The following is a 57671-nucleotide window of genomic DNA, read 5'->3' as shown; positions in this document are numbered from 1 at the left end:
ATGTTGCGATGGACAAATTTTCTCACCTAGAGAGTAAACACGCAATTGAGTGTTTTATGAGAATTTGGTCGCGCTTTTAAGGTTGTTTGGCTGATAGTAAAAACTTTATGGACTTGGTGCAACAAAGAAGGGAGGCCAAGCCTCCCTTTCTGTGCGTTTGAGTCAATAATGACAAACCATTGACAGATTCTTGATATGACTGATTAGCCAAAAACAGCTCGGATAGTATAGAAGAAGATCACCGCAAGTAGTGCGCCAGCGGGTAACGTTACTATCCATGAGGCGACAATATTGCGAACGACACCTAAATTTAGTGCCGCAATACCGCGAGCAAATCCAACGCCTAACACCGCGCCGACTAAGGTTTGGGTGGTTGAAATAGGCAAGCCGGTTCCGGATGCGAGCACCACGGTTGAGGCGGTTGCTAGCTGAGCGGCGAAGCCGCGGCTAGGCGTCAGTTCGGTAATTCCTGTCCCTACCGTCGCCATGACCTTATGCCCTAATGTCGCAAGGCCAACGACAATCCCGATGCCCCCTAGGGGTAAAATCCACCAAGCAATGGCACTTTGCCCAGTTACTTGGCCAAGATGTTCAACGGTTGAGACGACAGCGGCCAAAGGACCGATGGCATTAGCCACATCATTGGAGCCATGAGCAAAGGCCATGGCACAGGCGGTAATTACCATTAATACAGAGAAAATACGTTCTACGCTGGAAAAACCAGGATTCTCTTCGGTATTTGAAAAGCGTTTGTAGATATATATATAACCTAACAACATAATGAAGGCAGAAAAAGCGATCGAGCAGAGCCAAGCTTCAGTGCTGGTTAGGTGCAATCCAATATGCTTTAACCCTTTTTTGATGGTTACCAAAGCGATCACCATGGTGGTAATAAACATATAGATTGGCACAAATCGTTTGGCATTGAGCAGCGGCGTTTCTGTATCAAAAATAAGCCGCTGGGCACTGACAAAAATGGCGTAGGCTAGCAATCCAGAGATAAACGGAGTAATGATCCAACTTCCGACGATGCCTTGTACTGAGCTCCAATCGACCGCATCAGTGCCGACAGAGACAGAGGCAAAACCGATGATAGCACCGATGATTGAGTGCGTTGTGGAAACCGGCCACCCCATGTAAGAGGCCAGCAATAACCATGTTCCCGCAGCCAGTAAAGAAGACATCATGCCATAGACAAGCAGTTCGGGTTGGTCAGCAAAGAGTGCCGGTTCAATGACACCTTTACGAATAGTGTCGGTAACTTCACCTCCCGCCAGGTAAGCACCAGCAAATTCGAAAATCATCGCAATGATGATGGCTTGTTTTACAGTCAGGGCTTTTGAGCCCACAGATGTGCCCATTGCATTGGCAACATCATTTGCCCCAATACCAATGGCCATCAATAAACCGAAGATCGCTGCAACAAGAATCAGGACTGTGCCGTAGTTCGCAAGGATATCCATCGTAATACCTAGTTGTTGATAACAAGCGGAGTAAAATCGTAGTACTTTTTCGGCACGAAAAATCCCATCAGCGAGAACAATAATCAACGCCTAAACTGTGATGGTACGATTAATACTCTTAGTTATTTGGTTAACTTTATGATTTAAGAGCGCGACAGCATGACTTCAAGCCGAGCACCAACGCGCTGAGCTTGATCGGCAATACCGCCTACCCATTCAAAAATTTTGTATAAGAATACGACATCAATCGGATTCATTTTCGACTCTATCGCCATTAATTGTTGGCGGAGTCGAATTTGCATCGTATCGGTGTCATCCTCGATCACATCCAGTTGATTGATCATTTCAGCCACCAGCGTGACTTCACGACCTTTAAATCCAGTTTCTAATAACTCATCGAGTTCATTGATCACTTTCTGCGCTTGCTTGGCTGCGTCAAGACAGCGGCTAACGTAAGCGATGAAGTTTTCTTGGAGAGGTTCAGGGATAATAAGCTGACGACCATAAACACGACCCGCAATATCTTTGGCAAGATTGGCCAGTTTATCTTGTTGAGTGAGAAGCTCAAGCATGTCAGTACGATCAACCGGCATAAACAGCCCTCGAGGGAGTTTGAGACGGATTTCACGTTTCAACACGTCAGCTTCTTTCTCTAGATGAGAAATTTGTGCGCGTATCTCTTCTGCTTTTTCCCAATCACCTTGAGCACAAACTTCAAAGAAGTTGATCAAGTGAGAGCAGCATTCATTGACACACACAACGTGTCGTTGCAAAGGTTTAATTGGGGACTTTGCAAATAACCCCATAATGGTATTTACTGGCATGGTCATTCAACCTAATAGCTATAACCTAAAAAGAACAGATGCCATATTATGGCGAAATGTTGAGCGTTGGCTATAAAGGCGCGCATGTTAACCCATTAATTGACGTATTAAAACTGTTTTAGATCATCAATTGGTCGATATTTCTCTCTTGCCCCGTCGCCTTTTAGGCAATATCCTGTGGCTATCTGCTGCGAAAGGTATAAGTATGGAAACCGAAATAGAACTGAAGTTTTTTGTTTCTCCAGATTTTTCAGAGGTTTTACGTAGTAAAATTTCTGAAACCAAAGTACTTCAGCACAGTTGTCGAGAGTTAGGAAATACCTATTTTGATTCTGCCGATAACTGGTTACGTCAACATGATATTGGGCTACGCATTCGTCGTTTTGATGAAGTATATGTGCAAACAGTCAAAACGGCGGGGCGAGTCGTCGCAGGGCTACATCAACGGCCTGAATATAATGCAGAGCATAGCAGTAACGAGCCTGACCTCTCTCTTCATCCTGCGGATATTTGGCCAGAAGGACGCGAACTGGCTGAGTTACAAACCCAGTTATTACCTTTATTTGCGACTAACTTCACTCGTGAGCAGTGGCTCGTGGGTATGGCCGATGGTAGCCAGATTGAAGTCGCATTTGATCAAGGTGTGGTGCAAGCTGGAGTAAATCAAGCGCCAATTTGTGAAGTAGAACTTGAGCTAAAATCCGGTCAAACGGATGCATTGTTTGTCTTAGCGCGTCACTTAAGTGATCAAGGTGGCATGCGTTTGGGTAACTTGAGTAAAGCGGCGCGTGGTTATCGTTTAGCTGCCGATTATTCTGGTGATGAGGTTCAGCCGTTGAGCTTAGTCAATACCCAAAGTGATGATAGTGTTGAGTCTTGCTTTATCCGTTCTTTGGAGCATGCGTTGTCACATTGGCACTATCATGAACAAATTTATATTGAGCAAGATTCTATAGCAGCGCTGCATGAAATTAGTCATGCGATTAGCTTTATTCGTCAGCTGTTGACGGTTTATGGTGGAATCGTTCCTCGTCGTGCCAGTGCGATTTTGCGTCAAGAACTAAAATGGCTTGAAGGTGAATTAGCCTGGTTAAAGCATTACGATTATTTGGATGACTTACTGAAAGATAAAGGCTACGCGCTGCGTAAGTTAGAAGCGCGAAAATTTTTAGTTACGGAACTCAAGCAGCGCCAAGAAGAACTACCACAACGGGATGAGTCTCTTAAATTACTTCATTCTGCTCGTTATACAGGCTTATTACTGGATCTTAGTCGCTGGATTTTAACCCGGGGATGGCAACCATTTTTGGATGAAAAAGCTCGCGAGCGAATGGCAAGAAATATTCGTGGTTTTTCTATAAAGCAGCTTGAGCGAGCGTGGGCTGAGCTTATGGACGTTTTTCCTCCCGAGCAAACATTATCCAGCCAAGAATATATTGATCAACAATACCGCTTGATGCGTACTCTCTATACGGGGATCGGTTTTGCTCGTTTATATGATGCGGAAAAACGGCTCGCATTTCGCATGCCATGGGCTGATTTGTTGCATGGTATTGATGATCTTTTAACATTAAAAACCTTAGCCACCTTACTTGATACACTGGAAGCGGAAGATCAAGAACAAGTGAATCGTTGGTTGATTCGTCAAGAACATTCGATCCTTCATGCGATGGAGCAAACGCGAATGATTGGAGTTGAAATTCCGCCTTATTGGCGCGATTAAGCTAGCGTGATTAAGTCACTTAACACATAAAAGGGATGCGCAATTGCATCCCTTTTATGTTTTGGCCTTCAGCATTGGCGCGATTTATCGGTATCAAATATCGACTTAGATCACAATCGGTGGTGTTGAATCGACAAGTTGCTTGAGTATTTCCATACTCAGTCGATAGGGAAGAAAGTGATCAACGATAATTTTGTGTCTATTTTTAGCTTATATTTGTCATTGGCTGATAATCCGTTTGAGATCACAAATTAGGTTATCGACCCTTGAATTAGCGATATTCCACTCATTGATACGAGTGGGTTTTTGGTACTATGGGTTTCATACGGTGCTCGAAATAATTCGTGTTTTCGAGAGAATATTTGGTAAAAAATATTAAAAATAGATAATTGAACTGAGTGGAGAACAGACAATGGCGAGGATAGCGTTTAAACCGTGGGAACGGGTTATCACAGATGTACGTCTGATACCCAAGATGGTCATGCTGATGATCTTCAGCACCTTACTGGTTATTGCTAAACAGTTATGGGATGCCAGCTTGTTCTATGATTCCCTGTTGGCTGCAACCCAAAATATTGAGGTGGCTCAACAACATTATGATGCATACCTCGTTCAGGTCGTGTGGCAAACGGGGCTAATGATTGTTGTGTTTGTGGCGCTACTTTTGTTTGCCGCTCGGGTGATGCTGCGCCAGACTCAATTTTTGAATGAATCTATCAAACAAATGGCTCAGCGAGATTTATCTGAGCCCATTGTGATGGAATGTAAAGATGAATACGGTGATGTCGCTCGAGAGCTTGAGATTACTCGACATCAATTACAAGAATTGATCAAAATGCAGATCAGCACATCTCAAGAACTCACGGCTTTGACGGAAGTGATGACCATCAGCATGTCTGAAACCAAAGAGTCAGCGCAAGAAGAGTTTAACGAGATTGATCAGCTCGCAACCGCAATGAGTGAGATGTCTTCTACAGTCCAAACCGTTGCGGAACATGCGCAAAATGCTTCGTCATTAACAGAAAATACCTCTCAACAAGCTAAAACTGGCCAGCAGTTTGTACAAAGAACCATCAGTAAGATTGATCAACTCTCTAAAGATATCGCAGCATCTGCAGCTGCTGTGAATCAAGTCGAAGAACGTGTGATCGCGATTGGTAGCGTAGTAGGAACCATTCAAAGTATTTCAGAGCAAACCAACTTATTAGCATTAAACGCAGCGATTGAAGCCGCTCGCGCTGGTGAAGCCGGGCGTGGTTTTGCTGTCGTTGCTGATGAAGTCCGTAATCTGGCACAGCGTACTCAATCTGCGACAGTTGAAATTCAAGAAATGATTTCTCAGCTGCAAAGTAGTGCAAACTCGGCGGTTGATTTAATGGAAAAAAGTGTCGTAGAAGCGGCAGATGGGGTCGAGCTGGTTACCAATGCTGGCAGTGAGTTAGATGGTATCGTGGTGCAAGTCCAACAAATCAATGATATGAATTTCCAAATTGCTACTGCGGCTGAACAACAAAGTAGTGTTGCTGATGAAATGAATCAAAACTTAACCAATGTGCGAGAGTTGGTCGAAGCTTCGGTTACCGTGGTCAGTGAACTATTGGAAACGTCTGAAATTATGCAAAATAATGCAGAAGAGTTGGATAATAAAATTACTGTGTTTAAGGTATAACGCGAATTTTTCCGGCTCAGTAACACGCCCACATAATGAAAGTGGGCGTTTTTATTTTTATTTGTCTGAGCTAAAGTGTTCACCTTGGGTTTTCTCAGTAAGCAGACAAGGATGAAGCATGTCACTCCCTCAATCATTAGAGACGCAGGCTGAACGATATTATCAGCAACTTGTTACCCAGCATGTCGTTATTGCTAGCTGGCCTCAGGCATTACTTAGCCAGTTACACACGTTACTCGGTTTAAGCCCTTTTATTGCTGAAACGTTATTGCGTGACGAGGTTTTATGTCAGGAGCTTCCCTTGTTGCTGCGAGAAAAACAGCGTACATCACTCTATCGTCCACAATTAAATCGATTACTTGCATCCTGTGAGAATGAAACTGAGGGGCAACGCATTTTGCGTCAGTTTCGTAACCGAGAAATGGTTTATATTGCTTGGCGTGACTTCCTCTCAGATTGGCCGTTGGAAGAGAGCTTGAATCATTTGTCTGAGTTGGCCGAAGCAATTGTGTTTGAAACCTATCAATGGCAATACGCACAGTGCTGTCAAGAATGGGGAACGCCTTGTAACGCAGAGGGGCAAGCGCAGCCGATGCTAATCATTGGGATGGGAAAATTAGGAGGCGGCGAGTTAAATTTCTCCTCTGATATTGATTTGATTTTTACTTATCCGGAAAACGGTCACACTCAAGGTGTACGTCGTTCGATTGATAATGCCCAATTTTTTACTCGCTTAGGCCAGCGGATCATTAAAATGCTGGATCAGCAAACGCCAGATGGTTTTTGTTATCGAGTCGATATGCGTTTGCGTCCCTTCGGTGAAAGTGGTCCTTTGGTGATGAGTTATGCCGCTCTTGAGGATTATTACCAGGAGCAAGGCCGTGATTGGGAGCGCTATGCCATGATCAAAGCTCGAGTGATGGGCAGTGAAATGTATCAATGCTATCAAGAGCTACGTCAAATGCTACGTCCTTTTGTGTTTCGTCGTTATATCGACTTTAGCGCTATTCAGTCCTTACGCCGGATGAAAGCGATGATTCGTAGTGAAGTCCGTCGGCGAGGGTTGAGTAATAATATCAAGTTAGGGGCAGGCGGCATTCGAGAAATTGAGTTTATCGCCCAAGTTTTCCAATTGATCCGCGGCGGACGAGAACCCAGCTTGCGTCACCGAGGCTTGCTCGAAACGTTGCAAGCGATTGGAGAATTAGAATTACTGTCTGTCGATCAAATCGAGCAGTTGATGGCGGCTTACCGCTTTTTACGTCGATTAGAAAACTTACTGCAAGCGATAGAGGATAAACAAACGCAAACGCTACCCGATAAAACCGATGATCAATGGCGGCTAATTTACGCCATGGGTTATGATTCGTGGTCATCACTGCTTGAGCGCATACAGTTTGAGATGGCACAGGTTCATCAAATCTTTATTGCACTTATCGGTGAAGAAGATGAAGATGATCTCCTGATTGCTCCCTATTTTCATGAACTTTGGGATATGGCTCATAAGCCAGAAGTCATCCTCCATATCCTTGAGCATGATTTAAAATTACTTGAGCCTGAAACGGTGGCGAACACCTGTATTCACTTTAAGCAGGATTTGGCTAAAAAAACCATTGGCCCACGAGGTCGAGATGTTTTAAACCGTTTGATGCCCAAAATTTATCAGGTGATTTTTTCTCATCCAGAAGCTCAGTTTGGTCTAGCCAGAGTGCTCTCTTTACTTAATCGTATTGCCACACGAACCACTTATTTGGAACTGTTGGATGAATATCCCGCTGCGCTAAACCAGTTGGTGCGTTTATGTACCGCGAGCCCGATGATTTCAGAGCAACTAGCGCGTTATCCTATTTTGTTAGATGAGTTGATTGATCCGCAGCAGCTTTATCATCCCATCGCCTTAGACCGTTATAAAATAGAGTTGCGTGATTTCTTAGCTCGAATCCCTGAAGAGGATATGGAGCAACAAATGGAAGCGCTACGTCAGTTTAAGCAAATTTGTATTTTAAAAATTGCTGCAGCAGATATTGCCGGTGTGTTGCCAGTGATGAAGGTCAGTGATCATCTAACTTATTTAGCCGAAGCGATTGTGGAAGCGGTCATTCATCAAGCATGGTTACAAGTCAGCGTTAAGTATGGCGAGCCGAATCACCTTGCCGAGCGCGACGGCAAAGGTTTTGCCGTGATTGGTTACGGTAAGGTTGGAGGCTGGGAGTTAGGCTACAACTCCGATTTAGATATTGTCTTTGTGCATGATTGTCCGATCTCTTCAGTCACTGATGGAGAAAAACCGATTGATGGTCGGCAGTTTTATCTCCGTCTTGCCCAGCGGGTGATCCACTTGTTCTCAACACGTACTGCTTCTGGCATTTTATATGAAGTGGACACTCGATTACGTCCCTCGGGGGCATCCGGCTTATTAGTTTCTCCTTTAGATGCTTTTGCGCTTTACCAACAAGAAGAAGCATGGACTTGGGAGCATCAAGCTTTAGTTCGGGCGAGGATGATTTATGGTGACGCTCCTTTACAGCACCACTTTAGCGACATTAGGCATACCATTTTATCGCTACCGCGAGATCAAGCTACGTTGCAAAAGCAAGTGATTGAAATGCGTCAAAAAATGCGTCAACACTTAGGCAGTAAAAAAGTCGGGCGTTTTATGCTAAAGCACGATGAAGGTGGCATTGCTGATATTGAGTTTTTAGCGCAATACTGGGTGTTGCTGTACAGCCATCAATATCCTAAGTTAACTCGTTGGTCTGACAATGTGCGCATCTTTGAGTCACTGATTCAGCTTGGTGTACTCGATGAATCATCCGCAAATGCATTAACTCATGCATATACTTGTATGCGCGATCAAATCCATCATCGCAACTTACTTAATTTAGATGCCGATGTCGATGAAGCAAAATTAATTGCTGAGCGGGAAGTCGTGAAGCTAATTTGGCATAACTGGCTAGGGGCTGTTGACCTTTCGAATAAAATGTAACTGCAAAAGGTTAACAGACGCTAAGGTGAAATCTTTAGCGGCTCAAAGGCTTGTGCTACACTGCGCGGCGAGATTAATAGTGGAGATTCCATAATGAAACCGATCCTACCTGACTACAACAAAGCAGGCGTTTTGATCATCGGTGATGTCATGCTTGATCGTTACTGGCATGGTCCAACTGGACGTATTTCGCCAGAAGCTCCTGTTCCCGTTGTGAAAGTCGAGCATCATGAAGAGCGTCCAGGTGGGGCGGCGAACGTGGCCATGAATATCGCCTCTTTGGGGGGGCAGGCAACCATTATCGGCTTAACCGGTATGGATGAACCGGCACAAGTCTTAACCGAAAAACTCACTTCATTGAATGTACAGTGTGATTTTATCGCATTAACCAATTATCCCACGATCACCAAGTTGCGAGTATTAAGCCGTGGCCAACAGTTAATTCGTTTAGATTTTGAAGAAAAATTTGCGCAATACGATGCTGAGCTGGTTTTATCTCGGATGACCGATGCCTTGCCCCATGTGAATGCTGTGATTTTATCTGACTATGCGAAAGGGGCCTTAGAGCATGTTCAAGCATTGATTCAACAAGCTCGTGCGGCGAACCTACCCGTTTTTATTGATCCCAAAGGCGCTGATTTTGAACGCTATCGTGGAGCCAGCTTATTGACTCCTAACATGGCTGAGTTTGAACAGGTCGTCGGCAAAGTAAAATCGGAACAAGATCTGGTTGAGAAAGGCTTAGCCCTGATCGAACAATTTGATTTTGAGGCCTTGCTGATCACTCGAAGTGAACATGGCATGACATTATTGCGTCGTGGTATGGAACCGTTTCATTTGCCGACACAAGCCAAAGAAGTGTTTGATGTGACAGGCGCTGGTGATACGGTGATTTCGGTATTAGCCGCCTCGGTAGCTGCTGGAAAGTCGTTAGATGATGCGTGTGCGTTAGCGAATGCTGCTGCCGGAGTGGTCGTCGGTAAACTCGGCACATCAACGGTTTCGACGATAGAGTTGGCAGAAGCCATTCATGGCAGCAAAGAATCTGATTTTGGGATCATCAGTGAACACGCCTTGATTGAAGCGGTCAAAAAAGCCAAGGCTCGTGGTGAGAAAGTGGTGATGACCAATGGTTGCTTTGATATTTTACATGCTGGACATGTTTCTTATCTCAATCACGCCGCCGAGCTAGGTGATCGACTGATTGTTGCTGTGAATAGCGATGAATCCGTGAAGCGCTTAAAAGGCCCAGGACGCCCAGTTAACCCGACCGATCGACGTATGGCGGTACTTGCTGGATTAGGTGCGGTTGATTGGGTGGTACCGTTTTCAGAAGATACGCCACAACGTCTAATTGCTGAAGTGTTACCGAGCTTATTAGTCAAAGGTGGTGATTATAAACCTGAAGATATCGCTGGTGGTGCGGAAGTGATCGCGGCTGGTGGCGAGGTGAAAGTACTCAACTTTGAAGAGGGTTGCTCAACCACAGAAATTATTCAGGCCATCCGCGGTGGAAAAGGTTAATGTTTTTATTTCTGCTTCGCTAATAAGTGTCATACTCGATCCCCTGAGTTTGCCGATAACCTTGGTTGTCGAGTTGAATATTTGTCACGATAAAAAAGGGCTCAGATGAGCCCTTTACCATTTTTGATTCCGTTATGGTGCTATTTTTTTGCCGTTTTTAATCCTGAATTAATATCCAAAATATCTTGCTCGTTCAATGCGCCAATCGCTTGGCGAAGCTGCAGTACATTAAGAATATAATCATAACGAGCCGAAGATAAATTACGGTTCGCATCATAGAGACGACGAGTGGCATCCAACACATCGACAATCGTACGCGTGCCGACTTCAAAGCCAGCTTCAGTCGCTTCTAAAGCAGAGCGAGCGGAAATAACCGTCTGTTCATAAGCGCGTAGAGCACCAATCGAGGCATTAATATTATTGTTGTAAGCGCGAACACTCTTCACCACCGTCCGAAACGAAGCTTCTAAGTCTTGGCTCGCGGCGACATAGGTGTATTGTGCTTGTTTGGTTTGCGATGTGACATTACCACCCGTATAGAGTGGCACGCTCAAATTGACCCCAATGGCAACATCGTTGTAGTCGTGACCGCTATAGTTATATGAACCACTATTACTATTGGATTCGCGAGCATAATTGTACCCGCCATCTAAGGTGAGAGAAGGTAAGTGGCCAGAGTTGGCTAACGCGATATTATCTTTGGCGATGTCTTGTGCAATGCGGGAAGAAAGCAAAGATAAGTTTTGTTGTTGTGCCCGTTCAATGAGCGCTTCAACAGACTCAGTACTACGGCTTGCTGAGAAACGATCCGTATCTAGGATATTTAAATTTGCGTACTCTTGTCCTGTAATTTCACGTAACGACTCATAGCTATTAATTAATGTATTTTCAGCTAATACTTCTTGCGCTAAAACACCGTCATATTGTGCTTGGGCATCGTGTACGTCGGTAATGGCAGATAACCCAACTTCAAAACGTTGTTTGGTCTGTTCTAGTTGACGCGCGACCGCCGCTTTTTCTGCTCGGACAAACTCTAGGTTGTCTTGTGCGCTGAGCACTTCAAAGTAGGCTTGAGCCACTCTCAAAATTAAATTCTGCTGAATGACAGCATATTCTGCATCGGCTTGGCGGGCTTGTTTTTCTGCGGTATCTAACGTGATCCAGCTTGAGCGATTATATAGTGATTGTGAAAATTTGATTCCAGCACTGAGACGATCGCTTTCGCGAGCGTCTTCATCACTACGAGTTAGGTTGTAACCAGCCGTTAAATTAATTTGTGGTAAAAGAGAACTACGACTGGAAGTGACAGCTTCAAAGGCAGCATCACGACGAGCGGCTGCGCTCAGTAGCTGAGGATCATTTTCTTTTGCTTGGTCATAAATTTGTGCAAGATCGTCTGCCCAGACGCTGGTGCTGGCGAGGGTTGCACTTACGAGTAAAGGAAGCAGTTTTTTCATCGGTCCTATTCCTGCCTGTATATGAAATGAGTTACTTTGACAGAGTGTAACTCAAATTGTTGGTATTTCGTGCGAAAGTTTGCACTTTTTTACACTTAATTGTCCACTTGTGCAATATAATTATTTGCTCAACCGAGGGATAAAAAGAAGAAATTAGCCCGAAAAGCGAGGGAGCTTGCTGTTTTTTTATTAGTTCACCATCATAACTTAACTATAAATACAAATTTTGTATAAAAAGTTGAGCCATGTCGTTGGCAGAGGCAAAAGTTCCTGAGTAAACTATAAGATTGCGCACAAGGAGTTCGAATGCAACCGACAGATCGATTGAAAAGCCCGTTTAGCACCGGTGATATTGATATCGTCTCAAAACAGACACTATTTCAAGGCTTCTTCCGCATGGTGAAGTACCGCTTCAGACATCGTCTATTTCAAGGCGGATGGAGTGAGTTGATTGAGCGTGAAATGTTTGAGCGAGGGCATGCTGCCGCGTTATTACCTTATGATCCTTTACGCGATGAAGTGGTGATCATCGAACAAATACGGGTTGGTGCACTAGAAGATGCACAGCCTTGGCAGCTAGAGATCGTCGCGGGCATTATTGAACCGGGTGAGCTGCCTGCGGACGTCGTTCGTCGAGAGGCACAAGAAGAAGCTGGTTTGAAGGTTGACCGGCTAGAAAAAATCACCGCGTATTACCCTTCTTCAGGAGGATGTTCTGAAAAACTTGATGTCTATGTGGGTGAGGTCGATAGCACACAAGCATCTGGTGTACATGGTTTGGCTGAGGAAGGTGAAGATATTAATCTTCATGTTATGAAACGATCGGATGCTTATCAATTGGTTAAAGAAGGGCGCATTGAGAACGGTGCCTCTATTATTGCTTTACAGTGGTTAGAATTAAACCACCAGCAGTTGCAACTGCAATGGCGGAGTCGCGTTTAGTATGTCGCTACTCATGGCCATCAAGCCGTATCATGTCAATCTCGCTGAATTGATGCGAACTTATGAAACGAATTATGCCAAGCTGAACGCTTTGATCCCTCATCAGCCGAAGGTAGGAGATGTGCGTTGTTATCAAGCTGCTCACTTAATCTACCAACTTCAGGTGCTAGAGGTCACAAAGTACACAACTTTGGTGGAGATTTGTCAAAGCGATGATACTTCGATATTTCCATTGCCTACAATGTCTGTCAGGCTATATCACGATGCTCGGGTTGCTGAAGTTTGTGCGTGTCAATCGCTTGCTCGAATCGATGCTCGCTATGATTATCCAAACGACAAAATGGTACAAAAAGATGAGAAAGCCCAAGTGAATCGTTTTTTAGGTGATTGGCTAACATTTTGTTTAAAAAGAGGGATGAGTCGAACTCCCATGAATATCAACCATTAACAGCATTAGGTTTATCGCTTTGAACGTGTCGCCCAGTTTATCCCCATCAGATCATATTAAACTTGTCCAAATTACGGATACGCATCTGTTTGCGCCTGATGATGGCTGTTTACTTAGTGTTAATACCGCAGACAGCTTCCGTGCCATTGTTCAAGCCATTATTGAGCAACAAATTCCTTTTGATGCCATTCTTGCTACGGGTGATATTTCACAAGATCACAGCGCTGAATCTTACCAGCGTTTTGCCGCAGGAATTCGTGATTTGCAAAAGTTATGCTTCTGGTTGCCAGGTAATCATGATTATAAACCGAACATGGGGAGTGTTATGCCATCGGCGCAGATTCAGGCATTAGAACATGTTTTGTTGGGCAAACATTGGCAAATGGTGCTGTTAGACTCTCAAGTGGTTGGGGTTCCACATGGTCGTCTTAGTGACTATCAACTCGGCTTATTGGATGAAAAGCTTACCCAATATCCCGATCGGTTTACACTGGTATTACTTCACCATCATCCTTTATTGGTTGGTAGTGCTTGGCTGGATCAGCACACACTCAAAGACAGCGATGCATTTTGGCATGTGGTTGGTCAGCATCGGAATGTTCGAGCGGTATTGTGCGGTCATGTCCATCAAGCCATGGATTGCGAATATCAAGGCGTGAAAGTCATGGCAACCCCTTCCACTTGTGTGCAATTTAAACCTAACTCTGATGATTTTGCACTTGATCTTTGTTCGCCGGGTTGGCGAGAGTTAGAACTTCATCATGATGGAGAAGTCTCGACTCAAGTGAAACGATTAAGAAAAGGAGCGTTTGTGCCTGATTTTACCTCGAGTGGGTACTAATTGTATGCCTGTACATGTAGTTCCTCCTTTATTACTTTATATTCATGGCTTTAACAGTTCCCCTCAATCACATAAGGCACAGGTGATGCTGCGCTATTGCGCTGAGCATCGACCAGATATAAAAGTCGTCGTGCCCAAATTACCCCATTTCCCGCAACAGGCAGCCGATTTACTGTTACAGATGGTTGCGGCATACCAAAAGCAATATCGTATTGGTTTGGTGGGGAGTTCGTTAGGTGGCTATCTGGCAACCTGGTTGAATGCTCAATTTTCTTGCCCGGCGGTGCTGGTAAACCCTGCGGTTAGGCCTTACGAATTACTGGCCGATTTTCTTGGCGAACAACAAAATCCATACACTGGTGAGCGCTATGTGCTGGATCATTCGCACATTAAAGAGCTAAAAGCGCTAGATGTTCCAGTGATTCACAATCTTGATCAATTTTGGTTACTACAACAAATGGGTGATGAAGTGTTAGACTATCGCCAAGCGGTAGCCAAATATCAGCACGCTCGACAAACGGTGGAGCCAAACGGTAATCATAGTTTTGTCGATTTTGAACGTTATCCTCAGCAAATTATTCAATTCTTAAATCTTTGAGGATGTCATTGAGGGAAGAGTCATAAATTTATCCCTTGCTAACGGATGTCACTTGACATCTCAAGGGCTCTTCCTGAGTATGTTTCTCTTGTTCTTTCTTCGCTTATGGCTCTATATCATTGGGTGTTGTGCATTTTTAGTGACAATTTTCTTGTAGATAGAGCATAAACGAATAGTAAAGTAACCCTAATTATTTTTCGATAAAAGCATTCCGTATTATGACTGAACAATATAATGCTGGAGCCATTGAAGTTTTAAATGGCTTAGAGCCAGTACGTCGCCGACCTGGGATGTATACGGATACCACGCGCCCTAACCACTTAGGGCAAGAAGTTATCGACAACAGTGTCGATGAAGCGTTAGCCGGATACGCTACTAAGGTTCAGGTGATTCTTCATGCCGATCAATCACTAGAAGTTATTGATGACGGGCGTGGTATGCCAGTAGACATTCACCCAGAGGAGAACGTCTCTGGGGTGGAACTGATCTTATGTAAATTACATGCCGGTGGTAAGTTTTCTAATAAAAACTATCAATTTTCTGGTGGGTTACATGGGGTAGGGATTTCGGTGGTGAACGCCTTATCCAAACGCATTGAAGTCACCGTTCGCCGCGATGGGCAGATCTATGAGATTGCCTTTGAACATGGCGACAAAGTTTCTGATCTTACGGTCACCGGTACTTGTGGGCGGCGCAATCGAGGAACATCGGTACATTTTTGGCCTGAAGCGCGTTACTTTGATTCTGCTAACTTCTCCGTTTCACGTTTAATCAATAATTTACGAGCTAAAGCGGTTTTATGCCCAGGGTTAGAAGTCACTTTTACCGATAAGGTGAATGATAACGAGTACCGCTGGCTTTATGAAGATGGTTTAAAAGACTATTTAGCGGAAGGGGTTAAAGGTTATACCTTACTGCCAGAAGAACCGTTTACTGGCGAGTTAAAAACAGACATTGAAGCGGCAAACTGGGCGGTTATTTGGCTTCCTGAAGGGGGCGATTTAATTACCGAAAGTTATGTTAACTTGATCCCAACCCCGCAGGGCGGTACGCACGTTAACGGATTACGCCAAGGTTTGCTGGATGCGATGCGTGAATTTTGTGAGTTTCGTAATTTGCTACCGCGTGGGGTCAAATTAACCGGTGAAGATGTTTTTGATCGTTGTGCTTATGTGTTATCGATCAAAATGCAAGACCCTCAATTTGCCGGACAAACGAAAGAGCGGCTCTCTTCTCGTCAAACCTCCTCGTTTGTCGCTAGCGTGGTAAAAGATGCGTTTAGTTTGTGGCTTAATGAAAAGCCTCAACTCGCTGAATTATTAGCAGAAACATGTATTGCCAATGCGCATCGTCGTATGCGAGCCAGTAAAAAAGTGGTTCGTAAAAAAGTCGCCTCGGGCCCAGCGTTACCGGGTAAATTAACCGATTGTTCTCAGCAAGATCTTAGCCGTACGGAACTTTTCTTAGTCGAAGGAGATTCTGCAGGCGGAAGTGCCAAACAAGCACGTAACCGAGAATTCCAGGCCATTATGCCTTTGCGCGGTAAGATCTTAAATACATGGGAAGTGTCTGCTGATCAAGTATTGGCTTCACAAGAAGTACATGATATTTCAGTTGCTTTGGGGATTGATCCTGATAGTGATGATCTTGATTCACTGCGCTATGGCAAAGTTTGCATCTTAGCCGATGCGGACTCCGATGGGCTACATATTGCCACACTGCTTTGTGCTTTATTTACGCGTCATTTCCGCGCTTTAGTTCGAGCTGGTCATGTCTATGTCGCCATGCCGCCACTTTATCGGATCGATTGTGGTAAAGAAGTGCATTATGCCTTGGACGACGGTGAAAAAGACGCCATTCTTGAGCGCTTAAGCCAGAAAAAAGCCAAGATCAACGTCCAGCGATTCAAAGGGCTAGGCGAAATGAACCCGTTGCAATTACGGGAAACCACCATGGATCCAAACACTCGTCGTTTGGTGCAATTAACCATTGATGATGATAAAGAAACCGATGAAATGATGGATATGTTGCTGGGGAAAAAGCGTGCTGATGACCGTCGAAATTGGCTTCAGCGTTATGGTGATATGGCTGATATAGCAGAGGTGCAATAAATGTCGACAGAAATTAATTTTGACGGCGTCGAGCAACTAGCACTGCGTAAGTTTACCGAAGACGCTTATTTAAATTACTCCATGTATGTCATCATGGACCGAGCCTTGCCCTACATTGGGGATGGGCTAAAACCGGTTCAACGACGTATTATTTATGCAATGTCTGAGCTTGGGCTTTCTGCATCTGCCAAATACAAGAAATCGGCGCGTACGGTTGGTGATGTATTAGGTAAATATCACCCGCATGGTGATTCCGCCTGCTATGAAGCAATGGTGCTGATGGCCCAGCCCTTTTCCTATCGTTATCCGCTGGTGGACGGCCAAGGTAACTGGGGGGCTCCGGATGATCCTAAATCTTTCGCGGCTATGCGTTATACCGAAGCAAAGTTATCAAAATTTGCTGAAATCTTACTCGGTGAATTAGGGCAAGGAACCGTTGAGTGGCAAGCAAACTTTGACGGCACGATGAAAGAGCCGAAAATGTTGCCCGCACGTCTGCCGCACATCTTACTCAATGGCGTGACTGGGATTGCGGTGGGCATGGCTACCGACATCCCACCACATAACGTGCGGGAAGTGGTCGCGGCAACGATCCATTTAATTGAGCATCCGAATGCCGCTTTACCCGACTTGATGCAGTACATCAAAGGGCCTGATTTTCCTACTGAAGCGGAAATCATCACCCCGCAGGTTGAGCTAGAGAAAATGTACAAAACCGGACGTGGCAGTGTAAAAATGCGTGCGGTATGGCATAAAGAAGGCTCCGACATTGTTATTTCCGCCTTACCCCACCAAGTGTCAGGTGCAAAATTATTGGAACAGATTGCCAACCAGATGCGGGCGAAAAAACTGCCGATGGTGGAGGATTTGCGCGACGAGTCGGATCATGAAAATCCCACGCGTATCGTGATTGTACCGCGTTCCAATCGGGTGGATTGTGATACCTTGATGAACCACTTATTTGCTTCGACGGATCTTGAAAAAAGTTATCGAGTTAACCTGAATATGATCGGCCTAGATAACCGACCTCAAGTGAAAGGATTAACCCAAATTCTTTCTGAGTGGGTTGAGTATCGTCGTACGACGGTGCGTTCTCGTTTGCAGTTTCGTCTGGATAAGGTCTTAGCTCGCTTACATATTTTACAAGGTTTATTAATTGCTTATCTCAATATTGATGAAGTGATTGACATTATTCGCCAAGAAGATGAACCCAAACCGGTGTTAATGCAACGTTTTGGAATTAGCGATATTCAAGCGGATGCAATTCTTGATACCAAGTTGCGTCACTTAGCTAAATTAGAAGAAGTGAAAATCCGTGCGGAACAAGAGCAACTAGAGAAAGAGCGCAAGCAGTTAGAAGAACTGCTGGGTTCCGAACGCCGCTTAAATACCTTACTGAAAAAAGAACTCAAAGCGGATGCCGAGAAATATGGCGATGATCGCCGTTCACCTATTGTGGAGCGAGCGGAAGCGAAAGCATTAACCGAACGTGATTTAATGCCGAGCGAGGCGATTACGGTTGTTTTGTCTGAAAAAGGCTGGATCCGCCATGCTAAGGGGCATGATGTCGATTGCCAGAGTTTGAGTTATAAGGCAGGAGATAACTACTTAGCCCATGCTTGCGGTAAAAGTAACCTGCCTGTAGTGCTGCTGGGTAGCGATGGGCGCAGTTACTCGCTTGAGTCTCATACTTTGCCATCTGCTCGAGGGCAAGGTGAACCGATTACCGGACGGCTTAACATCACCGAAGGCAGTTCCATTCGCCAAGCGATCATGGGCGAAGAGGAGCAATTATGGTTGGTCGGTTCTGATGCTGGGTATGGTTTTGTCTGTAAAGGAGCAGATTTACTGTCGAAAAACCGCAGTGGTAAAGCCTTAGTCAATTTACCGGAAAATGCAGAAATTTTAGCACCGCAAGCGGTGAACGATTTGGATCATGACGAGATCTTAGCGATCACCAACCAAGGACGAATGCTGCTCTTCCCGATTAAAGATCTACCGCAATTGAGTAAAGGTAAAGGGAATAAGATCATCAATATTCCAAGTGCCAAAGCGAAGGCTCGAGAAGAGGTGGTTTCTCACTTAATGGTATTGCCGCCAGGTGTTTCTATTACGTTATATGCGGGAAAACGTAAGTTAGGTTTGAAATCGGCCGATCTGGATAACTTCCGAGGTGAACGTGGTCGTCGGGGAAGTTTACTTCCACGAGGTTTACAACGGGTCACCAGTATCGATATTGACGCGGATCCAAGCCAAGCGTCGAGTGAAGAATAAATCCGTAGCAACAAATAATAAAGCCCCATTTTGGGGCTTTATTATTATAAACAGGAATGAGCTAATGATGCTCTTCTGACCAGCCATCGCTGTCCGACATATCAGGGGCACCGGGAATGGCATTTTCTTCATTGGCCCAAGTGCCAAAATCGATCATTTGGCACTTTTTACTGCAAAATGGACGGTAAGGACTCTGCTCTCCCCATTCTACCGACGCTCCGCATTGTGGGCATGTTACCACGGTCAGTTTTTTTGACATGGGTCCTCTCCTCTTGATCAAAATAACATTTTGCTTGATTAACAACAGATTGCAAGCTCAAAAGGCACATTTTGGCTACTCGCTTGGCCGGAGTGAAAATCGATAAATTTAATCGCAAAACGATTTTTATGGCCAGAGATCATCGGATAGACGCCATAGGCTAACGGAATAGACAAACGAAGAATATTCGCGCCTTCAGCATCACTTTGATAAAAGCCGGATTGGGCAGTATGCGCTTTAAATTGACCGGTTTCTCGGGTTAATTTAAGCCATAATTTCAGGGCATCGGCCAGTGGTTGAAGGGCTAAAATCCACTGTTGGGCGTCTTGATTTTTTTGTTCAGCCGTCAAGTGAAGCCAGTAATGTAAGGCCGGGAGGTCGAAGCAGCAAGAGCCACCGGGTAAGTTAAATCGCTGTCGGATAGTGCTGAGAAAACGGTCTTCTTTCAACGATTGGCCAAAGCGTTCGCCCGCCATTAAATTACGGTGTACTTTATCGATGTCGGCTAATAAAGCGGTGAGCATATCTTGATCCACAGCCTCAATACCTTGCCACTGGCGGTAGGCGAGACGTTGTTTTTCAATGTCTTTGGCTAATTCACTTTTCAGTTGCATTTGATCGAAAATATCGAGTAGATCAAAAAGAGCGCGAAACAGTAATTGATGTTGGAGTTGGTCAGCTAATTGACAGGCTTGCTCCATTTGATTGAGCAACGCTTCTACCCGCAAATATATGCGAGTTTTTTCATTGAGCGGATGTTCAAACTTATGTGTGATCATGAAACTAGCCTTGGTGTATTTAGAACTATTCTGACTGATTTGTACTGCTTATGGCCAGATACTTTTGGTGCAATTTCGTGATTTGTGGCAAAAGTTTCTGGTTTTGTGCACTATTTTTAATCACATCATCAGCAAAAGCGAGTCGTTCAGCCCGGCTTGCCTGAGCGGATAATATGGCGAGTACTTGTTCCTTACTCACTTTATCTCTCGCCTGTGTTCGTTTAATTTGAGTTTGTTCATCGACATCGACCACTAAAATTCGATCCACCATCGACTGTAACTGGTTTTCTATCAGTAGCGGAACGACTAATAAGGCATAAGGGGAGGTTACTTTTTGTAGTGCCTCACACATTCTTTGATTAATCAGTGGATGTAATCGTTGATCGAGCCACTTTTTCTCCGCGGGTATGGCGAAAATTCGCTCGCGTAAAGCGGCACGGTTTAAGCTTCCGTCCTGGTGTAAGATACTTGGGCCAAAATGCTCGATAATTGCAGCAAGGCCTTGGCTTCCTTGAGCGACAACCTCGCGAGCAATGATGTCGGCATCAACGATATCAATTGAGAAATGGGTTTGAAATAAGTTAGCAACGGTGGTTTTCCCGCTCGCAATGCCTCCGGTTAGGCCGACGATCAAAGGCATAGCGGTTACCCTATTAATGAGTGTAAATACCAAGTAATCAATTGATTACCCCACAACATGGCGAACCATCCGGCCATAGCCAGGTAAGGGCCAAAAGGAAAGGCTTTATCTATCCCTCGTTTTTGCAGGCGTAATTGAACAATACCAAAGATAAGGCCAACAAACGAGGAGAGCAGGATAATCAGCGGGAGCAATTGCCAGCCAAACCATGCCCCTAGCGCAGCGAACAGTTTGAAATCGCCGTAGCCCATACCTTCTTTGCCGGTTAACCCTTTAAAGAGCCAGTAGATAGACCAGAGCGAGAGATAACCTAGCATCGTGCCAAGCACCGCATCGGTCAGTGACAAGGGGCTAATACCAAGTAACGCTAAGCCGATCCCGCTCCACATCAAGGGTAATGTCAGTTGATCAGGCAGGAGCATGCAATCAAAATCAATAAAGGTAGCGGCGATTAGTACATAGGTAAAAAAGAGCAGTGCAAGGCTATAACCACTAAAACCAAAGTGGATAGCAACGACGAAACTACTTAGTGCGGAGAGCAGTTCAACGAAAGGATAGCGAGGGCTGATCGGTGCTTGGCAGTGTGCGCATTTTCCTTTGAGTCGCAACCAACTCAGTAGTGGAATGTTATCGCGAATTTTCAGCTGGGTTTGACAGTGAGGGCAAGTGGAGCGAGGTGTGCTCAGTGTCAATGTGCCTTCTGGCGGTGTAATGCCATATTCAGGAAAAGCGTCGGCACACTCTTTCCGCCATTCCCTATCCATTATTTGGGGTAAGCGATAGATCACCACATTAAGAAAACTGCCGATGATTAAACCAAACAGTGTGGCGAAGATTGGAAATAACCAAGGGTAAAAATAAAAAATATCCATTTAAGAGGCTCTAAATCGCAGGATTGAGGGAAGAGAGTATACTAACCCAATACCCCCATTAAGTTAAAGATAGGAAGGTACATCGCTACGACTAATCCGCCCACCACCACGCCAAGAAAGACAATGATCAATGGTTCTAAAATTTTGCCTAAATTATCTACGGTATTATCCACTTCAAATTCATAAATCGTGGCGATTTTATTGAGCATATCATCCAACTTTCCCGATTCCTCACCAATCATCACCATTTGTAACACCATTTCAGGAAAGGCGTCTGTATTGCGCATGGCGATGTACATGGGCATTCCTGATGCGGTATCACGGTGGACTTGATCAATCGCCGTTTCAAAATGCACATTACCCGCAGTTTTGGCGGTGGTTTTTAAGCTGGCAAGGATAGGGATCCCCGCCGCAAAGCTGGTGGCGAGAGTGCGACTAAATTTGGCGATGGCGGCTTTCGCTAACACCGTACCGATAATCGGTGATTTCAAACTTAGGCGGCTGGTTTTCAGCCGGATTTGAAACGATTTTTTCCGAGCGGTTTTCACGGTGAGATATAAACCAATGCAGAGTAACAAACCGCCTAAGCTATAAGCCTGCACCGCATGAGAGAGTTTAAGGATTTGTTGGGTAAACCAAGGTAGCTCGGCACCAAAGCCTTGGAACATACTTTCAAATTCAGGAATGACCATGGTTAACATTAAATAGGAAACGCCCAAGGCAACCAAAATAACCATACTTGGATAGATCAAGGCTTTGACGACTTTAGCGCGCAATTGTTCACTTTTTTCTCGGTAGGTCGCGAGGCGATCAAAGACTTCGGCTAAATTGCCCGATTGTTCACCCGTTTGGATCAGATCGACGTAGAGTGGGTCAAAGTAACTACTCGCGGTACGCATTGCTTTTGAAATGGGTGTTCCGGCTTCGACGCTCTTGGTTATTTGCGCCAAAATGGACTTCATTTCCGCTTTGCGGTGGTTATCACCGACCAATCTCAACGCTTGAACAATAGGTACGCCGGTGGTCAACATGGTTGATAATTGGCGGGTCAGTAAGGTGATGTCTCTGCCTTTGACTCGATGCGTTAATCGAGTCAGGAATGAAACGCCCCCTTTTTTGATTTTTTTGATCTGAATGTGTTGCTCTTTAAGTTTATCGCGCACTTCTAATTCACTAAGGGCCAGTAATTGGCCGGCCACTTTTTTTCCTGAGCTATTAATGCCTTTCCAACGGTAATTTTTCAGTTCATAAGCTTTAGATGAATGCATAACAGATCCATTCCCATCAATTAAAAATAAAGGACACGCTGTAATTCTTGCATGCTGGTGATGCCAAGTTTGAGTTTTTCGATACCGGATTGCTGTAATGTTTGCATACCATGAGCTTGAGCGATGGCTTCAATCTGACTGATTGAGGCTTTTTGCATAATGGCTTCAGCCAGTTGCGGGTCGAAGGCCATAACTTCATAAATACCAACTCGCCCACTGTAGCCATTGGTGCATTCGTTACAGCCACTGGGACGAGGTCGGTAAATGGTTTGATCGGGCTCTAACATAAATTGTTGTTGCTCAGTCAGGGTGGGCAGATCGGCTTGTTTGCAATGTGGGCATAATCGTCGAGCGAGACGTTGAGCGATGATTAGGCTCAGTGAAGAGGCTAGGTTAAACGGCTCTATGCCCATATTGGCTAAACGAATGACGGTTTCTGCAGCAGAGTTGGTATGCAGGGTCGATAGCACTAAATGGCCGGTCTGGGCGGCTTTAACCGCGATTTCAGCGGTTTCTAAATCGCGGATTTCACCCACCATGACAATGTCGGGGTCTTGACGCAAAAATGAGCGTAGCGCTTGCGCAAAGCCAAAGCCTATTTTGGGTTGCACTTGCACTTGATTAATGCCGGGGAGGTTGATCTCCACCGGATCTTCAGCGGTTGAAATATTGACCTCTTCGGTATTGAGTATGCTTAAACCGGTGTAGAGTGAAACGGTTTTACCGCTGCCCGTTGGCCCGGTCATTAGAATCATCCCCTGTGGCTGTTTTAGCGCATTTAGATAAAGCTGCTTTTGCGTATCGTTATAACCTAATTTATCAATGTCTAAGCTGGCACTGCTGCTGTCGAGCAAGCGCAGAACGATTTTTTCTCCCCACAGGGTGGGCAAGGTAGAAACCCGTAGATCGATCGCGGTATCAGTATTTAAGCGCAGTTTTATTCGCCCATCTTGCGGGAGTCGGCGTTCGGCAATATCGAGTTTAGCGAGAATTTTTAGCCGTGCGGCGAGCCGTCGCCCTAAGTGGCTTGCTGGTTGCTGAGTTTGCACTAAAATGCCGTCACAGCGTAGCCGAATACGGTATTGTTGTTCGTAAGGTTCAAAGTGTATATCCGAAGCACCTTTCCGCACCGCATCTAATAAAACTTGGTTGATAAAACGGCTGACTGGGGAGTCATCTTGGCTGAGATCTTCCACCGATTGCTTTTCATCATCCGAGATCTGCACCAAATCGGCCAGCTCATCTTGGCTGATCTCCTTGCCTTGGCTGGTGGCGTGCTCTATGGTGCGGCCATACAATCGACGAATGGCGGCTTGTAGTGCCTTGTAGTCCGCCAGCACTAACTCTACTTGCAGTCCGGTGGCAAAGCGAAATTCATCTTCAATTTGTAGATGAGTGGGGTCAGATACCGCTAAAGTCAGTACTTGCCCATGGCGTTGTAGCGGTAAGGCTTGATATTGGGTGATCAGCTCGCGTAAGCCGAGCTGTTGACACAATGACGGGTAGTCAAAGCGAGTTAAATCGGTTTCAGGTAGACCAAAGATTTGGCTGAGCTGTTCAGTTAAATCATGCGGGTGGAATATACCCAGCGCCAATAAAGCCTCCGGTACGCTGGCACCGGAAGCTTGAATATGGTCGACCACGGCTTGCTCTTGCGTCGGGCTTATGAGTTGAGCCTGACGTAAGATAGCAATAAGGTTGGTAAGCATGGTTATGGCTTATTTATGGTTGTTGGCAACCTTTAGGTGCGTCAGCGCTTTGATTGTTGGTTGGTGCATCATAAGCACATGTCCAACCACCATCTTCTCTTGTATAAGTAAATTTAGCGCCTTCTGCTGAGCCGTTCTTATGCTCAAATTGGATTTCATTATCTTTAGGAATGGTGAGTTCCCCCAAAGAGTTGGCATCGTTTTTTATTCCGAGTGTATCGGTTGTATTTGCTCCACCACTGAGCTTGCCATTTTCCTGAACATAAAGCTCAGCGGGAGTGATAACGGATTTTATGGTAGCAAACCCAGATGCCAACTCACTTTTCGTTACGTAGTCCTTATAGGCGGGAACGGCAATCGCAGATAAAACGCCAATAATTGCAACTACGATCATTAGTTCAATTAAGGTAAAGCCTTGTTGTTGGTGGTTTCGATTCTGTTTCATTACACAGTCATCCTTATGGTGTAGTTAAGACCAGCCAAGGATAAGCACAGTGCTAGAGCGAGAGAATGGCTTCACTGACGAGCTTCGAGTCAGATGACGTTTTTGCCCGTTAATAAGCAAAAGGTTACATAAAGTTTGCGAGGGGGTTAAAAAGGCTTGGGAGTTTGTCCTAAGCCTTGAAATACAAGGTTGTTTATTGTTGAATACGCATTGACAAATCTAATGCGGTGATGTGTTTGGTGAGCGCGCCGACTGAGATGTAGTCAATGCCCGTTTCGGCATAATCGCGAATGGTGGCTAAGGTGATATTGCCAGAGTTCTCTAAGGCCGTGCGTCCGGCATTAATTTTGACTGCTTCTCGCATCATCTCAAATGAGAAGTTATCAAGCATGACAATATCTGCACCAGCGTCAATAGCCTCAGATAATTCAGCTAAACTTTCGGTTTCGACTTCCACGGGTTTACCGGGATTGAGCTGTTTGGCGGTGTGAATCGCTTGGGTGATACCACCACAGGCGATGATGTGATTTTCTTTGATTAAATACGCATCAAAAACACCAATTCGATGGTTAAAACCGCCACCACAGGCCACGGCATATTTTAACGCGCTACGTAAGCCCGGAATGGTTTTACGAGTATCGAGTAGCCGACACTGTGTGCCTTGTAACGCCTTGACATACTGCGCGGTGGTGGTAGCACAACCCGACAGCGTTTGAATGAAATTCATCGCATTCCGCTCCCCCGTGAGTAAAATACGGGCAGGCCCACTTAATGTGCAGAGGGTTTGATTGGCGCTCAGAATATCACCGTCTTCAACTTGCCATTCAATGGTGATTTGGCCACCCAATTGTTTAAATACTTCTTCAGCCCACATTTTCCCGCAAAAAACTCCCGCTTCTCGGGTTATCAATGTGGCGCGGCTATGGACATCAGCAGGGATCAAACTGGCAGTGATATCTGCCGCTGCATCAAGGGTTCCACCCAAATCTTCTTTTAAGCTATCAGCTACCGAACGGGCAATGTCTAACGGCAGTTGCTGTTTGAGATAAGCTAAGCGTTGCTGACTATTATGAGGATGTTTCATCGCAAATCATCTTTGGTTGTGGAAGAAAAAGGCATGATACGATCAGTCGCTGCAAAATTCAGCTGTTAATCTCCCATTCTGGTCTTATAAGGGGGGAGCAAAATGGAAAACGTGTCTCTTAAGGGAAATGGTGCAACAGGCCATGATGAGGCGTGATTATAGGTTATACTAGCGGGAAATGGCAAAAACAGACATCCGGATATGATTGATCAATATGGTTGGTATCAAGGGGCGCGGCGAGTTGAATCGCCGTTTTATGATCAAAGGCCAGATGAGCAGGATATTTCACTACTGGTAGTACACAACATTAGCTTGCCGCCGGGGCAATTTGGTGGGCCTTATATTGAGCAGTTTTTTTGTGGCACATTAGAGAGCCAATCGCATCCCTTTTTCAAGGTAATTGAAAAAATGCAAGTCTCGGCGCACTGTTTGATCCGACGAGACGGCGAGGTGGTGCAATTTGTTCCTTTTTCAGCTCGAGCTTGGCATGCAGGGCAATCTGCTTTTGCTGGGCGTGAACGATGTAATGATTACTCTATCGGCATTGAACTTGAAGGGAGTGATTTTATTGCCTATACCCAAGCACAGTATCAAGCATTAATTGAGCTGACAAAACATTTGATCAGGCGTTATCCTGCGTTGACTCGCACCCGAATCACAGGGCATCAATATATTGCGCCAATGCGCAAAACAGACCCTGGGTTAGTCTTCGATTGGCGTTACTTTCTTGCGCAAGTTTCCTCTGAATTCGAACTAGGCGAATAGCTGATATTCGGTGAGGATCTGCTCGACCCAGGTGGCAATTCGTTCATCACTCAGTTCATATTGCGAATCTTCATCGAGCGCTAAGCCAACAAAGTGGCGACCATCTGCGGTAAGTGCTTTGGAGGCTTCAAACTGGTACCCCTGAGTTGGCCAGTAGCCGATCAGTTTAGCTCCGTTCTTCTTGACGGCATCGTGCAGCATCCCCATCGCATCCAGATACCATTCGCCATAACCTTCTTGATCGCCTAAGCCGAATAATGCGACGAACTTGTCGTTTAGCGGTACGCCATCGATGTGATCCCATATCGCGCTCCAATCTTCTTGGATTTCACCAAAGTCCCAAGTGGAAATGCCTAGAATCAACAAGTCATAGTCGCGCATACGAGAAAGCGGCGTTTCTTTGACATTGTGGATATCAAGTAATTCTTCACCAATAATAGCGCGCATTTTTTCTGCTGCCATTTCGGTGTAACAAGTTGTTGAGCCGTAAAATAGACCAATTTTCATAGAATTCATGTTGTTTTTGCTACATGAGAGGAATTCTATACCTAACTGAGCGAAAGATGCCAGAGCCAACTGTCTATGAGTGGCGAAGAATTTATGGTATTAAGTCGAGGTCTATTTCTATCATCATATAACGAGAAGTCGCGGTGTCAGAGCAATTGTCAGTGGATCAAGGACTGGTTGAGCAGTTTTTAGATGCGATGTGGATGGAGCGAGGGTTAGCAGAAAACACCCTAAGCTCGTATCGGAATGATCTTAATAAATTGCTATTTTGGATGCAGCAGCATCACTATCGGTTAGATTTTATTAGTTTAGCTGGATTGCTTGAGTATCAAAGTTGGCTGACGGATCAAAATTACAAGCAAACCTCGCGAGCAAGAATGATCTCAGCCATGCGCCGTTTGTTTCAATATTTGCACCGAGAAAAAATTCGCAGTGATGACCCGAGTGCTCTGCTGGTCAGCCCTAAACTACCGCAGCGGTTACCGAAAGATCTCAGCGAAGGGCAAGTTGAGGCCTTATTAAATGCGCCCAATCCCGATGACCCACTTGAGCTACGTGACAAAGCGATGCTTGAGTTATTGTATGCAACGGGGCTAAGGGTGACAGAGCTGGTCTCTTTAACGATGGAAAATATCAGCTTAAGGCAAGGCGTGGTGAGAGTCACCGGCAAAGGGGGAAAGGAGCGTTTAGTTCCAATGGGGGAAAATGCCATAGAATGGATTGAAACTTTTCTTACTCAAGGGCGGTCTCATTTGCTGGGTCAACAGACTTCCGATGTGGTGTTCCCCAGTAAACGTGCCAAACAAATGACTCGGCAAACCTTTTGGCATCGTCTTAAATATTACGCCGTGATTGCTGGTATTGATGTGGAAAAGCTATCACCCCATGTACTGCGTCATGCTTTTGCCACCCATTTATTGAACTATGGGGCAGATTTACGGGTGGTGCAGATGTTGCTGGGGCATAGTGACTTATCTACCACACAAATTTATACTCATGTCGCCACTGAACGACTTAAACAAATACACAGCGAGCACCATCCAAGGGCTTGATAGAAAGGATTTTTTATGAAGGTTTTATACCGCTTACCATTACTGCTGCTAACGATTTTTACAACGGCCTGTTATGCGCAGGATGGGGCGACAGGTATTGATAAAAATGTGTTTGCCAAACGCTTTGCACCATTGGGGCTGGAAGTGCTTTCTGTCACTCCCGCCGATATTACCGGTTTAGTCGAAGTGCAAACACCGGGCGGGGTGGTGTTTGCTTCGGAAGACGGCCAGCATTTTATTGCTGGGACGTTATATGCGCTAAATGATGATGGCAGTTATGTCGATGTGCTGGCCAAGCGCCAAGCGCCCATTAATGCTCAGAAAATAGAGCAGTTAAAATCGAGTATGATTGAATATAAAGCAGCGAATGAGCAATATGTGGTGACGGTCTTTACCGATACCACTTGCGGTTATTGTGTTCGCTTACATAGCCAAATGAAAGAGTATAACGATTTGGGCATTACCGTGCGTTACTTGGCTTATCCTCGTCAAGGCCCTGTTGGGCAAGTGGCGGAGCAAATGGCAGCCATTTGGTGTGCTGACGATCCTAAAGCCGCCATGCACAATGTTAAAATTGAACGGCAATCACCGCGAGCGAAAGGGGATCTTAAACAGTGTCAGCAGACGATTGCTCAGCATTACCAGTTAGGCCGAGAGCTTGGTATTTCTGGAACCCCTGCTATTTTTCTACCCAATGGTGAAATGGTCGGAGGCTATTTGCCTGCCGCCCAACTAAAAAAACGCCTGCAACAGCAGTAAGTATTTTACCCCATCGACTCACTTAGGAAGCAGGCTTGGTTCATCCAAGCCTGATTATTTTTTATGATAGAGATTCAAAGAAGACCTGATCCTGATCTGACTCAGCTGCCAGATTCCATTCCCGATTTGCTTAAGCGAATCTATTTAAATCGAGGCATCACAACCATTAACCAGCTTGAAAAGGCTGCAAAAGCTTTACACTCCTACCGACAACTGCACGGTATTGAGCTGGCGGTTGAATTATTGTTTAACGCGATTCAACAGCAACGGCGCATTATTATAGTTGGCGATTTTGATGCCGATGGCGCAACCAGTTGTGCGTTATCTGTGTTAGCGCTACGCATGCTGGGTTGCCACAATGTCGACTATCTGGTTCCTAACCGTTTTGAAGATGGTTATGGATTAAGCCCAGAAGTGGTTGATCAAGCCTTAGCGCTTGGGGCGGAGATGATCATGACGGTGGATAATGGCGTCTCTTCTATCGAGGGGGTGCGTTATGCCAAACAGCATGGACTGACGGTCTTGGTTACCGATCATCACCTACCGGGGCAGGTATTGCCCGAGGTTGATGCAATGGTCAATCCAAACCTACAGCAGTGTGCGTTTCCTTCCAAAGCGTTGGCTGGGGTTGGTGTTGCTTTTTATCTTATGATGGCACTGTGTGTACATATGCGCCAGTCAGGTTGGTTTAAGCAGCAAGGTATCGCTGAACCTAAATTAATGGAGTTGATCGACCTGGTTGCTCTGGGGACGGTTGCTGATGTGGTGCCATTGGATGAAAATAACCGAATCTTAGTTCATCAAGGTCTACAACGCATCAGAGCGGGTAAGGCTCGTCCCGGGATTCAGGCATTGATTGAAGTAGCAAAACGTGACCCTCGTCGATTGATGGCGACCGATTTTGGATTTGCTCTCGGGCCTCGCATTAATGCTGCCGGGCGCTTAGATGATATGTCCTTTGGGGTCGAACTTTTATTGAGTAACAATATTCATGCCGCTCGCCGAATGGCGAATGAACTGGATGCGCTGAATCAAACGCGTAAAGCGATTGAAGAGGGGATGAAACAAGAGGCGTTGGCTTTTTGTGAACGGTTACAATTTGGTGAACATGGCACACTACCGGCTGGTTTAGTGTTATTCCAAAGGGATTGGCATCAAGGTGTTATCGGCATTCTTGCCTCGCGTATTAAAGATAAATACCATCGTCCTGTGATCGCTTTTGCTGAAGGCGGTGAGGGAATCATAAAAGGTTCTTGCCGCTCCATTCCCGGTCTGCATATGCGTGATACCTTAGATAAGATTGATACACAACATCCTGGCTTGATTATCAAATTCGGCGGACATGCGATGGCAGCAGGCTTAACTATCGCTGAGCGGCAATTAGAACATTTTCGCCAGCTATTTGAACAAGTGGTGAATGAACAGCTAGACGCCGCGAGCCTCAAAGGCATCGTACTCAGTGATGGGGAGCTGAAGCCTGAAGAATTCTCTATGCATACCGCGGAAACCTTACGTGCTGGAGGGCCGTGGGGGCAAGCCTTTCCTGAGCCGCTATTTGATGGTGAGTTTAAGGTACTTCACCAAAAACTGGTGGGGGAAAAGCATCTTAAGCTTATGTTAGAGCCTTTATTTAAAGGACACCCGACTCATATCATGATCGATGGCATCGCATTTAATGTTGATTTACGCCGCTGGCCAGATGCTTCGGTCAAAACGGTTCACCTGGCTTATAAATTGGACATTAACGAGTTTCGTGGCAACCAATCTTTACAGCTATTGATTGACCATATTGAAGCAAAATAAACCGTCATCGTGATGACTTGAGTGGTGAATTCGTTGAACGCTCAAGTCTATCCCTCTGTTATTGCTTGGTTTTTATAAAATTACTGCTATCTAGCCCGCCATTTCCCCATCTGTATATTTTTTGTAATTGGTCTTACCAATACTATTGCTGTTTTAGTCTGCTATTGTTATCAGAGTGTTTTGGTTAGACCTGTTCTATGATTTACATCAACTTTCGACTGGACAATTACGTTTTATTTATGTTAATTTCTACCTCAACTTGAAATTGGTATTACCAATTGCCAGCGGTAAAATTAAAGAGAAAAAGAACCATAAATTATGGCTTATCAAAGGATCCGTCAGCCGAAACTTTCTGATGTGATAGAACAAGAATTAGAACGGCTGATTGTAGAAGGAACATTAACGCCGGGTCAGCAACTGCCCCCAGAGCGTGAGCTGGCAAAACAGTTCGATGTTTCTCGACCTTCTGTTCGCGAAGCCATACAGCGTTTAGAAGCCAAGCGCCTTTTAACCCGCCGTCAAGGCGGTGGCACATTTGTTAGTGAGCATATTTGGCAAAGTTTCTCCGATCCTCTGCTAAATTTATTATCTAGCCACTCAGAAACTCAGTTAGATCTACTCGAAGCGCGCCATGCGTTAGAAGGTATTTCTGCCTATTTCGCTGCATTGCGTGGTACCGGTGAAGATTTTGCTCGTATTCAAGCCAGTGTGGTGCGAATTGGACAAATGCAAGAAAAACAAGATGTTGAAGCTGAAGCGGTGAGCGTAATGAAATTTCTGATTGCGATCACCGAAGCGACTCACAATGTCGTGTTATTGCACATCGTTCGTAGTCTCGCACCATTGCTTGAGCAAAATATTCTGCAAAATTTTAAATTATTACATCGCCGCCCCGAAGCGGTCGAGAAAGTAAGTAAGCACCGAGCTAATATCGTGGATGCGATTGTATCTGGCCAGCCAGAAAAGGCACGTGAGATGTCTCATTCACACTTAGCTTATATTGAAGAAACATTGTTGGATTTGACCCGAGAAGAGTCTCGTCGAGAACGTTCTCTGCGCCGTATCCAACAGGGTAATGAGCCGCAATAGCGGTTCATTGCGATTCTAAATAAGTCCAACCAACAGAAGGATAGATCGCCATGTCTGACATGAAGCATGACGTAGATGCACTGGAAACTCAGGAGTGGCTTTCCGCCCTTGAGTCAGTTGTACGTGAAGAAGGCGTAGAGCGTGCGCAATTCTTATTAGAAGAAGTTCTAGAGAAAGCCCGTCTCGATGGCGTTGATATGCCCACTGGTATCAACACAAACTATATCAACACGATTCCGGCCGCCCAAGAGCCCGCTTATCCCGGTGATACCACGATAGAGAAACGTATTCGTTCCATCATTCGTTGGAACGCGATCATGATCGTGTTGCGTGCTTCCAAGAAAGATTTAGATTTGGGTGGGCATATGGCCTCTTTCCAATCTTCCGCCGCATTCTATGAAACCTGCTTCAACCATTTCTTCCGTGCGCCGAATGAGAAGGATGGTGGTGATCTGGTTTATTATCAAGGCCACATTTCTCCGGGGATTTATGCTCGTGCCTTCGTTGAAGGTCGCCTGACTGCTGAACAATTAGACAACTTCCGTCAGGAAGTCGATGGCAAAGGAATTCCTTCTTACCCACACCCGAAATTGATGCCTGAATTCTGGCAATTCCCGACCGTTTCGATGGGGCTTGGTCCTATCGCTTCAATTTATCAAGCGCGTTTCTTGAAATATCTTGAGGGCCGAGGGCTAAAAGATACTTCACAACAACGGGTTTACGCCTTCCTGGGTGATGGTGAGATGGATGAGCCAGAATCACGTGGTGCAATTTCGTTTGCTGCACGTGAGAAGTTGGATAACCTATGTTTCCTTATCAACTGCAACTTGCAGCGTCTTGATGGCCCCGTGATGGGGAACGGTAAGATCATTCAAGAGCTAGAAGGCCTATTTAAAGGCGCTGGCTGGAATGTGGTTAAAGTGATTTGGGGCAATAACTGGGATGCGCTATTAGCGAAAGATACTTCAGGTAAATTATTGCAGCTGATGAACGAAACCATTGATGGCGATTACCAAACGTTTAAAGCGAAAGACGGTGCTTACGTTCGGGAACACTTCTTTGGTAAATATCCAGAGACAGCGGCACTGGTTGCCGATATGACCGATGATGAGATTTTTGCCTTGAAACGTGGCGGTCATGAGCCATCAAAACTGTTTGCTGCATTCAAGAATGCGCAAGAAACGAAAGGCCGCCCAACGGTTATCCTCGCAAAAACCGTCAAAGGTTATGGTATGGGTGATGCGGCAGAAGGCAAAAACATTGCGCACCAAGTGAAGAAAATGGATATGACTCATGTGGTTGCAATGCGTAACCGCCTTGGCCTGCAAGATTTAATTTCAGATGAAGAGGTGAAAAACTTACCTTATCTGAAATTAGAAGAAGGCTCGAAAGAGTTTGAATATCTACACGCTCGCCGCAAAGCTTTGCATGGCTATACGCCACAGCGCCTGCCTAATTTTACTCAAACATTTATTACCCCAGAACTAGCAGAGTTCAAGCCACTGCTTGAAGAGCAAAAACGTGAAATTTCTTCTACCATGGCTTTTGTTCGTACCTTAAATATTCTGCTGAAAGATAAAAATATCGGCCAACATATCGTACCCATTATTGCAGATGAAGCTCGTACCTTTGGTATGGAAGGGCTGTTCCGTCAAATTGGTATTTATAACCCGCATGGGCAAAACTATACCCCACAAGATAGAGACATCGTTTCTTATTATAAAGAAGCGACTTCTGGTCAAGTCTTGCAAGAAGGGATCAACGAATTGGGGGCCATGTCATCATGGGTTGCTGCAGCGACATCATACAGTACCAATGATTTACCTATGATTCCGTTCTACATCTATTACTCGATGTTTGGTTTCCAACGTGTCGGTGATATGGCATGGATGGCCGGTGACCAGCAAGCGCGTGGCTTCCTATTGGGCGCAACAGCAGGCCGAACCACACTAAATGGCGAAGGTTTGCAGCATGAAGATGGTCATTCACATATTTTAGCCAGCACGGTACCAAACTGCGTCTCTTATGACCCAACCTTTGCTTATGAAGTTGCCGTCATCATTCAAGACGGGATTCGTCGTATGTATGGTGAACAAGAAAATGTCTACTACTACTTGACGCTCATGAATGAAAACTACCCAATGCCAGCCATGCCGGAAGGTGCGGAAGAGGGCATTCGTAAAGGTATCTACAAACTAGAAACCTATACTGGCTCAAAAGGCAAGGTTCAATTAATGAGTTCAGGGACTATCATGAATGAAGTGCGCAAAGCGGCGCAAATACTAAGTGAAGAGTTTGGTGTGGCTTCTGATGTTTATTCAGTGACGTCGTTCAACGAATTGGCGCGTGATGGTCAAGCATGTGAGCGTGATGCGATGTTGCATCCTGAAGCGGAAGCGAAAGTCCCTTATATTACCCAAGTGATGGGAACTGAACCGGCAATCGCTGCGACGGATTATATGAAGAACTACGCAGAGCAAGTACGTGCTTACGTGCCAGCGGAGTCTTATAAAGTATTAGGTACAGATGGTTTTGGCCGTTCTGATAGCCGTGAAAACCTACGTCGTCACTTCGAAGTCAATGCGAGTTATGTCGTTGTTGCCGCGCTGAGCGAACTGGCTAAACGTGGTGAATTGGACAAATCAGTAGTGGTTGAAGCGATTAAGAAATTTAACATCGACACTGAAAAAACAAACCCGTTATACGCTTAATTGAAGGTAGGAAAGAATAATGGCAATCGAAATTAATGTACCGGATATTGGTGCGGATGAGGTTGAAGTTACCGAGATCCTTGTCAGCGTTGGCGACAAGGTCGAAGAAGAACAATCATTGATCACGGTTGAAGGTGATAAAGCTTCAATGGAAGTGCCTGCGTCACAAGCAGGGATCGTAAAAGAGATCAAAATCGCTGTCGGTGACAAAGTCACTACTGGTTCTTTGATCATGGTGTTTGACGCTGAAGGTGCCGCGGCAGCGGCTCCTGCGGCTGAGGCTCCTGTCGCTGCGGCTGCTGCTCCTGCTGAACTGAAAGAAGTTCAAGTGCCCGATATTGGTAGTGATGAAGTCGAAGTGACTGAAATCATGGTCGCGGTCGGTGATACGGTGACCGAAGAGCAATCATTGATTACCGTGGAAGGCGACAAAGCCTCGATGGAAGTGCCTGCGCCGTTTGCAGGTACGGTCAAAGAAATCAAAATTGCTGCTGGTGACAAAGTGACCACAGGTTCTTTGATCATGGTCTTTGAAGTGGTTGGTTCAGGCTCTGCGGCTCCAGCGTCTGTGGCTCAAGCAAGCGCTGCTGAAGCTCCTACTACCGCAGCAGAGAAAGATGTTCAAGTGCCCGATATTGGTGGTGATGAAGTTGAAGTAACCGAAATCATGGTTGCGGTTGGCGACATGGTGGAAGAAGAGCAATCATTGATCACCGTTGAAGGCGATAAAGCCTCAATGGAAGTTCCGGCACCGTTTGCAGGGAAAGTGAAAGCGATTAAAGTCGCTACGGGTGACAAAGTTTCTACTGGCTCACTGATCATGGTGTTTGAAGTCGCCGGTGCAGCACCAGCCCAAGTGGCGGTTGCTGCTCCTGTACAAGCTGCTGCACCAAGTGCTGCTGCGGCTGCGCCTGTTGCACAAGTTAGTGCTCCTGCGACCGCAGACTTCCAAGAGAATCATGAATACGCTCATGCCTCGCCAGTGGTTCGCCGTCTAGCACGTGAATTTGGCGTGAACCTAGCGAAAGTAAAAGGTTCTGGCCGTAAGAACCGTATTCTAAAAGAAGACGTTCAGAGCTATGTGAAAGACGCACTTAAGCGTCTTGAGTCTGGTTCTGCGGCAGCTGCTTCAGGTAAAGGGGATGGCGCGGCACTGGGTCTACTTCCTTGGCCTAAAGTGGACTTTAGCAAGTTTGGTGACACTGAAGTTCAACCACTTTCCCGGATTAAGAAGATTTCAGGTGCTAACCTGCACCGTAACTGGGTGATGATCCCTCATGTCACTCAGTGGGATAACGTGGATATCACGGAGCTGGAAAACTTCCGTAAAGAACAAAATGCCATCGAAGCGAAGAAAGACACCGGAATGAAGATCACTCCATTGGTGTTCATCATGAAAGCGGTGGCTAAAGCACTAGAAGCCTTCCCAGCGTTTAACTCTTCGTTGTCAGAAGATGGCGAAAGCTTAATTCTCAAGAAGTACGTTAACGTGGGGATCGCGGTAGATACACCGAATGGTCTAGTAGTTCCAGTCTTTAAAGATGTTAATAAAAAAGGCATCTATGAGCTTTCAGCCGAGCTTGCTGCAGTCTCGAAAAAGGCGCGCGCTGGTAAGTTGACCGCGGCCGATATGCAAGGCGGTTGTTTTACGATCTCTAGCCTCGGTGGAATTGGTGGTACGGCATTTACGCCAATCGTTAATGCACCAGAAGTGGCAATTTTAGGGGTTTCTAAGTCAGAAATGAAACCGGTGTGGAATGGTAAAGAGTTTGCACCACGTCTACAGCTTCCGTTGTCACTGTCTTACGATCACCGTGTAATTGATGGTGCGGAAGGTGCACGTTTTATCACCTACTTAAATGGCTGCTTAAGTGATATTCGTCGCTTAGTATTATAAGCATGACATAAACAGCATGGCGGCATTTAGCCGCCTTGATTCACGTATAATCTTGCAATTTGATGATAAAGAATGTTCGGTCATTGAATTGTTGTCTAGCTCACAGGCTAACTGGATTTACTTTTCATACCATTAACATCTCTGTAAACTGTTACGGTTAAAAAGTTATCGATTTAAAGCCATATTGTTTTTAATCTGGCTTTAACTAAATGAGAGAACCCTCCACTCAGCCTGTTAGGGATATTGACTATAAGAGGTCGAAATGAGCAAAGAAATTAAAGCCCAAGTTGTTGTACTGGGTGCCGGTCCTGCTGGTTATTCGGCGGCTTTTCGCTGTGCCGATTTAGGTCTGGATACCGTACTTATCGAGCGTTACAACACGCTTGGCGGCGTGTGTCTCAATGTTGGGTGTATCCCTTCAAAAGCCCTACTTCATGTGGCGAAAGTGATAGAAGAAGCCAAAGCGCTTGCGGAACACGGCATTGTCTTTGGCGAGCCACAAACGGATATTGATAAAATCCGCCTTTGGAAAGAAAAAGTGATTAACCAGTTAACCGGAGGTCTTGGCGGAATGGCTAAGATGCGTAAAGTTAATGTGGTGAACGGTTTTGGTAAGTTTACTGGTCCAAATACCATTCAAGTTGAAGGTGAAGAAGGAACAACCGTCGTTAATTTCGACAACGCGATTATCGCCGCCGGATCCCGTCCGATTAAACTGCCTTTTATTCCCCATGAAGATCCGCGTATTTGGGACTCAACCGATGCTCTGGAACTGAAACAAGTCCCCGGAAAGTTGTTAATCATGGGAGGGGGTATTATCGGTCTAGAAATGGGAACGGTGTATCACGCTCTGGGATCTCAGATCGATGTCGTTGAAATGTTTGATCAAGTCATCCCTGCGGCCGATAAAGACATCGTTAAGGTCTATACCAAACGTATCCAAAACAAATTTAATTTGATGCTTGAAACCAAAGTGACCGCAGTAGAAGCCAAAGAAGACGGCATCTATGTGTCCATGGAAGGTAAAAAAGCACCAGCAGAAGCGGAACGTTATGATGCTGTATTAGTTGCTATTGGCCGTGTTCCTAACGGAAAACTTATGGATGCAGAAAAAGCAGGTTTAGAAGTCGATGAACGTGGCTTTATTCATGTTGATAAGCAAATGCGCACCAATATTCCTCATATTTTTGCGATTGGGGATATTGTCGGACAGCCGATGTTGGCGCATAAAGGCGTACACGAAGGCCACGTTGCTGCTGAAGTGATCGCGGGTAAGAAACATTACTTCGATCCAAAAGTGATTCCTTCTATTGCTTACACTGAACCAGAAGTCGCTTGGGTTGGTAAAACAGAAAAAGAAGCCAAATCTGAAGGCATTAACTATGAAGTGGCGACATTCCCATGGGCAGCCTCAGGGCGAGCCATCGCATCTGACTGTGCAGACGGTATGACGAAACTTATCTTTGATAAAGAGACTCACCGTGTGATTGGTGGGGCAATCGTTGGAACCAATGGTGGGGAACTATTGGGCGAAATCGGTCTGGCTATTGAGATGGGCTGTGATGCTGAAGATATTGCGTTAACTATCCACGCTCACCCAACATTGCATGAATCCGTAGGTCTTGCTGCGGAAGTGTTTGAAGGAACGATCACTGATCTACCCAATGCGAAAGCAAAAAAGAAAAAGTAATTTAGCTTGATAATAAAAAGCCGCTGATTGAACAGCGGCTTTTTTATATCAACAACTTTTTATATCAACAAATAGTTAATGTGTTACGGATTGAGCGCTAAGAGGCAACAGATAACGGTTCTCGATTATAAATACACAACATTGCTAAGTAGTTGTTGGCTAATTTATGGATTTTTTGTCCATCAGGAACTCGATTGGCTTGCACAAAGAGAGAGTAACAAATACCAAGGAATAATATGGCCAGATTTTCAGCATCAAGCTGAGGAGAAACCTCGCCACGTTCGATGGCTTTGACAAACATATTTTTAACTAATAATTGATTGGTCTTATTACTTGAAACAAAAAGAGGCCAAACCTCATCTCGTGTTGAAGCGCTCCACTCAAACCATACTTTGAGCCAGTGGCAGTCATCAATCGCAAGTTGAACCATCGCCGAGGAGATGGTGTGCATATTTTCTTTAGCACTGAGTTCAAGGTCGATATGATCGGTTAAAAAATTAGAGAACTGCCGAACCACAAAGGTGAGTACATCGTCGACTAAGTCCTCACGAGTTGGGAAGTAGTTAAACACGGTAGCGACTGATACTTGGGCAATATCAGCAATATCTGCATGCCCTCCACGACCAATTCCTCGCTTAGCAAACACTTCTAGCGCGATTTCCATCAGTTGCTGTTTACGTTTTTGTGGAGAAAGCCGAGTTCTTGGCCGTTTCTCAATTGATGCGTCCATAGTTAATTTTTCCTTGCCATTTGACGATTTATTGCGTTTTGCCACGCTAATGATTTTTTTATAAGTTGTTTTAGAAACGCTATGAGTGTAATGGTGCATATGTATCAGGTCAATGCTTTATGCCTAAATAATCGCCATATGTAGAAAATGTTTTTTAGATCAATATGTTTTATCGATAAAAGATGTGTTACTGCTAATTTAGATTAATCAATAGGTTGGGTTTGGCTTAAATCGGCGTGGTTGTCGCTTACTTGGATCGAGCGGTAGCAAAGGTTAACACCCATCTTGTGTAATGGTACTATACGCGCCGAACAATTTGGTGGTGTGCCACTTTTGCGTGGTAAACATCGCTCTAACCAACGAGATAGGTATGAAACATACAGTTGAAGTTATGATTTCTGAACAAGAGGTTCAGGAAAGAATTCGTGAGTTAGGTCAACAAATTACTAAGCATTATCAAGGCAGTGAGGATCTAGTTCTCGTCGGTCTTTTACGGGGATCTTTTGTCTTTATGGCAGATTTAGCCCGGGCTATTGAATTGACCCATCAAGTGGATTTTATGACCGCCTCTAGTTATGGGAACAGTATGGAAAGCTCCCGAGATGTCAGAATATTAAAAGATCTGGATGATGATATTAAAGGTAAAGATGTTTTACTGGTCGAGGATATTATTGATACTGGCAACACGCTCAATAAAGTCAAAGATTTCTTATCGTTGCGTGAACCGAAATCAATTAATATCTGCACGTTACTAGATAAACCTTCTCGGCGTGAAGTTCAGGTTGATGTTCAGTGGGTTGGCTTTGAAATTCCGGATGAATTTGTTGTCGGGGTCGGAATTGATTATGCACAAAAATATCGCCATTTACCGTTTATTGGTAAAGTGATTCCGCAGGAATAATCAGTTACGACTGAAAAATGAATGCTCACGATACTCAAACAACTTGCAGTTGCAGGTAGTCGGTAGGTGGGTGAATCCCCATGAGCATAGACAGGCGGTGTGATTGGGGTGAACGAACATGGTTAACACCGCTCTAGCCTCAAGTAATAAGAGTATATGCCCACAAGAGTGGGCATTTTGCTACCCGCTGCTGAATCGTCGTCTACTGGTCGCTGTACGTTGTTTAGAGGCCGTTAAATTGAGCCAGTGTTAAATTCAAGCGCTACGTCATTTAACGACATAATAGTTGATGTTGTGGATTTAAAATCTTCTCTAAGGCTTTGAGATAGCTTTCATCGACTAGCTCGCCCGAGTGACAACGAAGGCCGAGATACTCTAGTTTCCCATCTTCAATCCCATAAACGACCCCATGAAGCTCAACATCTTGCCCACGTTGCCAGGCATTTTGCATAATTGTTGAGTTACCTAAGTTGTACATTTGCTCTGCTACATTAAGCTCTGCGAGCTTATCAGAGCGATCTTGCTCAGGCATTGCTTCTAAGTAGGCACGGTGTTTAAAGTAGAGATCGCGAATATGCAACAGCCAATTATTAATTAGGCCTAATTGAGGGTTATCAATTGCTGCGGTCACACCGCCACAGCCATAGTGACCACAAATAATAATATGTTTGACCTTAAGCACATCCACCGCATATTGCACGACCGATAAGCAGTTTAAATCGGTATGGATCACTTGGTTAGCCACATTACGGTGAACAAATAACTCTCCTGAATAAAGTCCGGTTAGCCTTTCAGCTGGCACTCGGCTGTCTGAGCAACCAATCCATAAAAAATCAGGATTTTGCCCTTTAGCCAGCTTGGCAAAATATTCGGGACGTTCAGCCTTAATGGATTCAGACCAACGTGAGTTATTTTCAAAAAGCTGTTTTAGTTCTGGCATCTTACTTCCCTTAAAATTTAACAATAGCTCAATTGCGCCCATAGCAATACGCAAGAATAGCACTGACTATACACAATGTTACAAATTCCTTCCCTGATAAAATGCCGAAATATCCACTCATCTGACGAGTTTCAGTGATAAAAAATCATACACTGCAATGATTCAAGGAGTGATGATGTCAATAAAGCTTTGGCTGTATGTGAATTAATGGTGAATATTTGCAGCAGTTATTTATTATAATTAAGACATTTATTTTTAGTATGAAGGAAATTATGGTGTTTAGAGGCCGTTTTGCCGATATCGATCTAAAAGGTGACCTATTCGGGGGAGTGACCACTGCGATTATTTCATTACCTCTGGCTTTAGCATTTGGGGTCGCGTCTGGAGCGGGTGCTGAAGCTGGGCTTTGGGGAGCTATACTGGTGGGGCTATTTGCCGCTCTATTCGGGGGTTCATCCACCTTGATTTCTGAACCGACTGGGCCAATGACGGTGATTATGACCGCTATTTTAACCAGCATGATGGCTCGTTATCCTGAAACTGGGTTTGCTGTTAGCTTTACCGTTGTCATGATGGCGGGAGCGTTTCAGATTTTACTGGGCACCCTAAAGCTTGGAAAATATATTACCTTAATGCCTTATAGCGTGATTTCAGGTTTTATGTCTGGCATTGGAGTGATCTTAATTGTCCTGCAGTTGTCACCGCTACTTGGTCAAGCCACGCCTGCTGGGGGAGTGATGGGGACGCTAACCGCGTTACCTGAAATCATTAATCAGATGAAGATCAGTGAGCTGTTTTTGGGGATGTTAACCTTAGGCATTTTATTTTTTCTTCCCACTCAATATCGCAAACAAGTGCCTGTCCAGTTGATCGCGTTAGTCGCTGTCACGCTGATTTCGCTATTGTTATTTGATCGCGATGAGATTCGTCGCATTGGGGTTATTGCTGCTGGTTTACCTTCTTTTGTTATCCCAACATTGAATGGTGAGATGTTCACGAATATGGTCATCGACGCACTTGTGCTTGGTACACTCGGCAGTATCGATACTTTGCTCACCGCGGTGATTGGTGATTCTCTGACCCGCAAAGAGCATGACTCAGACAAAGAGCTGCGAGGACAAGGCATTGCTAATATGATCGCTGGCTTATTTGGTGCGTTACCTGGGGCTGGTGCCACGATGGGGACGGTAACAAATATTCAAATCGGTGCACGTTCTCCACTCTCTGGCGTGGTACGCGCCTTAATACTGGCCTTGGTCGTCCTTGTGGCGGGAGAATTAACCGAACCGATTCCAATGGCTGTATTAGCTGGAATTGCGGTGTATGTCGGTTTTAATATTCTTGATTGGAGTTTTATCCAACGTGCGCATAAAGTCAGTATGCAAGGGATGGCGATCATGTACGGCGTGATGCTATTAACCGTATTTGTTGATTTAATTGTTGCGGTAGGGTTGGGAGTTTTTATTTCAAATATTTTGATTATTGAACGCTTGAGTCGCGAGCAAGCACGGCAAGTAAAAGCCATCAGTGATGCAGATGGTAATGATGTCCCATTAACCGATAGTGAAAGAGCTTTACTGGATCAAGCGAATGGGAAGGTGCTGTTTTTTTATTTATCGGGGCCGATGATTTTTAGTGTTTCGAAAGCCATTGCTCGTCAACATCATCGTATTGGTGATTATGAAGCGATGATTTTAGATCTGACCGATGTCCCCATGATTGATGTAACGGTTGGTCTAGCTTTAGAAAATGCGATTAACGATGCGTTGGATGCTCACTGTACGGTCTATCTGCTTTGCCCTAATATTGATACCAAACAGCAATTAGAAAAGTTTCATATTTTGCGATTGGTGTCGGCTGATAAAACATTTTCCTTCCGCTATGAAGCGCTCAACGCTGCGGTTAAACATGTTAACCCCGCATCATGATAAAGGGTAAAAACGCAGATCGTTGGATCTGCGTTTTTTATTTCATCAATTTCTAATGTTGGGTTGAAAAACCGGATCTTCAGCAGCACATTGAACAAGTGGCGATCACAAAGAGTGAACCTTGGAATGTATGCATTAGAAATAGAACAATTAAGAAAAACTTACTCAGGCGGGTTTGAAGCGCTGAAAGGCGTGAGCTTACAGGTTGAAAAAGGTGATTTTTACGCACTGCTTGGCCCCAATGGGGCGGGAAAATCCACTACAATTGGAATTATTTCCTCGCTGGTTAATAAAACCTCCGGTACGGTTAAAGTGTTTGGCTTTAATATCGATGATGATCTGGAAATTGCGAAACAACATATTGGCTTAGTGCCACAAGAATTTAACTTTAATCCTTTTGAAACGGTAGAGCAGATTGTCATTCAACAAGCGGGTTATTATGGGGTTGGCAAGTCATTAGCAAAAGAGCGGGCCAAAACGTATCTGACTCAGCTAGATCTTTGGGACAAACGTAAAGAGCGAGCTCGTAATCTATCAGGAGGGATGAAGCGTCGTTTGATGATTGCCCGAGCCTTAATGCATGAACCTCAACTTTTGATCCTCGATGAACCTACTGCTGGGGTTGATATTGAGCTACGTCGCTCAATGTGGGCATTTTTAAAGCAGATCAATCAACAAGGCATCACCATTATTCTCACGACTCATTATCTTGAAGAAGCGGAAATGCTGTGTCGTCATATTGGTATTATTAATCGCGGAGAGCTGATTGAAAATACCACAATGAAAGGCTTATTGAGTCAGTTAAGAGTTGAAACTTTTATTTTAGATATTGATGACGAAAGCCGATTACAGCCCCTAAGCGATGTAATTTCTCAGCGGATCGTTGAGGGATCATTAGAGATTGAGTTAGAAAAAAGCCAAGGGTTGAATGCGGTGTTTAGTCAATTGACTCAACAAGGCATTCAGGTGCTTTCTATGCGTAACAAAGCGAACCGTTTAGAAGAGTTATTTGTGAGTATCGTTCGTGATCAGAGTCAGGAGGAGGCGTAATGTACGCGGTATATTGGACTGCTTTTGGCAGTTTGTTACGTAAAGAAATCACTCGTTTCACCCGGATTTGGGTGCAAACATTGGTGCCACCGGTCATTACCATGAGCTTATATTTTGTCATTTTTGGTAATTTGATTGGCTCTCGTATCGGCCAGATGAATGGTTTTAGCTATATGGAATACATTGTTCCCGGCTTGATTATGATGTCGGTGATCACCAACTCGTACTCTAACGTGGCGTCTTCTTTTTTTAGTGCTAAATTTCAGAAAAATATTGAAGAACTCTTGGTCGCTCCAGTCCCGAATTATGTCATTATTGCCGGATATGTGATGGGCGGGGTGACTCGGGGATTACTGGTCGGCGCATTAGTGACCACCGTTTCACTGTTATTTGTTGATTTAACGGTGGATCATTGGGGGATAATTGGTGCCACCGTTTTTTTAACCTCAGTTGTTTTTGCGTTAGGCGGTTTAATCAATGCGATATTTGCTCGGACATTTGATGATATTTCTATCATACCAACCTTTGTTCTAACGCCGTTGACCTATTTAGGTGGGGTGTTTTACTCGATCAGTTTATTACCAGATTTTTGGCAAGGTGTTTCGAAAATTAACCCGATTGTGTATATGGTGAATGCGTTTCGCTATGGATTCTTAGGGGTATCGGATGTCGATATTGTGACGTCATTTAGTGTATTGGGCATCTTTGTTGTTATGCTTTATGCCATTGCACATTATTTGATTAGCAAAGGAAAGGGGCTACGCAGTTAAGCCGAGTTTGAGATGAGAGTAATACGACTCCTCTGAAAAACAAAAAGGCCATTCTTCGCTGAGCGGGAATGGCCTTTTTTATCTTAACCGTAAGCCGTTGTACTATTGCTCTTCAGTGCTCTCTTTATTATCGCCAGAGAGATCAAGTACCTGGTTATCAATTAAACGAACTTTACCTAAATAAGCCGCAATTAAAATCACGGCTTGCTTGCTTTCAGTATTGATAGGTTGCAAGGTTTGTGCATCACGAATAAAGATTTCATCTGGCTCAATATCTGCAGCGCGTAGTTGATCGATCGCATCTTCAATAATCGAGGCGTAGTCGTCTCGGCCACCTCGGATGGCACTGCTCATCCAGCGCATGGTTCTAGCGAGCACTGGTGCTCGCTGGCGCTCATCGATAGTCAGTAAACTGTTGCGAGAGCTCATGGCCAACCCATCCATTTCTCGTACCGTCGCAACACCGACAATGTCAATATCCAAACACAGATCGTTCACCATCTGACGAATAACCGCTAATTGTTGGAAATCTTTCTCTCCGAAGCAGGCAATATTCGGCTGCACAATATGAAATAACTTGCTAACAATCGTTGTAACACCACGGAAATGACCCGGACGTGAGGCTCCTTCAAGCATATGTGAAAGCCCAGGAACTTCGACAAAGGTCTGTTTATCCAACCCATTTGGATACATAACTTCAGGCGTTGGGGTAAAGACGAGATCAACCCCTTCACTGTTTAATTTGCTTAGATCCTCATCCAGCGTGCGCGGATAGTTATTGAGATCCTCACTGCGATCAAATTGCATTGGATTAACAAAAATACTGACCACAACAATATCGGCCAGCTCGCGTGCTTTACGAACTAAGGTCAAATGACCTTCGTGTAAATTGCCCATGGTTGGAACAAAAGCCACTTGGCGACCATCACGCTTATACTGTTTGATCTGCTCACGGAGAGCTGAAATATCAGCAAAAGTCTGCATGGAGTACTCCTTTAGGCAATAGTATGTGCATCATCTGGGAATGCGCCGCTGCGAACATCGGCCATATATTGGGCGACAGCTTGGCGCATATCACCAGTTTCTGCGAGAAAATCTTTCGAGAATTTTGGCATGTAGTTGGCCGAAATACCAAACATATCGTGCATCACTAGAATTTGTCCATCTGTGCCATTGCCTGCACCAATACCAATCACTGGGACATCAAGTAACTCAGTGATTCGATTAGCAAGGCTCGCGGGTACACATTCTAATAAGATGATTTGTGCCCCAGCATCTTGTAAGGCGATGGCATCTTTCACCATACGATCGGCTTTCTCTTGTTCACGACCTTGAATTTTATAGCCACCAAAAATATTGACCGATTGTGGGGTTAAACCCAGGTGAGCACAAACAGGAACCGCTCGCTCGGTCAGTATTTTTACCGTATCAACCAGCCAATCTCCTCCCTCGATTTTCACCATATTGGCTCCAGCTCTAATCAAGGTGGCAGCATTTTCACAGGCTTGCTCTGGCGTTGCATAGCTCATAAAAGGCATATCAGCCATTAGGAGACAGTTAGGACTACCGGCACGTACGCAGCGAGTATGATAGGCCATCTCTTCGACTGTGACGGGGAGCGTATCGGTCTGCCCTTGGAGAACCATTCCCAATGAGTCACCCACCAATAATACCGGCATCTCTTGGCTTTCAAACAATTGAGCAAAACTGGCGTCATAGGCGGTCGAGGTGGGAAATTTTCGACCTTCCTGTTTCCATTTCATCAGATCATTAATGGTGATTTTTTTCATTCGATATCCTTACTTGCCGTGGGTGACGGCCAAATACTAAGCCCATTCCGTGCCACTTGGTTAAGTTGATCACTTAGCTTAGTTCCATCGGGAAACTGTAAGTTTGGGGCAATTTCATACAGCGGATAAAGGACAAATTCACGCACGTTCATCCCATAATGCGGTACAGTTAATCGTTCACTATCTATCACTTGTTGCCCGTAGAGTATGATGTCTAAATCAAGTGTTCTTGGCCCCCAGCGCTCAGTTTTACGTACACGCCCTTGTTGCTGTTCAATAGCTTGAGTGCAATCGAGCAGTTCAAGCGGGCTTAATTGCGTATCAATAGCAACAACAGCATTGATATAATCAGGCTGATCTTGGGGCCCCATTGGCGTACTGGAATACAATGATGATGCAGCAATAAATTGGGATTGAGGGAGTTTTTTTAAAGCCTCAATCGCTTGTTTTGCTTGCTTGACCGGATCGCCAAGATTGCTCCCGACAGCAATATAGGCCGTAATCATGCATTTTTACCTTTCGGCTTGCGTTTACGAGTTGAGGGCTTACGACGGCGCGGGCCTGATTTATTGTTTTCTGCGCTGTTACCTAAGTCAGCGACCATGGCTTGGCGCATATTGCGTCCAGCATTTTGGAAAGTCTGCCACCAATTCGCTAACTGTTTGACTTCTCCACCTTCAATTTCTCCCCGCATTTCCAGAAAGTCGAATCCAGCTCGGAATTTATTTAATTCAAGTAGGCGGAAAGCTCGTTTGCCAGTCCGACGGGGCAAACGAAGTTGCATTTGCCAAATTTCGCGGATCGTTGTGGTATGACGGCGTGGAATCGCAATCGATTTAACCACTTGGTCGAGCGTTTTATTGCTCGCTTCCATCACTGCATCATAAAAATTATATTGATGCGTCTCCATGATCTGTTCGGCCAGCTTAATCATTGGATACCAAAAGAAAGCGGCAAACATAAAGGCTGGGTTAATTCGTTTGCCTTCTTCAATGCGAATATCGGTCGAGTCTAGAGCTAAGTCGATCATTTGTTCCGTCAGTGATGAGTCATCTTCGGTAAAATGCTCAGCCACTTGTGGAAACAGTTGTTGAAATAGGTTGTATTCTCTCATCAGGTGATAGGTTTCTAAACCATAACCTGTTTGTAGCATTTTTAACGACTCTTCGTAGAGACGCGCGGAAGGAATGTCTCGTAATAGCGGCGCTAATTGTTCAATAGGAGCGGCGGTATCTTCTTCGATATCAAAATCAAGCTTAACGGCGAAGCGAATCGCTCGTAACATGCGGACAGGATCTTCTCGATAGCGTGTTTCCGGATCGCCAATAAGACGAACCAGTTTATCTTCGAGATCTTCCATACCACCAGCGTAGTCATGAATACTGTAATCAGCGATGTTGTAATACATCGCATTGATGGTGAAATCACGACGCTCGGCATCTTCATCAATCGTACCGTACACGTTATCGCGCAATAACATCCCCGCTTCTGATTGAGCGGCAATCTGTTGGTTGATTTCTTGATGATGGCCTCGGAAGGTGGCGACTTCAACAATATCTCGGCCAAACATTATATGGGCAAGACGGAAGCGTCGTCCAATCAACCGGCAATTACGAAAGAGTTGACGCACTTGCTCTGGGGTTGCATTGGTGGCGATATCAAAATCTTTTGGAGTCGCGCCGAGCAATAAGTCTCTGACGCCACCTCCCACTAAATACGCTTCAAAGCCCGCTCCGTGTAATCGATAAAGGACTTTGAGTGCGTTTTCACTGATCGACTGCCGTGAGATTTTATGCTCTTGGCGAGTGATGATATTTAACGCTAGCTCAGGATAAGTATGAGGTTTGCGTGATTTTAGTTCATTATTATTCATGTGCATCTGACAATGATTGGTGTTGGCTATTCAAGCGTTGTGGTGCACCTTTTTGGCTTAAATGGGCCGAAATTTCGGCTAATAATAGCGTACACAGCGCCTTTTGAGAATCACGGTGTGATCTCTATCTCTTGCGGCAATCGTGTTATCTGCCAGTTCTTGATGCCCCAAGCGATCATTTCTTCGACTCGGGCATCCATAAAATCTTTCGGTATATCAAAGCCTAAAAACGCCATCGCTCGAATTAATGTTGGTTTTGGCTGGTCAATGTTAATCGCCTTTGCATGGTTTTGTTTGGATAGTTTATTTCCATTACCATCCATCGCCAATGGCAAATGTAAGTAACTAACGGGCTTTTGCTGCAAGCAGTGATACAGGCTGATTTGTCGCCCAGTGGGTTCAATTAAATCAGCTCCTCGAACCACTTGTGTCACGCCTTGTTGAATATCGTCAATTACCACAGCAAGGTTATAAGCAAACAGTCCATCTCGCCTTTTGATGATGAAATCTTCCTCTGCTAGGGCCTTGGGGATGGTAATTTCTCCCTGTTTCAGATCGATGAACGAATAGATCGGATGATCCATCCGAAAACGGATCGCACAACCTGAGGTTTGATGCAACGCTAAATGGCGGCAAGTACCGAGATAGTATCCCCCCGTTTGTTTTACTTGCTTACGTGTACACTGACAATAGTAAGCTTGTCCAGATTGTAGCCATGTCTCTATTTGAGCTTGATATAGCTCATGACGTTGACTCTGATAAACAACATCGCCATCCCACGTTAATTGATAAGCTTCTAGTGCCTGTAAAATCCATTGTGCAGAGCCGGGCATTTCTCTGGGAGGATCGAGATCTTCAATGCGCACAACCCATTGGCCTTGTTGACTGCGAGCTTGAAAATAGCTGCCTAGTGCTGCGATTAGTGAGCCAAAATGTAATGGGCCAGAAGGCGATGGGGCAAAACGACCAATATAATGCATAGTTGTCACAATCAAATTCAATGAAAAAATAAGGCTAACTCATCGAAAGCACAGGGATTGTAACCTGTAATACAAGCAAAAAGGGAGCGGTTTGCTCCCTTTTTGTTGATTGACTATGATGATAGAACAGGTTAACCCATCATCTGTTTTTCTTTAATCTCAGCCAGTGTTTTACAATCGATACAGAGGTCGGCTGTTGGGCGAGCCTCTAAGCGACGAACACCAATTTCCACGCCACAAGATTCGCAGAATCCGAAGTCGTCTTCTTTGATCTTATCTAAAGTCTTCTCAATTTTTTTGATGAGACGACGTTCACGATCTCGATTACGCAGTTCCAGGCTAAATTCTTCTTCCTGAGATGCGCGATCCACCGGATCGGGAAAGTTTGCCGCTTCATCCTGCATATGATTGACTGTGCGATTAACCTCTTCCCTTAGCTGGTTACGCCAAGCTTCTAAGATTTTGGTAAAGTGAGCGATCTGATCCGGTGACATATACTCTTCACCGGCTTTTTCTTGATACGGCTCAACACCTGCAATGGCTAGGATGCCTAGCGTTTTCTTTTTGGATTCTGTCATACAGCATCTCCTACTAACACCTAGTCAACTGCGAGAGCAGTTAATTTAAGGCGGGTATCTATAGCAAAAAGAAGTGAGCGAGGCAAACACTGAATCGTAAAGTTATCGTCAATGTGAAGGCGACATCATTTTTTATCATGAATGTACAAATTCTATTGGCGAAATTAATCGGATTTCTTGTTCTGAAAGCTGTGCTTTGTAGCACAGTACTTCAACTCCAGCTTCTTGAGCCATTGTTAATAATTGTGAATAGTTCGCATCTATATGGTGAGCGACGGAGACTTTTTCAATCCCTGAATGTAAAACTGTAAATAAAAGTACGGCTCTGCTCCCATTTTGGGCCATTTGGGCTAATTCGCGCAAATGTTTTTGCCCACGCATGGTGACAGTATCAGGGAAATAACCTTGACCAAGCAAGGGCCTCTGGCCGTCACCGGTGAAAGCGCACTCATCCAGCAACGTGACACTTTTTACTTCTATATAGCAATTTGGTCGTTGTGGTGTGGTGAGCAAGATATCAATTCGGCTATTTTCTTGTCCGTATTTTACTTCCGTCAGTTGTTGTTGATATCCCTGCAATTCTTTTATAGTCCCATCATGAATGGCCTCAACGGCCAAGGCATTGGCTCGAGCCGTGTTGACACAAATACGCTGACCCATGTGGTTTTCTGTCAGTTCCCAGCTATGAGGGTATTTCCGTTTAGGGTTTTGCGAGGTGGAATACCATACGGTATTTCCTACTTCGGCGCAGCCAGTCATGGCTCCGGTATTGGCGCAATGAATCGTACATTGCTCGCCGTTATCCAGCGTGACATCGGCAAGAAAGCGTTTATAGCGGCGGATTAAGGTCGCTTTTTTCAATGGGGGATCAAATTGCATGGTATGGCCTGTCAAACATCGTACGAAAAGTAAATTTAATCACAATAGCGTGGAATGTCCTACAATCCTCAAGATAGTGGCTGGACAAAATTTATGACACAGTCCAAGGTTGCTAGTGATGAATAGGCTGGAGTGGGAGGCATGATGTATCCTTTTAACCATGTGTTATATGTTTATACTGAATCGTCTGATCAACAGGCTTTGGCTCATGCTGTTCATTGGTCCAAGAACTCTCAAGCGAAACTGTCGATTATTTATGTGCTTGAAAAAGATAATCACGAGTTTGAGAAGCTTGATGAAATTGAACGTAATATCTTAGCGTTTCAAAGGGATAAAATTACCCAATGTTGTCAAACATTGTCGTTTGAACGTTCAGTACAAGTGCACTTAGTCACGGGAAAAGTTTATTTAGAAGTGATTCGCACTGTATTGAGAGAATCAGTTGATTTAGTCATTAAAGAAGCTGAAAACCCGCATTGGAGTGCGAGTTTATTTGGCAGTAATGATGTTCATTTATTAAGAAAATGCCCATGCCCTTTGCTGTTAACCAAGCCCAACTTTCCATTATCGGGCTATAAAAATATTCTTGCCACGATCGACTTCGGAGTGTTTGAACAGCACAATCATTTGAATGAAAAAATCTGCCAAATGGCGGTTCAGCTTGCATTAGGGGAATTTGCGCAGCTGCACATCGCTAATGCATGGGATATCCCCTACGCTGGATTTGCTAGCATTTGGGGAGATGGCAATAAACAAACGGAAGCACGAATGTGGCAAGGTGAGCAGCAACACCGTTATCAACAAATAGAGCAACTTATTCAGCCATTCATGACACAGACAGCAGGGTTTAGTCAGCCACTGATTCATTTACCGCAAGGAAAGCCGGTGGCTGTGCTTCCCCCTTTAATTGCTGCACATGAGATCGATTTAGTGGTGATGGGAACGCTTTCTCGAACCGGGATCAGCGGCATGTTAATTGGTAATACCTCTGAAGAGCTGATTAGCCAGTTACATTGTTCGATATTAGCGTTAAAACCCGATCATTTTGAAACGCCTGTCACGTTACCTTCTTGATCATGGATATTCTGAGCCGTGATTTCAGAGAAGCCTCGCGTCGGGGAGCGGCTTTTCAGGTAGAGTAATGACATTTCAAAGCCTCTGCCTTGCATAAAGAAGCCACAAACGGCTGCGAAAATCGGCTCGAAAGGTCAACAGTCCCCAGAGATAAGCGATCGACAGGCTATTTATTCTCTAAACTTCTTATGTACAATGTGGCGCTCAGTTTAGAAAGGATGTCATGTTGTCAGATCTACCTATTGATGTTGTGATCCCAGAGTTACTAATGGCGATACAACATTCACCTCAAGTGATTCTTAAAGCCCCTCCCGGAGCGGGTAAATCAACACAACTTCCGTTAGCGTTGCTTCGTTCTTCGAATGTGAAGGGGAAGATCGTGATGCTGGAACCTCGACGATTAGCGGTGCGTAATATTGCTCGTTATTTAGCCCAGCAATTGGGTGAGAAGGTTGGCGAAAGTGTCGGCTATCGGATTCGAGGGGAAAGTAAAGTGAGCGCTCAGACGCGATTGGAGATCGTCACGGAAGGAATTTTGACTCGGATGATTCAACACGATCCTGAGCTAACTGGGATTGATATTTTGATCTTCGATGAGTTTCATGAGCGAAATCTGCATGCCGATATGGCACTCGCATTAAGCTTAGATATACAGATGGCGTTACGGGAAACTCTCACCATTGTAGTGATGTCTGCGACGTTAGATCAACAAGCATTGCAGACACTGTTACCACAAGCGCACGCTATTGAATCTTTAGGTCGTAGTTATCCGGTCGCGATCCACTACCAACCGATGCAAGATGCACATGGCCTAGTTTATGCCGTCGAGCATCAGATCCGGACTTTATTGGCTCAACAAGCTGGATCGCTATTGGCCTTTTTACCGGGCAGTGGAGCGATTCGTCAATTGCAAGAGCGATTGAGCGATCTGCCTGAAGCGATTGATGTGTGTCCTTTATATGGTCAATTACCTTTTTCTATCCAGCAACAAGCAATTGCTCCATCTCCCTCTGGGCGTCGTAAAGTGGTTTTAGCCACCAATATTGCTGAAACGTCACTGACTATTGAAGGGATTCGATTGGTGGTCGACAGTGGTTGGGAGCGTCGCGCCCGTTTTGATCCTAAAACCGGCATTACTCGTTTAGAGCAAGTACGCATCGCACAATCTTCTGCCGAGCAAAGAGCGGGACGAGCCGGTCGATTGGAAGCCGGGTTATGTGTTCGCCTATATAGTGAAGCACAATTTAATCAACAGCCATGGGTTCCGGAACCTGAGATTTTACATAGTGATCTGACTGCGTTAGCGCTGGAATTAGCACAATGGGGCACACAACAAGCCGATGAACTTAACTGGTTAAATGTACCGCCTCGCGCCGCTCTAGAACAGGCGCGTGATCTATTACGCACATTACAACTGATTGATGAACGAGGTCAGTTAACGGCAAAGGGACAAGCTGCCCATTGTTTAGGGATTGAACCACGTATGGCTGCTATGTTGCTCTGGGCCAAAGAAAAAGGGGCGAGATATTTAAATTCGGCCTTGGCATTGGCTGCCTTAATGGAAGAGCCAGAATATCAGGTCTTGGATTTACAGCACAGTTTACATCGTTGGCAGCAGGGGATACATCATAAAAGCAAGTTGATGGCGCAACGTGCCAAGGCATTGGCGCACACATTACACAGCCAATTTTCACTCAATCAGGTTGACAGTGAGTGTATGGCGGTGGCAGCTTGCTTTGCTTTTTCTGACCGAATTGCTCAGCAACGAGGGCAGTATGGGCATTATTTACTGGCGAATGGACATGGTGCTTTTGTGCATGAAACCCATCCGTTAGCCAGCCAAGGCTATTTATTGGCCGTTGATTTAATGCGTAGCCAACAGCAATCAAGTCAGATATTTTCAGCATTATCGCTTGAGATAGACTCCCTAGCTACCGAAATACCATCGCTCTTTTCTGAGCAAGAGTGGGTCGATTGGGATGAGAAGCAAGGGCGCTTAGTTGCGGAATGTCAACTGCGCATCGGGCATTTGATGGTTCGTCGTCGTGCTTTGGCTGAACCCAGCTTAGAAAAAATGACGCAAGCTTTGCTGAATTATGTCCAACGTAACGGACTTTCGGTATTGAATTGGAATACTGAGAGTCAAGAGTGGTTAGCGAGAGTTCGTTGTGCCAGTGAATGGTTACCCGAGGAAAACTGGCCTGATATGAGTGAGGATGGATTGTTAAGCGCCTTGGAACAATGGTTGGGCCCTTATTTAATCGGTCTTCGCACGGTAAAAGATTTGCATCAAGTCTCGGTTTTAGACGCTTTAGTGGCTTATGTGGCTTGGCCACTCAACCAGCAGTTGGATGAATGGTTACCGACGCATTACCAATTACCGACAGGAAATCGCAAGAAAATCCGTTATCAGCCTGCGAGTGATCCGGTGCTTTCCGTTCGAATGCAAGAGGTATTTGGTGAGCAACACTCACCATTGATAGCGAAAGGACGAGTGGGGTTGGTGATGGAATTATTATCTCCTGCTCAACGACCTTTGCAGGTGACGCGGGACTTAGCCAGTTTCTGGCAAGGGGCCTATCGTGATGTGCAGAAAGAGATGAAAGGCCGCTATCCTAAACATGTTTGGCCCGATGATCCGGCCAGCCACTGTGCGACAACAAAAACAAAACGGCACTTAAAATCATGACCAAGAAAAAAACACCGACCAAGCGGCCAAGCAGTAGAAAAAAGGCCCCCTCAAAACCTAAAAAAACCTCATGGGGATTACGTTTATGGGGCGTGTTTTGGAAAGGATCATTAGCGTTTTCGGCTGTGTTGCTTGTGAGTGGATTGTACTTAAATAGTGTTGTGAAACAACGCTTTGATGGCCAGCTATTCGATTTGCCGACTGTGGTTTATGCGCGAATTTTAACCTTACAGCCGGGTGATAAAATTACCTTGCCAGAAGTTCGTAATGAGCTCGATGTCTTGAATTATCGTAAAGTGGCTCAGCCCCGTTTCCCCGGTGAGTATTCGGCATCGTCAAGCAAAATTGAGTTGATCCGTCGCCCATTTGAATTTTCTGATGGCCCTGAACCGGATCGCCATGTCATGTTATCTTTTGACCAACACTCATTACTCCGCATTCAATCACTTGAGCAACGAGGCCAGCTCGGCTATCTACGTCTCGACCCGAAAATGCTCGGTATGTTAGAAAAAGATGTGATTGAACAACGGCTCTTTTTACGGCGCGAACAATTTCCAGAAGTGATGGTGGATGCCCTATTAGCCACGGAAGATCGCTACTTTTACCAGCATGATGGTATTTCTCCTTTTTCGATAGCGAGAGCGATGTTGGCCAATCTAAAAGCGGGACGCACCGTTCAAGGGGGAAGTACTCTGACGCAGCAGTTAGCGAAGAATATCTTTTTATCCAGTGAACGGACGTTATGGCGTAAATTGCGCGAAGCCTATATCGCCTTAATTATTGATTACCGCTATAGCAAAGATCGTATTTTAGAAGCTTACCTTAACGAAGTTTATCTTGGTCAAAATGGCAAAGAGGCTATCCATGGTTTTGGGCTCGCCTCTCGGCTCTATTTTGGCCAACCGCTACCAGAGCTAAGAATTGATCAGCTTGCTTTGTTAGTGGGGATGGTGAAAGGGCCATCTTATTACCAACCGGCACGTTATCCTGAGCGAGCCAAAGAGCGACGTGATTTAGTATTAAAATTAATGCTGGAACAAAATATTCTAACTGCTAAGCAGTATGAACAGGCTGTTTCTCGCCCATTGGATGTTCAGAAACATCCACATATCGCCAGTCGACAACCGGCTTATTTCCAACAACTCGCCATTGAGCTAAAACAAAAAGTAGGAACACGATTTGAAACCGACAAAGGGTTGCGAGTCTTTACCTCATTAGATCCCGTATCCCAGGAAAAACTAGAACAAGCTATTTCTCACCAAGTTTCAATACTTGCGCCAAAAGCGGGTCACCAATTAGAAGCGGCGGCGATTGCCGTGGATCGTTCCAGTGGTGAAATTCGCGCCATGGTCGGTGGAAAACGCACCGGATACGATGGTTTTAACCGAGCCTTAAATGCTAGTCGTCCAATCGGATCGCTGGTTAAACCTGCGGTTTACCTGACCGCATTAGCCCAGCCAGATAAATATCACCTTGCGAGCACTTTAATCGATAAACCGATCAGCTTAAAAGGCAGTGGGGGCACGGTATGGACTCCTCGTAATTTTGATCGGCAATATCGAGGTGAGGTACCGTTATATCAAGCTCTCGCTCAATCATTGAATGTTCCTACCGTGCAGTTGGGAATGTCATTAGGCATTGATGCGGTGTCTAATACATTGCAGCAATTGGGGGTTAATCGGCATGAAATTCGTCCGGTTCCATCTATGTTTTTAGGATCGTTTTCGTTAACACCTTATCAAGTCGCTCAGATGTATCAGACGATCACCAATGCTGGTAAAAAAGCCCCGCTGTCTGCCCTTCGATCGGTATTGGATCTTCAAGGCAATGTGCTTTATCAATCGATTCCTAAAGCCTCTCAGGTTGTAGATCAGCAAGCGGCATGGTTGACGACTTACGCGATGAAACAAGGGGTAAAGCAAGGGACAGGGCGTTACTTGAATCAGCAATTTGCTTGGGCTTCCTTAGCGGGAAAAACGGGAACCAGTAGTGATCGTCGTGACAGTTGGTTTGTTGGTGTTGATGGGCGAGAAGTAACCACCATTTGGCTTGGTCGAGATGATAATCAACCAACGCAATTAACGGGATCGAGTGGAGCGCTACGAGTGTATGCTGAATACTTACAGCATCGGATTCCTGAACAATTATTGCTCCCTTGGCCACAGGGAATGAGTACTTTTGGTTTCAGCGCCACTCCGTCTGGGGCATTTGTACTCGATTGCGATAGTCACTTTACTTTGCCAGTTTGGGATAAGTCAGGCAATTTAAAACAACAGTGTGAGAATCGCCCCAAAGAATGGTTGAAAAACATCTTTCGATGGTAGCTGGGCACGTTTATAGTGAGTTGATTGGAAAGGACGAGAGGAATTCGATGTGAGAGGTGGGCGATTCGGGATTATAGGAATGATAAGCATCACTTTATCTTGCTTTTCTTGGGCGCAGGATGAGCGTATTCAACCCATAGCATTAAGTCATTCTCGTCCGGTTATCGCTCTTGTTCTTGCTGGTGGGGGAGCTAAAGGTGCCGCTCACATGGGCGTGATTAAAGCGCTAGAAGAAATGAAAGTACCAGTAGATATTGTACTTGGCACTAGCATGGGAGCGTATGTTGCAGGGCTCTATGCTACGGGAATGGATGCTGAAGAAATTGAAAGCGTTATCTATAGTGTCGATTGGCAATTGGGGTATCGTGATCGTGTCAGCCGTAGTCAGCGACGAGTTCGTGATAAAGAGTATGAAGACCGTTATCAATTAACCACTGATTTAGGTTTTGGCTGGGATGGTATTCGTGCGCCTCGGGGCGTGGTTCAAGGGCAAAGTATGCTGCGTATTTTGCGTGAAACCTCAGGTAACCTCGCGAAATTAGACTCATTTGATGATTTGGTTATCCCGTATCGAGCGGTCGCGACCGATATTATTGAAATGCAGCCCGTGGTATTAGATAAAGGCTACTTGGTCGATGCAATGATGGCCAGCATGTCGGTTCCTGGTGCGCTACCGCCTTACGATATTGATGGTCGCTGGCTGGTTGACGGCGGGGTGACCAATAATATGCCTGTGGATGTGGCTAAAGCGATGGGCGCGGATGTCGTGATTGCGGTCGACATTAGTTCCGATTATAAGCAGCAAGAGTCATTTAGTAGCTTTTTAAGTGCCGCGAACCAGCTATCTAATTACCTTGTGCGACGTACCACTGAGCGCCAAAATTCTTATTTGAGCGAGCAAGATATTTTACTCAAGCCCAATGTCGGGCTGATGGAAACGACCGAATTTCATAAAATGCCCGATGCCTTTATTGAA

General features: G+C 45.1%; 47 protein-coding genes (1 of these 47 only partly in view). 26 read left to right on the top strand and 21 right to left on the bottom strand.

All coding sequences use genetic code 11. The features are described 5' to 3' along the window. Nucleotides 1–203 precede the first annotated feature (203 nt). Nucleotides 204–1463 (bottom strand): inorganic phosphate transporter, encoded by a 1260-nt coding sequence (locus CAG57_RS03790; protein ID WP_161428503.1) that lies wholly within the window; start codon nucleotides 1461–1463, stop codon nucleotides 204–206. A gap of 143 nt (nucleotides 1464–1606) precedes the next feature. Further along, nucleotides 1607–2287, bottom strand: coding sequence for a TIGR00153 family protein (locus tag CAG57_RS03785; protein WP_161428504.1), 681 nt, complete (start codon nucleotides 2285–2287; stop codon nucleotides 1607–1609). Nucleotides 2288–2492: 205 nt separating this feature from the next. Here CAG57_RS03785 and CAG57_RS03780 point away from each other — a divergent pair, with 205 nt between their 5' ends. The 4 genes from CAG57_RS03780 to hldE all read left to right on the top strand — a co-directional run bounded on the left by CAG57_RS03780 (nucleotide 2493) and on the right by hldE (nucleotide 10189). Then, nucleotides 2493–4010 carry a CYTH and CHAD domain-containing protein gene (locus CAG57_RS03780; protein WP_161428505.1) on the top strand — a complete coding sequence of 506 codons (1518 nt, stop codon included), beginning with the start codon at nucleotides 2493–2495 and terminating at the stop codon, nucleotides 4008–4010. A 412-nt stretch (nucleotides 4011–4422) separates the two neighbouring features. Then, nucleotides 4423–5679 carry a methyl-accepting chemotaxis protein gene (locus CAG57_RS03775; protein ID WP_099610566.1) on the top strand — a complete coding sequence of 419 codons (1257 nt, stop codon included), beginning with the start codon at nucleotides 4423–4425 and terminating at the stop codon, nucleotides 5677–5679. A 118-nt stretch (nucleotides 5680–5797) separates the two neighbouring features. Next, a complete protein-coding gene (gene glnE / locus CAG57_RS03770) occupies nucleotides 5798–8665 on the top strand; it encodes a bifunctional [glutamate--ammonia ligase]-adenylyl-L-tyrosine phosphorylase/[glutamate--ammonia-ligase] adenylyltransferase (protein ID WP_161428506.1) in 2868 nt (955 codons plus the stop codon). Nucleotides 8666–8758: 93 nt separating this feature from the next. Beyond that, nucleotides 8759–10189: a bifunctional D-glycero-beta-D-manno-heptose-7-phosphate kinase/D-glycero-beta-D-manno-heptose 1-phosphate adenylyltransferase HldE gene (gene hldE, locus CAG57_RS03765; protein ID WP_099610568.1), complete on the top strand. Its 1431-nt coding sequence runs from the start codon at nucleotides 8759–8761 to the stop codon at nucleotides 10187–10189. 140 nt (nucleotides 10190–10329) lie between these two features. Here the strand turns inward: hldE and tolC are convergent, their stop codons facing one another. Next, nucleotides 10330–11646 carry an outer membrane channel protein TolC gene (gene tolC, locus CAG57_RS03760; protein ID WP_161428507.1) on the bottom strand — a complete coding sequence of 439 codons (1317 nt, stop codon included), beginning with the start codon at nucleotides 11644–11646 and terminating at the stop codon, nucleotides 10330–10332. Nucleotides 11647–11952: 306 nt separating this feature from the next. On the opposite strand from tolC, the gene nudF reads away from it, so the two are divergent. The 6 genes from nudF to parC all read left to right on the top strand — a co-directional run bounded on the left by nudF (nucleotide 11953) and on the right by parC (nucleotide 18860). Beyond that, on the top strand, nucleotides 11953–12588 hold the full coding sequence (gene nudF, locus CAG57_RS03755; protein WP_161427163.1) for an ADP-ribose diphosphatase: 636 nt from the start codon (nucleotides 11953–11955) through the stop codon (nucleotides 12586–12588). A 1-nt stretch (nucleotide 12589) separates the two neighbouring features. Further along, entirely contained in the window at nucleotides 12590–13036 is a 447-nt protein-coding gene (locus CAG57_RS03750) for a DUF1249 family protein (RefSeq protein WP_099610571.1), read from the top strand. A gap of 19 nt (nucleotides 13037–13055) precedes the next feature. After that, nucleotides 13056–13877: a 3',5'-cyclic-AMP phosphodiesterase gene (gene cpdA / locus CAG57_RS03745; RefSeq protein WP_161427162.1), complete on the top strand. Its 822-nt coding sequence runs from the start codon at nucleotides 13056–13058 to the stop codon at nucleotides 13875–13877. Nucleotides 13878–13881: 4 nt separating this feature from the next. Continuing rightward, complete coding sequence (gene yqiA, locus CAG57_RS03740; RefSeq protein WP_161427161.1) at nucleotides 13882–14475, top strand: esterase YqiA; 594 nt, start codon at nucleotides 13882–13884, stop codon at nucleotides 14473–14475. Between the two features lie 218 nt (nucleotides 14476–14693). After that, complete coding sequence (parE, locus tag CAG57_RS03735; RefSeq protein ID WP_099610685.1) at nucleotides 14694–16586, top strand: DNA topoisomerase IV subunit B; 1893 nt, start codon at nucleotides 14694–14696, stop codon at nucleotides 16584–16586. Beyond that, nucleotides 16587–18860: a DNA topoisomerase IV subunit A gene (gene parC / locus CAG57_RS03730; RefSeq protein ID WP_099610573.1), complete on the top strand. Its 2274-nt coding sequence runs from the start codon at nucleotides 16587–16589 to the stop codon at nucleotides 18858–18860. 61 nt (nucleotides 18861–18921) lie between these two features. Here the strand turns inward: parC and yacG are convergent, their stop codons facing one another. The 8 genes from yacG to nadC form a co-directional block, all read right to left on the bottom strand. Further along, nucleotides 18922–19119, bottom strand: a complete 198-nt coding sequence (gene yacG / locus CAG57_RS03725) for a DNA gyrase inhibitor YacG (RefSeq protein ID WP_161427160.1) — start codon at nucleotides 19117–19119, stop codon at nucleotides 18922–18924. Between the two features lie 38 nt (nucleotides 19120–19157). Continuing rightward, nucleotides 19158–19898 carry a cell division protein ZapD gene (zapD, locus tag CAG57_RS03720; RefSeq protein WP_099610575.1) on the bottom strand — a complete coding sequence of 247 codons (741 nt, stop codon included), beginning with the start codon at nucleotides 19896–19898 and terminating at the stop codon, nucleotides 19158–19160. A gap of 25 nt (nucleotides 19899–19923) precedes the next feature. Further along, nucleotides 19924–20538, bottom strand: coding sequence for a dephospho-CoA kinase (coaE, locus tag CAG57_RS03715; protein ID WP_161427159.1), 615 nt, complete (start codon nucleotides 20536–20538; stop codon nucleotides 19924–19926). 5 nt (nucleotides 20539–20543) lie between these two features. Continuing rightward, nucleotides 20544–21410, bottom strand: coding sequence for a prepilin peptidase (locus CAG57_RS03710; RefSeq protein ID WP_161427158.1), 867 nt, complete (start codon nucleotides 21408–21410; stop codon nucleotides 20544–20546). A gap of 41 nt (nucleotides 21411–21451) precedes the next feature. After that, nucleotides 21452–22678 (bottom strand): type II secretion system F family protein, encoded by a 1227-nt coding sequence (locus CAG57_RS03705; protein ID WP_099610577.1) that lies wholly within the window; start codon nucleotides 22676–22678, stop codon nucleotides 21452–21454. A gap of 20 nt (nucleotides 22679–22698) precedes the next feature. After that, nucleotides 22699–24387, bottom strand: coding sequence for a type IV-A pilus assembly ATPase PilB (gene pilB, locus CAG57_RS03700; RefSeq protein ID WP_161427157.1), 1689 nt, complete (start codon nucleotides 24385–24387; stop codon nucleotides 22699–22701). A 13-nt stretch (nucleotides 24388–24400) separates the two neighbouring features. Beyond that, nucleotides 24401–24832 carry a pilin gene (locus CAG57_RS03695; protein WP_161427156.1) on the bottom strand — a complete coding sequence of 144 codons (432 nt, stop codon included), beginning with the start codon at nucleotides 24830–24832 and terminating at the stop codon, nucleotides 24401–24403. 193 nt (nucleotides 24833–25025) lie between these two features. After that, the gene (gene nadC, locus CAG57_RS03690; protein WP_099610580.1) at nucleotides 25026–25916 is read right to left on the bottom strand and encodes a carboxylating nicotinate-nucleotide diphosphorylase; all 891 of its coding nucleotides are present in this window, start codon (nucleotides 25914–25916) and stop codon (nucleotides 25026–25028) included. A gap of 201 nt (nucleotides 25917–26117) precedes the next feature. Here nadC and ampD point away from each other — a divergent pair, with 201 nt between their 5' ends. Beyond that, on the top strand, nucleotides 26118–26681 hold the full coding sequence (gene ampD, locus CAG57_RS03685) for a 1,6-anhydro-N-acetylmuramyl-L-alanine amidase AmpD (protein ID WP_161427155.1): 564 nt from the start codon (nucleotides 26118–26120) through the stop codon (nucleotides 26679–26681). On the opposite strand, the gene fldB is transcribed toward ampD, so the two are convergent. After that, a complete protein-coding gene (gene fldB, locus CAG57_RS03680; RefSeq protein ID WP_099610581.1) occupies nucleotides 26670–27188 on the bottom strand; it encodes a flavodoxin FldB in 519 nt (172 codons plus the stop codon). The genes ampD and fldB overlap by 12 nt on opposite strands. A 143-nt stretch (nucleotides 27189–27331) precedes the next feature. Here fldB and xerD point away from each other — a divergent pair, with 143 nt between their 5' ends. The 7 genes from xerD to lpdA all read left to right on the top strand — a co-directional run bounded on the left by xerD (nucleotide 27332) and on the right by lpdA (nucleotide 38189). After that, nucleotides 27332–28240: a site-specific tyrosine recombinase XerD gene (gene xerD / locus CAG57_RS03675; RefSeq protein ID WP_099610582.1), complete on the top strand. Its 909-nt coding sequence runs from the start codon at nucleotides 27332–27334 to the stop codon at nucleotides 28238–28240. 15 nt (nucleotides 28241–28255) lie between these two features. Continuing rightward, nucleotides 28256–28999 carry a bifunctional protein-disulfide isomerase/oxidoreductase DsbC gene (dsbC, locus tag CAG57_RS03670; RefSeq protein WP_099610583.1) on the top strand — a complete coding sequence of 248 codons (744 nt, stop codon included), beginning with the start codon at nucleotides 28256–28258 and terminating at the stop codon, nucleotides 28997–28999. A 63-nt stretch (nucleotides 29000–29062) separates the two neighbouring features. After that, on the top strand, nucleotides 29063–30802 hold the full coding sequence (gene recJ, locus CAG57_RS03665; RefSeq protein WP_161427154.1) for a single-stranded-DNA-specific exonuclease RecJ: 1740 nt from the start codon (nucleotides 29063–29065) through the stop codon (nucleotides 30800–30802). Nucleotides 30803–31120: 318 nt separating this feature from the next. Continuing rightward, complete coding sequence (gene pdhR, locus CAG57_RS03660; RefSeq protein ID WP_161433832.1) at nucleotides 31121–31891, top strand: pyruvate dehydrogenase complex transcriptional repressor PdhR; 771 nt, start codon at nucleotides 31121–31123, stop codon at nucleotides 31889–31891. A gap of 50 nt (nucleotides 31892–31941) precedes the next feature. Beyond that, a complete protein-coding gene (gene aceE / locus CAG57_RS03655) occupies nucleotides 31942–34602 on the top strand; it encodes a pyruvate dehydrogenase (acetyl-transferring), homodimeric type (RefSeq protein WP_099610586.1) in 2661 nt (886 codons plus the stop codon). 19 nt (nucleotides 34603–34621) lie between these two features. Further along, entirely contained in the window at nucleotides 34622–36499 is a 1878-nt protein-coding gene (aceF, locus tag CAG57_RS03650; RefSeq protein ID WP_161427297.1) for a pyruvate dehydrogenase complex dihydrolipoyllysine-residue acetyltransferase, read from the top strand. Nucleotides 36500–36761: 262 nt separating this feature from the next. Further along, the gene (gene lpdA, locus CAG57_RS03645) at nucleotides 36762–38189 is read left to right on the top strand and encodes a dihydrolipoyl dehydrogenase (RefSeq protein ID WP_099610588.1); all 1428 of its coding nucleotides are present in this window, start codon (nucleotides 36762–36764) and stop codon (nucleotides 38187–38189) included. Nucleotides 38190–38286: 97 nt separating this feature from the next. Here the strand turns inward: lpdA and CAG57_RS03640 are convergent, their stop codons facing one another. Further along, complete coding sequence (locus CAG57_RS03640) at nucleotides 38287–38919, bottom strand: LuxR/HapR/OpaR family quorum-sensing transcriptional regulator (protein ID WP_099610589.1); 633 nt, start codon at nucleotides 38917–38919, stop codon at nucleotides 38287–38289. A gap of 370 nt (nucleotides 38920–39289) precedes the next feature. Between CAG57_RS03640 and hpt the strand changes: the two genes are divergently transcribed. Then, on the top strand, nucleotides 39290–39820 hold the full coding sequence (gene hpt, locus CAG57_RS03635; RefSeq protein WP_099610590.1) for a hypoxanthine phosphoribosyltransferase: 531 nt from the start codon (nucleotides 39290–39292) through the stop codon (nucleotides 39818–39820). Between the two features lie 271 nt (nucleotides 39821–40091). On the opposite strand, the gene can is transcribed toward hpt, so the two are convergent. Continuing rightward, nucleotides 40092–40760: a carbonate dehydratase gene (gene can, locus CAG57_RS03630; protein WP_099610591.1), complete on the bottom strand. Its 669-nt coding sequence runs from the start codon at nucleotides 40758–40760 to the stop codon at nucleotides 40092–40094. A gap of 272 nt (nucleotides 40761–41032) precedes the next feature. On the opposite strand from can, the gene CAG57_RS03625 reads away from it, so the two are divergent. The 3 genes from CAG57_RS03625 to CAG57_RS03615 all read left to right on the top strand — a co-directional run bounded on the left by CAG57_RS03625 (nucleotide 41033) and on the right by CAG57_RS03615 (nucleotide 44508). After that, the gene (locus tag CAG57_RS03625) at nucleotides 41033–42688 is read left to right on the top strand and encodes a SulP family inorganic anion transporter (RefSeq protein ID WP_161427687.1); all 1656 of its coding nucleotides are present in this window, start codon (nucleotides 41033–41035) and stop codon (nucleotides 42686–42688) included. A gap of 126 nt (nucleotides 42689–42814) precedes the next feature. After that, nucleotides 42815–43738 carry an ABC transporter ATP-binding protein gene (locus CAG57_RS03620; RefSeq protein ID WP_099610593.1) on the top strand — a complete coding sequence of 308 codons (924 nt, stop codon included), beginning with the start codon at nucleotides 42815–42817 and terminating at the stop codon, nucleotides 43736–43738. Next, the gene (locus tag CAG57_RS03615; RefSeq protein ID WP_099610594.1) at nucleotides 43738–44508 is read left to right on the top strand and encodes an ABC transporter permease; all 771 of its coding nucleotides are present in this window, start codon (nucleotides 43738–43740) and stop codon (nucleotides 44506–44508) included. Before CAG57_RS03620 ends, CAG57_RS03615 begins: the two co-directional genes overlap by 1 nt. Before the next feature lie 102 nt (nucleotides 44509–44610). Here the strand turns inward: CAG57_RS03615 and panC are convergent, their stop codons facing one another. The 7 genes from panC to sfsA form a co-directional block, all read right to left on the bottom strand. After that, a complete protein-coding gene (gene panC / locus CAG57_RS03610; RefSeq protein ID WP_161427686.1) occupies nucleotides 44611–45492 on the bottom strand; it encodes a pantoate--beta-alanine ligase in 882 nt (293 codons plus the stop codon). Between the two features lie 11 nt (nucleotides 45493–45503). Then, a complete protein-coding gene (gene panB, locus CAG57_RS03605) occupies nucleotides 45504–46298 on the bottom strand; it encodes a 3-methyl-2-oxobutanoate hydroxymethyltransferase (RefSeq protein ID WP_161427685.1) in 795 nt (264 codons plus the stop codon). Then, the gene (gene folK, locus CAG57_RS03600; RefSeq protein WP_161427684.1) at nucleotides 46295–46804 is read right to left on the bottom strand and encodes a 2-amino-4-hydroxy-6-hydroxymethyldihydropteridine diphosphokinase; all 510 of its coding nucleotides are present in this window, start codon (nucleotides 46802–46804) and stop codon (nucleotides 46295–46297) included. The genes panB and folK overlap by 4 nt, the downstream gene beginning before the upstream one ends. Beyond that, complete coding sequence (gene pcnB, locus CAG57_RS03595) at nucleotides 46801–48177, bottom strand: polynucleotide adenylyltransferase PcnB (protein WP_443083763.1); 1377 nt, start codon at nucleotides 48175–48177, stop codon at nucleotides 46801–46803. Before pcnB ends, folK begins: the two co-directional genes overlap by 4 nt. 104 nt (nucleotides 48178–48281) lie before the next feature. Continuing rightward, entirely contained in the window at nucleotides 48282–49151 is an 870-nt protein-coding gene (gluQRS, locus tag CAG57_RS03590; RefSeq protein WP_099610599.1) for a tRNA glutamyl-Q(34) synthetase GluQRS, read from the bottom strand. A gap of 131 nt (nucleotides 49152–49282) precedes the next feature. Next, nucleotides 49283–49729, bottom strand: coding sequence for an RNA polymerase-binding protein DksA (gene dksA, locus CAG57_RS03585; RefSeq protein ID WP_099610600.1), 447 nt, complete (start codon nucleotides 49727–49729; stop codon nucleotides 49283–49285). A gap of 135 nt (nucleotides 49730–49864) precedes the next feature. Then, nucleotides 49865–50608: a DNA/RNA nuclease SfsA gene (sfsA, locus tag CAG57_RS03580; RefSeq protein WP_161427682.1), complete on the bottom strand. Its 744-nt coding sequence runs from the start codon at nucleotides 50606–50608 to the stop codon at nucleotides 49865–49867. Between the two features lie 141 nt (nucleotides 50609–50749). Here sfsA and CAG57_RS03575 point away from each other — a divergent pair, with 141 nt between their 5' ends. The 4 genes from CAG57_RS03575 to CAG57_RS03560 all read left to right on the top strand — a co-directional run. Beyond that, complete coding sequence (locus tag CAG57_RS03575) at nucleotides 50750–51682, top strand: universal stress protein (protein ID WP_161427681.1); 933 nt, start codon at nucleotides 50750–50752, stop codon at nucleotides 51680–51682. A gap of 226 nt (nucleotides 51683–51908) precedes the next feature. Beyond that, entirely contained in the window at nucleotides 51909–54371 is a 2463-nt protein-coding gene (hrpB, locus tag CAG57_RS03570; RefSeq protein ID WP_161427688.1) for an ATP-dependent helicase HrpB, read from the top strand. Then, nucleotides 54368–56695: a penicillin-binding protein 1B gene (gene mrcB, locus CAG57_RS03565; RefSeq protein WP_161427680.1), complete on the top strand. Its 2328-nt coding sequence runs from the start codon at nucleotides 54368–54370 to the stop codon at nucleotides 56693–56695. The genes hrpB and mrcB overlap by 4 nt, the downstream gene beginning before the upstream one ends. A 79-nt stretch (nucleotides 56696–56774) precedes the next feature. Next, a protein-coding gene (locus tag CAG57_RS03560; RefSeq protein WP_161427679.1) for a patatin-like phospholipase family protein crosses the window boundary here: on the top strand, nucleotides 56775–57671 show its start. It continues 1374 nt past the right edge of the window; the window shows 897 of its 2271 coding nt (coding positions 1–897); its start codon is at nucleotides 56775–56777; its stop codon lies beyond the right edge, outside the window.

The sequence above is a fragment of the Vibrio sp. V30_P3S12P165 genome, assembly GCF_009904905.1.
In the GTDB taxonomy this organism is placed as follows: domain Bacteria; phylum Pseudomonadota; class Gammaproteobacteria; order Enterobacterales; family Vibrionaceae; genus Vibrio; species Vibrio fujianensis.
This window is presented reverse-complemented; position numbering and strand designations above follow the sequence as displayed.

Bases quoted from the DNA above. Each gene is read 5' to 3' on its own strand.
- glnE (WP_161428506.1), top strand. From the start codon at position 5,798: ATGTCACTCCCTCAATCATTAGAGACGCAGGCTGAACGATATTATCAG.
- sfsA (WP_161427682.1), bottom strand. From the start codon at position 50,608: ATGCAATTTGATCCCCCATTGAAAAAAGCGACCTTAATCCGCCGCTAT.
- pcnB (WP_443083763.1), bottom strand. From the start codon at position 48,177: ATGCACATGAATAATAATGAACTAAAATCACGCAAACCTCATACTTAT.
- CAG57_RS03620 (WP_099610593.1), top strand. From the start codon at position 42,815: ATGTATGCATTAGAAATAGAACAATTAAGAAAAACTTACTCAGGCGGG.
- CAG57_RS03710 (WP_161427158.1), bottom strand. From the start codon at position 21,410: ATGGATATTTTTTATTTTTACCCTTGGTTATTTCCAATCTTCGCCACA.
- aceE (WP_099610586.1), top strand. From the start codon at position 31,942: ATGTCTGACATGAAGCATGACGTAGATGCACTGGAAACTCAGGAGTGG.
- yacG (WP_161427160.1), bottom strand. From the start codon at position 19,119: ATGTCAAAAAAACTGACCGTGGTAACATGCCCACAATGCGGAGCGTCG.
- lpdA (WP_099610588.1), top strand. From the start codon at position 36,762: ATGAGCAAAGAAATTAAAGCCCAAGTTGTTGTACTGGGTGCCGGTCCT.
- CAG57_RS03780 (WP_161428505.1), top strand. From the start codon at position 2,493: ATGGAAACCGAAATAGAACTGAAGTTTTTTGTTTCTCCAGATTTTTCA.
- recJ (WP_161427154.1), top strand. From the start codon at position 29,063: ATGATAGAGATTCAAAGAAGACCTGATCCTGATCTGACTCAGCTGCCA.
- nudF (WP_161427163.1), top strand. From the start codon at position 11,953: ATGCAACCGACAGATCGATTGAAAAGCCCGTTTAGCACCGGTGATATT.
- hpt (WP_099610590.1), top strand. From the start codon at position 39,290: ATGAAACATACAGTTGAAGTTATGATTTCTGAACAAGAGGTTCAGGAA.
- hldE (WP_099610568.1), top strand. From the start codon at position 8,759: ATGAAACCGATCCTACCTGACTACAACAAAGCAGGCGTTTTGATCATC.
- zapD (WP_099610575.1), bottom strand. From the start codon at position 19,898: ATGATCACACATAAGTTTGAACATCCGCTCAATGAAAAAACTCGCATA.
- CAG57_RS03640 (WP_099610589.1), bottom strand. From the start codon at position 38,919: ATGGACGCATCAATTGAGAAACGGCCAAGAACTCGGCTTTCTCCACAA.
- CAG57_RS03625 (WP_161427687.1), top strand. From the start codon at position 41,033: ATGGTGTTTAGAGGCCGTTTTGCCGATATCGATCTAAAAGGTGACCTA.
- yqiA (WP_161427161.1), top strand. From the start codon at position 13,882: ATGCCTGTACATGTAGTTCCTCCTTTATTACTTTATATTCATGGCTTT.
- CAG57_RS03705 (WP_099610577.1), bottom strand. From the start codon at position 22,678: ATGCATTCATCTAAAGCTTATGAACTGAAAAATTACCGTTGGAAAGGC.
- fldB (WP_099610581.1), bottom strand. From the start codon at position 27,188: ATGAAAATTGGTCTATTTTACGGCTCAACAACTTGTTACACCGAAATG.
- aceF (WP_161427297.1), top strand. From the start codon at position 34,622: ATGGCAATCGAAATTAATGTACCGGATATTGGTGCGGATGAGGTTGAA.
- gluQRS (WP_099610599.1), bottom strand. From the start codon at position 49,151: ATGCATTATATTGGTCGTTTTGCCCCATCGCCTTCTGGCCCATTACAT.
- nadC (WP_099610580.1), bottom strand. From the start codon at position 25,916: ATGAAACATCCTCATAATAGTCAGCAACGCTTAGCTTATCTCAAACAG.
- panB (WP_161427685.1), bottom strand. From the start codon at position 46,298: ATGAAAAAAATCACCATTAATGATCTGATGAAATGGAAACAGGAAGGT.
- parE (WP_099610685.1), top strand. From the start codon at position 14,694: ATGACTGAACAATATAATGCTGGAGCCATTGAAGTTTTAAATGGCTTA.
- CAG57_RS03695 (WP_161427156.1), bottom strand. From the start codon at position 24,832: ATGAAACAGAATCGAAACCACCAACAACAAGGCTTTACCTTAATTGAA.
- coaE (WP_161427159.1), bottom strand. From the start codon at position 20,538: ATGCCTTTGATCGTCGGCCTAACCGGAGGCATTGCGAGCGGGAAAACC.
- CAG57_RS03615 (WP_099610594.1), top strand. From the start codon at position 43,738: ATGTACGCGGTATATTGGACTGCTTTTGGCAGTTTGTTACGTAAAGAA.
- folK (WP_161427684.1), bottom strand. From the start codon at position 46,804: ATGATTACGGCCTATATTGCTGTCGGGAGCAATCTTGGCGATCCGGTC.
- CAG57_RS03750 (WP_099610571.1), top strand. From the start codon at position 12,590: ATGTCGCTACTCATGGCCATCAAGCCGTATCATGTCAATCTCGCTGAA.
- CAG57_RS03775 (WP_099610566.1), top strand. From the start codon at position 4,423: ATGGCGAGGATAGCGTTTAAACCGTGGGAACGGGTTATCACAGATGTA.
- can (WP_099610591.1), bottom strand. From the start codon at position 40,760: ATGCCAGAACTAAAACAGCTTTTTGAAAATAACTCACGTTGGTCTGAA.
- pilB (WP_161427157.1), bottom strand. From the start codon at position 24,387: ATGCTTACCAACCTTATTGCTATCTTACGTCAGGCTCAACTCATAAGC.
- ampD (WP_161427155.1), top strand. From the start codon at position 26,118: ATGATTGATCAATATGGTTGGTATCAAGGGGCGCGGCGAGTTGAATCG.
- parC (WP_099610573.1), top strand. From the start codon at position 16,587: ATGTCGACAGAAATTAATTTTGACGGCGTCGAGCAACTAGCACTGCGT.
- CAG57_RS03575 (WP_161427681.1), top strand. From the start codon at position 50,750: ATGATGTATCCTTTTAACCATGTGTTATATGTTTATACTGAATCGTCT.
- dksA (WP_099610600.1), bottom strand. From the start codon at position 49,729: ATGACAGAATCCAAAAAGAAAACGCTAGGCATCCTAGCCATTGCAGGT.
- panC (WP_161427686.1), bottom strand. From the start codon at position 45,492: ATGCAGACTTTTGCTGATATTTCAGCTCTCCGTGAGCAGATCAAACAG.
- CAG57_RS03790 (WP_161428503.1), bottom strand. From the start codon at position 1,463: ATGGATATCCTTGCGAACTACGGCACAGTCCTGATTCTTGTTGCAGCG.
- dsbC (WP_099610583.1), top strand. From the start codon at position 28,256: ATGAAGGTTTTATACCGCTTACCATTACTGCTGCTAACGATTTTTACA.
- CAG57_RS03785 (WP_161428504.1), bottom strand. From the start codon at position 2,287: ATGCCAGTAAATACCATTATGGGGTTATTTGCAAAGTCCCCAATTAAA.
- tolC (WP_161428507.1), bottom strand. From the start codon at position 11,646: ATGAAAAAACTGCTTCCTTTACTCGTAAGTGCAACCCTCGCCAGCACC.
- pdhR (WP_161433832.1), top strand. From the start codon at position 31,121: ATGGCTTATCAAAGGATCCGTCAGCCGAAACTTTCTGATGTGATAGAA.
- mrcB (WP_161427680.1), top strand. From the start codon at position 54,368: ATGACCAAGAAAAAAACACCGACCAAGCGGCCAAGCAGTAGAAAAAAG.